The sequence below is a fragment of the uncultured Allobosea sp. genome, assembly GCF_945956895.1.
Taxonomy (GTDB): Bacteria; Pseudomonadota; Alphaproteobacteria; order Rhizobiales; family Beijerinckiaceae; genus Allobosea.
The window spans coordinates 111,942-167,594 of record NZ_CAMFJF010000005.1; the positions used below are offsets into that span (position 1 = coordinate 111,942).

Below are 55,653 nucleotides of genomic sequence, written 5' to 3' on the forward strand. Positions count from 1 at the left end.
TTTCGTCAAGTTCGAGGCCGACGCGGGCGCGGGCGCGGGCGTTGCGAATCTTGACGGTTTCCGCACCGCCTTCGGCGCGGCGACCAAGAATTGCGGCACCTGCCACGAGGCTTATCGCATCAAGAAGTGATCGGCTTCGCGGTCGGTTCGGAAAGCGGGCGCCAGCGATGGCCGCCCGTTTTTTGCGAGAACCTTGGCATTTCCTCCGCCGTCATGCTCGGGCTTGACCCGAGCATCTCAAGACGCGGAGGCTCGGGGCCCTCCTCTGGCCCGTCATTCTTGGTCTGCGCTTCGCTTCGCCCGAGAATGACGGTGCGGCTTGCTGGAGGCTAAAACGCAGTCTGGAACTGCTGCGTTTTCAGGGTTGCCGATGCGAGGCTGGCCCGTCAAATCTGTGGATCTGCTGACGGGAGACCTCGATGCTGTTGCTGCGCCGCCTTTTCGTGACCCTCGTTCTTCTGGCGGTGGTGGGGTTCGCTGGCTTCTATGGGCTCACCGATCCGCGCCTGGTCTCGCCCTCGCCCGAGATCGGGGCTCTGCCGGCGGCGGACGTCGAGAACGGCAAGCTGCTGTTCTCGGCGGGCGGCTGCACCTCCTGCCACGCGACGCCGGGGCAGGACGACAAGCTCAGGCTCGGCGGCGGCCTTGCGCTGGAATCGCCCTTCGGCACCTTTCATGCGCCGAACATCTCGCCGCATACGCGCGACGGCATCGGCAATTGGGGCGTACAGGATTTCGTCGACGCGATGGCGGCGGGCGTCTCACCCTCCGGGCAGCATCTCTACCCGTCCTTCCCCTATACCTCCTATCGGCTGATGCCGCCGAAGGCGCTCGCCGATCTCTTCGCCTATATCCGCACGTTGCCGCCGGTCGAGGGCAAGGCCGCGCCGCATGATCTGCGCTTCCCCTTCAATATCCGCCGGGTCGTTGGCGGCTGGAAGCTGCTGTTCTTCGAAGGCGCATCCTTCCGGCCGGATCCGACGAAGAGCGAGGCCTGGAACCGCGGCGCCTATCTCGTCAACGGCCCTGGCCATTGCGCCGAGTGCCATTCCGCCCGCAATGCGCTTGGCGCCATCATTCCCTCGACCCGCTTCGCCGGCGGGCCGGATCCCGAAGGCAAGGGCTGGGTGCCGAACATCACCCAGTCCGAGAAGGGGCTGGCCAAATGGTCGAAGGAGGAGATCGCCGAGCTCCTGAAGACCGGCTTCACCCCCAGCTTCGACAGCGTCGGCGGCTCGATGGCTTCGGTCGTGCGCAATATCGCGCAATTGCCCGAGGCGGACCGCATGGCGATGGCGGAGTACCTGAAGTCGCTGCCGGCGATCGAAGGGCCGGCGCGGCCGCAGACCAAGGCGCCCTGAAACGTCGAGCGACGTTACATGTGTTTCAAGGCCCTGATGGTCGACGTCGATGGCGTTGTGATCGTGCATCCAGACCCGCAAGGCTGGTCGGCGCATCTCGAGCGCGATCTCGGCCTGTCGCCGGCGCTGTTGCAGTCGGCGTTCTTCGCGCCGCATTGGCCGGACATCATTCTGGGGCGAGCTGGCTTGCGCGAGCGCCTCGCGCCGGTGCTGGCAGAGATCGCGCCGGGACTGAGCGCTGACAGGTTGATCCGCTACTGGTTCGCGAACGATGCCCATCTCGACCAGGGCCTGCTGGCGCAGCTCGCGCCGATCCGGGCCGGCGGCGTGAAGCTGCATCTCGCAACCGTGCAGGAGCATGAGCGCGCCCGTTACATCTGGGACGAGCTCGCGCTGAAACGGCATTTCGACGGTATGCACTACGCAGCCGAGCTCGGCTGCGCCAAGCCGGACGGAGCCTTCTACCGCGCCGTCGCGGCGCGGAGCGGCTTATCTCCCGAAGAGATCTTCTTCATCGACGACAAGCAGGCCAATGTCGACGCGGCGCGCGGGGAAGGGTGGAGTGCTGCCCTCTGGGACGGCACACGGCCGCTTGTGGCGCTGATCATCGAAGCGGCCGGGCGCCCACCTATTCCATCACCGCCGCCTTGAGGATGCAGACCATCAGGGCGGTGCCGGGCTCGCTGCCGACGCAGCGCACGACATGGCGGCGGTCGCAGCGATAGCGCAGCGTCTCACCCGCCTTGGCGCGCTGGACGATGTCGCCGACCTCGACCTCGAACTCGCCCGAAGTCACCGAGAGCGATTCGATCGAGCCGCGCTGGTGGCCCTCGGAATCGAGCTCGCCGCCGGGCTCGGCGCTGACCTCGTACCATTGCAGCCATTCCACCGTCTTGATCCAGCCGACGATGGCGAGGCGCAGCTTGCCGTCCTCGGAGACGAGGATCGGGGTGTCGGCGCGGGTGGTCTTGTCGATGAAGGGCTCTTCCTCGCCGCTGGAGAGCACGCGCTCGATCGAGATGTCGAGGGCCTGCGACAGCCGCCAGATCGTCGCCAGCGTCGGATTGGTCTCGTTGCGCTCGATCTGGCTGATGATCGACTTGGCGACGCCGGACTGCTCGGCGAGGTCGGAGAGCGAGAAATTATAGGCCTTGCGCAGGCGCTGGATGGTCTTGCCGAGCTGGCCCGAGATGACCTGAGCTCCGGATTCAAGCTCCCGCCCGCCGCGCTCCTTGGTCTCGATTCCCATCCGTCCGGCCCCTTTTCGACTGTGATGCCGTTTGTAACGGCGGACGATCGTTTGAACAAGCGAACTGTGCCTGACGCAGAGCTTTCGGTTCTCGGGCCGTCAGGTCATGCGGCTGGGGCCGACCTCGCGCTGCTCGCGGCGGGCGAGGCCGAGCTGGCGCTCGCGCAGGATCACATAGATGCCCGAGACGATGACGATGGTCGCGCCGATCAGGATCGACACGGCCGGCCATTCGCCGAACCAGAACCAGCCGATCGCGACGGCCCAGAGCATGGTCGAATATTCGAAGGGCGCGATCAGCGAGGCGTCGCCATAGCGATAGGCCTGGACGATCAGGATCTGGCCGAGACCACCGAGGATGCCGATCATCACCATCATCACCGCATCCTTGAGATCGGGGATGTGCCAGCCGAGCAGGATGGTCGTGAGGCCGAGCAGGCTGGTCAGCAGCATGAAGTAGAAGACGATGGCGCCTGTCCGCTCCGTCGCGGTCAGGAGCCGCACCTCGACAGAGGCGAAGGCCGAGCAGAAGGCGCCGGCCAGGCCCAGCGCAGCGCCAACCGCGGCATTGCCGCCGACAGGATGGGTGCCGGCGCCCAGATGCGGCGACAGCATGATGAGCACGCCGACGAAGCCGATCGTCACCGCGCTCCAGCGATAGATGCGGACCCGTTCCTTGAGCACGAGTGCGGCCAGCACCACCACGGCGAGCGGCGCGGCATAGCCGATCGCGACGGCTTCCGAGAGCGGCAGGAACTGCAACGCCGCGAAGCCGCAGAACATGCCGGTCGAGCCCATGATGCCGCGCTTGAGATGGCCGCGCAGGTTGCTGGTCTTCAGAGCGGCTGGCAGCTCGGCGCGCCATACCAGCCAGATGAGCAGCGGGATCATCGCGAAGAAGGAGCGGATGAAGACGATTTCGCCGGTCGGATAGCGCGTGGAGATCGACTTGATCCCCGCCGACATCAGCGTGAAGGCCAGCGCCGAGATCAGCTTGAGGGTGATGCCGAGGAGAGGGGACAAAGCGCGCGGCCGAAGAACTGGGACGGTTTCGGGCGAAACCGTTCCTCTTTAGATCATGTCGAATCCGGGAAGCGAAGCGTGAACTCTGCAACTCGGCTAGGCGGTGGGCGAGGGAAACCAAGCCGTCATTGCGAGGAGCGAAGCGACGAAGCAATCCAGGGGGCGTAGGGCTCTGCCGCCCCTGGATTGCTTCGCTGCGCTCGCAATGACGGTGACGGGCGTCAGAACGTGCCGCGGAAGGCGCCGCCGTCGATCAGGAAGTTCTGGCCGGTGAGGTAGCCGGCATGGGCGCTGGCGACGAAGGCGCAGAGCTTGCCGAATTCGTCGGGCGTGCCGAGGCGGCCGGCAGGAACCGCTGCGAGCCTGCGCTTCACGGCCTCGTCCATGCTGATGCCCTGCATCTCCGCAGCCTTGGTGGTCGCGACCTTGATCCGGTCGGTGTCGAAGACGCCGGGCAGGATGTTGTTGATGGTGACATTGGCATGGGCGACCTCGCGGGCGACGCCCGAAAGGAAGGCGGTGAGGCCGGCGCGGGCGGCCGAGGAGACGTCGAGACCGGTCAGCGGGGTCACCACGCTCGCCGAGGTGATGTTGATGATCCGGCCGAAGCCGCGCTCGACCATGCCGTCGATGACGCGCTGCACCAGCTCCAGTGGGGTCGCCATGTTCTGGACGACGCCTTCGAGCAGGCCTTCGCGCGTCACCTGGCGGAAGGGCTTGGGCGGCGGGCCGCCATTGTTGTTGACGAGGATGTCGGGGTTCGGCGCGGCTGCCAGAAGCGCGTCCTGGCCGGCCTTGGTCGAGACGTCGGCTACGACGGCAACCACGGTTGCGCCGGTCGCGGCGCGGATCGCAGCGGCGGTCGCTTCCAGCGTCTTGGCGTCGCGGCCGTTGATGACGACGGTGCAGCCGGCCTGCGCCAGCGCCTCGGCGCAGCCGCGGCCCAGCCCCTTGCTGGAAGCGCAGACGATGGCCGTGCGGCCGGCAATTCCCAGATCCATGGCGTTCTCCGATCAGCGTGGAGGCATTCGAGGCCTCTACCCAGATCATGGATTGGCCGCGCCGTCATCAAAGCGCAACGCAAATCAGACACACGGCCCTCGCATCGCAGCAGCAGGGGCTTTCCGGCATGAGCGACGAGGACGATACCAAGCGGGTCCGCAGCATCTTCATTTCGGATCTGCATCTGGGCACCCGTGGGGCCCAGGCCGATCTCGTGCTGGAGTTCCTGCGCGCCTATGATGCGCCGCAGATCTATCTCGTCGGCGACATCATCGATGGCTGGCGGCTGAAGAGCGGCTGGTATTTCCCGCAGACTCATAACGACGTGATCCAGAAGCTGCTGCGCAAGGTGCGCAAGGGCTCGAAGCTGATCTACGTCACCGGGAACCACGACGATTTCCTGCGCGACTTCACGGGCCTGCAGTTCGGCGGCATTACGCTGGTCGACGAGATCGTCCACGAGACCGCCGACGGCAAGCGCATGCTCGTCATCCATGGCGACCTGTTCGACCTCGTTGTGCGCAACGCCAAATGGCTCGCGCTGCTCGGCGATTGGGCCTACACGGTCGCGCTCGTGCTCAACATGGCGATCAACCGGGTTCGCCGCGTGCTCAGGCTGCCACACTGGTCGCTTTCGGCCTGGGCCAAGGCCAAGGTCAAGAATGCGGTGAACTATATCGGCGAGTTCGAGACCTGCCTCGCCGCCGAGGCGCGCCGCCACAAGGCCGACGGCGTGATCTGCGGCCATATCCACCATGCCGCCCATCGCGAGATCGAGGGGCTGACCTATATCAATACCGGCGATTGGGTCGAAAGCTGCACCGCCTTCGTCGAGCACGAGGATGGGCGTTTCGAGCTGATCCGCTGGCCGCAGGGGCGGATGAAGACGACGCCTTCCGTGCCGGTGACAGTGCCGGCGCGGCCGGCCCCGGTCCGGGACCTGATCGAGGCCGCGTGATGCGCGTGCTGGTCGCGACCGATGCCTGGTGCCCTCAGGTCAATGGCGTCGTGCGCTCGCTGGAGCAGATGATCGCGGCGGCTCCAGGATTTGGGATCACGGCGCAGGCGCTGACACCGGAAGGTTTCCACCAGGTCGGCCTGCCGAGCTATCCCGATATCCGCCTTGCCTTGGCGACGCGGCGGGCGCTGGCCGAGCGCATCGCCGATTTCGCGCCGGACCATATCCATATCGCTACCGAGGGGCCGATCGGCTGGCTGACGCGGGCGGTTTGTCTCGCCCAGAAGCGGCCGTTCACCACGAGCTATCATACGCGCTTCCCGCAATATATCGCGGCGCGCTGGCCGATCCCCGAAAGCTGGAGCTACCGGCTGCTGCGCCGTTTCCATGGGCCTGCCGCGGCCGTGATGGTCTCGACGGCGACGGTGGAGGAGGAGCTGCGCCAGCACGGCTTCGGGAATCTGGTGCGCTGGGGGAGGGGCGTCGATCTCGGCCTGTTCCATCCACGCTCGCAAAGCCTGCTCGACCTGCCGCGCCCGGTCTTCCTCTATGTCGGGCGCGTCGCGGTCGAGAAGAATGTCGAGGCCTTCCTGTCGCTCAAGCTGCCGGGCAGCAAAGTCGTGGTGGGGGACGGGCCGGCGCGCGCCGATCTCAAACGCAGCTTTCCCGAAGCCCGATTCCTCGGCCTGAAAGAAGGCGAGGAACTGGCCGGCATCTATGCCTCCTCGGATGTCTTCGTCTTTCCGAGCCTGACCGACACCTTCGGTATCGTTTTGCTCGAAGCTGCGGCGAGCGGGTTGCCGGTCGCCGCCTTCCCGGTGCAGGGGCCGCGTGACGTCTTTGCCGGCAGCGGGGCGGCGGTGCTGGACGAGGATCTGCGCAGCGCGGCGATGCAGGCGCTCAGGGTGCCGCGCGAGACCTGCCTGGAACTTGCTGCGCATCATAGCTGGACGGCGAGCGCGGCGCAGTTCTACGGCCATATCCGGCGCGTGGCGCACGAGGCCGGCTATTTCCCGCGCGAGCCGGAGGCTCCGGCCGCCGATACGCTTACAGCCTTCGCGAACGGGCGTGGCGGGGAAGGGCGCGGGCTGCCGCGGCGCCTGACGGCTTGAGCTGGGCGCGGAAGCCGTCGCGCCGCTCGTGGACCGAAGCGATGACGAGGCCCATTGGTACGCCGAGCCCGACCAGGGCCGCTTCCGACAATTGCAGGCTGGCCTCGATGGTTTCCGGCACCGCATCGTTGACGCCGATCTCGTAGAGATGGCGGGCATGGGTCGCGTCGCGGGCGCGGGCGACGATCACGATGTCGGGGCGCAGCGAGCGCGCGGCGAGAACGATGGCATCGACGGCGCGGGAATTGTCGATCGTCACGATCAGCGCCGTCGCTTCCTCCAGGCCGCAGAGCCGCAGGAATTCGGGCTTGGTCGCATCGCCGTAATAGGCGGGGCGTCCGGCGCGGCGCTGTGCGGTGATCAGCGAAGCGTCGGAATCGATGACGATATGTGACTTCCCGTGCTCGTCCAGCATCGAGCCTACGAGGCGACCGACGCGCCCGCCGCCGACGACGATGGCGCGCGGCGTGTGATCGCCGGGCGGCAGGACGGTGGCCTCGTCGGGTAGTATGACGGGCGTGGCGAGCTTCTGGGCCAGGTAGCGGGCGATCCTGGCCAGCAGCGGCAACGCGACCATGGTGAGCGAGACCGCAGTCAGGACGATGCTGTTGGCGCTGTGATCTATGAGCTTGGCGCCGGTCGCGGCATTGAGCAGCACGAAGGCGAATTCGCCGCCCGGCGCGACCAGGATCGCGGTTTCAAGCGCGGTCGCCGTCGCCAGCCGAAAGCGGCGAGCGAGAACGAAGATGATGGCGCCCTTGACCAGCACCAGACCGACCGCACCGCCGATGATCGCGAAGGGATGGGCCGCGATATCGGCCGGGTTCACGCCCATGCCGACGGTGAGGAAGAAGACGCCGATCAGCAGCGACTTGAACGGGTCGATCGTGACCTCGATGGCGCGGCGGAACTCGGTCTCGGCGAGCAGCAGTCCGGCGATGAAGGCGCCCAGGCCCATGGAGAGGCCGGCCGCGGCTGCGATCAACCCGGTGCCGAGCGCAGTCAAGAGCGTCGCCGCCATGAAGCTCTCGGTCGAATCGGTCGAGGCGACGAGCCGGAACAGGGGGCGCAGCGCCAGCCGGCCGATGACGACGATGATCGCTATGGCGACGAATGCCTGGATGAAGGCCTGCGTCAGGCCGGCGAGCAGCGAGCCCGAGCCGTTCTGCGCATCGAGCACGCCGATCAGGAACAGCAGCGGGATGACAGCCAGGTCCTGGCAGAGCAGGATCGCGAAGCTGGAGCGGCCGGCCGAGGTGGTCATCCGCTTCTTCGCCGCCAGCAATTCGACGACCATCGCCGTGGAGGACAGGGCGAGGCCGAAGCCGATGATCAGCGCCGCCGCCGCCGGCTGGCCGAGCGCATAGGCGAAAAGCCCGATCGATGCGGCGCAAAGCCCGACCTGTCCGAGGCCGAGCCCGAAGACGAGGCGCTTCATCGTCATCAGGCGCTCGAAGGACAGTTCCAGCCCGATGACGAAGAGCAGGAAGGCGACGCCAAGATCAGCGGGGCGGGCCAGCGCCTCGGCGTTCGAGACGGTGATCGTGCTCAGCAGCGGAATCTTGGAGACCAGGCCACCGAGGCCGAACGGGCCGAGCAAAGCGCCGCAGGCGATGAAGGCGATGATCGAATTGACCTTGAGGCTCTTGGCCAGCGGCACGACCACGCCCGCCGTCGCGAGCACGACGACAGCGTCCTTGTAGACGGAAGGGTCGACTGTTCCGGCCAAAGGGCTGACCTTGCGATTCGAGGGCTTGCGGGATGCGTTGGCAATTCTTGCGGTTTGCGGCGGCGCAGCACAACCTTGGAATCGCTGTGGTCGACCAAAATTCGCCTTGCGGCGCGAGCCTTTAGGCACGGGCGCTCAGGTGCCGCGGGCGAAAAATCCGGTTTCCGCGTGCGATGCGAATGGGATAGCTTCCCGCCATTGTTTCAGAAGGACCGCCCATGCGTTTTGCCGGCACCGAAAACTACGTCGCGACCGAAGACCTTACCGTCGCCGTCAATGCCGCGATCCGGCTGGAGCGGCCGCTGCTGGTGAAGGGCGAGCCCGGCACGGGCAAGACGGTGCTGGCCGAGGAGGTCGCTGCGGCGCTCGGTGCCCAGCTCATCACCTGGCACATCAAGTCGACGACCAAGGCGCAGCAGGGGCTCTACGAATACGACGCGGTGAGCCGCCTGCGCGACAGCCAGCTCGGCGATCCTCGCGTCTCCGAGATCGGCAATTACATCAAGCGGGGCAAGCTTTGGGAGGCCTTCGTGGCGCCGGTCAGGCCGGTGCTGCTGATCGACGAGATCGACAAGGCCGATATCGAGTTTCCCAACGACCTGCTGCTCGAGCTCGACCGCATGGAGTTCCATGTCTACGAAACGGCTGAGACGATCAAGGCGGCGCGGCGGCCGGTGATGATCATCACCTCCAACAACGAGAAGGAACTGCCGGACGCCTTCCTGCGCCGCTGCTTCTTCCACTATATCCGCTTCCCCGACGCGGAGACGATGCAGGCGATCGTCGAGGTGCATTTCCCCGGCATCAAGAAGCGGCTGATGGAGGAGGCGCTGCGGCTGTTCTTCGAGGTGCGCGAGGTGCCGGGCATCAAGAAGAAGCCCTCGACCTCGGAATTGCTCGACTGGCTGAAGCTGCTCGTCGCCGAGGATATCGGGCCGGAGGTGCTGCGCGAGCGCGATCCGCGCAAGCTGATCCCGCCGTTGCACGGCGCTTTGCTCAAGAACGAGCAGGACGTCTCGCTCTTCGAGAAGCTCGCCTTCATGGCCCGGCGCGAGAGTCGTTGAACGCCCCCTCGTAAATCGGCTCCAGCATCGCTAGGTTCTCTCCATGCGACGCCTCATGCTTCTGCGCCACGCCAAGTCCCACTGGCCCACGGGTGTGGCCGATCGCGACCGACCGCTTGCGGCACGTGGGCGCGAGGCCGCTCCGGTGATGGGGCGCTATCTCGCCGATGAATTGCTCTTGCCCGACCTTGTCCTGGTGTCGCCGGCCAAGCGCACGGTCGAGACCTGGGAGATGGTCGCGCCGATGCTGCCGGAGAAGCCGGCGACGCAATACGAGCCCCGCATCTACGAGGCGAAGGTCGAGCGCCTGCTCGATGTCGTGCAGGAGGTCGAGGGCGATGTTCGCACGCTCCTGCTGATCGGACACAATCCCGGTTTCGAGGAGCTGGCGCATCTCCTGACCGGCCATGGCGATCGCTATGCCTCGGCGCGGATGAGCCAGAAATACCCGACCTGCGGGCTCGCCGTGATCGATTTTGCGGTCGAGCACTGGTACGCGATCGCACCGCGAGAAGGCCGGCTCGACCGGTTCGTGACCCCGGGATCGCTGGGCGAAGGCCCGGACGAATGATCGCCGCGGCATCGTGAGCGACACCTCCTATCTCGACAGCGCCCGCAATGCGGCTCTGGCCTTCGGCGACAGCCTGCTCGGGCTTGCGCGGCCGCGCCTGCGGATCGGCGTCACCGGGCTGTCGCGCTCCGGCAAGACGGTCTTCACCACCGCCCTGATCCAGAACCTGATCGAAGGCGCGAAGCTGCCGGTGCTGAAGGCGGCTTCGGAAGGCCGCGTCGCCCGTGTGCGACTGGTGCCGCAACCCGATCCCGACGTGCCGCGCTTTCCCTATGAGGCGCATCGCGCCGCGATGAACGGCGAGAGGCGGCGCTGGCCGGAATCGACGCGGCGCATTTCCGAACTCAGGGTCGAGATCGACTACGAGCGGGCGGCCGGCTGGTTCAAGGGGCCGGCAACGCTGACGCTCGACATCGTCGATTATCCCGGCGAGTGGCTGCTCGACCTCGCGTTGATCGGACAGGACTACAAGGCCTGGTCGGCGCAGGCGGTGGTGGATGCGCGCAAGGCGCATCGGCGCGAGGCCGCGGCGGAGTGGCTTGCGGACCTGTCGCGGCGTGATCCGGACGGGGCGCCGGACGAGCTTGAGGCGGAAGCCGCCAGCGATTTGTTCAAGGGTTATCTCGCGCGCTTGCGCGCCGATCCGGAGGCCGTCGCGGTGACGCCGCCCGGGCGCTTCCTGATGCCAGGTGACCTCGAAGGCTCACCTGCGCTGACCTTCGCACCGCTCGATCTCGGGCATGATCGCGATGTGCGGCCAGGCACGCTTGCAGCACTCATGGCGGAGCGTTTCGAAGCCTATAAGCGCGTCGTGGTGACGCCGTTCTTTCGCGACCATTTCGCCAGGCTCGACCGGCAGATCGTGCTGGTCGACGTGCTGGCTGCACTCGATGCCGGAGCGCCGGCCCTGGCCGATCTCGAAACCGCCTTGGGGCAAGCGCTCGCAGCCTTCTCGGTCGGGCGCAATTCCTGGCTTACGAGCCTGTTCGCGCCGCGGATCGAGCGCGTGCTCTTCGCCGCGACCAAGGCCGACCATATCCACCATTCGAGCCATGATCGGCTGGCGGCGGTGATGTCTCATCTGGTCGGGCGGGCGTTGTCGCGAGCGCAGGGGGCGGGAGCGCGCGTCGAGGCGATGGCGCTCGCTGCCGTGCGGGCGACGCATGAGGTCAGGATCAAGGAAGGCCGCGAGGAACTGCCGGCCATCGCCGGCGTGCCGGAGGCGGGCGAGACGATCGACGGGCAGGTTTTCGACGGCATTGCGGAGGCCGCCATCTTCCCTGGGGAACTGCCCGAGCGGCCCGAGGCGATCTTCGATCCGAAGGCGCATTGGCAGGTCAGGGCGCCGCGCTTCCGGCCGCCATTGGTCGTGCCGGATGCGGGCGGGCGCCTGAAGCCGCCGCCGCAGATCCGCCTCGACCGTGCGCTGGAATTCCTGATCGGCGACAAGCTGGCATGAACGGGGTTTCGCGATGAGCAAGGCACCGCGCGCGATCCGCCTTGACAACGCCCAGCCGGGCGAGCCGGTCGGCGAGGCCCCGCTGCGGCAGGGCGACCTCGCGATCCTGCCCGAGAGCGAGCCGATCGATGCCGTCGTGCCCGTTGCGCCGACCAAGCCCAAACGGCGCTTCTCCTGGGGCTCGCTGTTCGTGGCGGGGCTGTCCGGTTTCCTGGCGCTGGCGGCCGGCGTCTGGGTCGAGAACACCATCCGCGCGCTGATGAGCCAGAACCCGGCGCTCGGCTATGCCGCGCTGGTCTGTGCGGCCGTTGCGACGCTGGCACTCGTCGTGATGCTGGGCCGGGTGCTGCGCGACATCCTGCGCGAGCGCAAGGTGGAGGCGCTGCGCGAGCGCGCGGTCGCGGCGCTGGCGGGCGGTACACCCGATGAAGGCCGGGCGATCGCCGACGAGCTTGTTGCGCTCTACAAGGGGCGGGCGCAGACGGCCCAAGGCCGTGCCGCCCTGCAGGAAGCCTTGCCCCAGCTCTTCACCGCACGCGATGTGCTGACAGTGGCGGAGCGCAGCCTTCTCGCGCCACTCGATGCGCTGGCAACGGCCCAGATCGCGCAGGCCGCGCGGCGCGTCTCGCTGGTCACCGCAGTCAGCCCGCGGGCGCTGGTCGATGTCGTCTTCGTGCTGGTCGCCTGCGCGCGGCTGCTGCGCTCCATCGCCGGCATCTATGCCGGCCGGCCGGGGACGCTCGGCCTGCTCAGGCTGGCCCGACAAGTGATGAACCATCTTGTGCTCACTGGTGGCATGGCAGCGGGCGATGCTGTGATCCAGCAAGTGGTGGGGCAGGGGCTTGCGGCCCGTCTTTCGGCCAAGCTCGGCGAGGGCGTGATCAACGGCATGCTGACGGCCCGGATCGGCCTCGCCGCGCTCGCGGTCTGCCGGCCGCTGCCTTTCGTCGAGGCGGCAGCGCCGACATTGACCGATGTCGCGGGCGATCTCGGCGGCTGGCGAGGCAACCGGGACGATGACGCCTGAACCCGGCAGAATCTGCCGGGAGGAGGCGATTCTGCCCGGTGCGGAGTGCCGGTAAACCTTTCGTAAACGATCCAACTCCTTGAAATAGCACGGAGCCGCGCATGGCATGCGCCGTGCAGAACCTTGCCTCGAGTTGTGGGCCGCCCTTGGGGGGCTGCCGGTCGAGGTGAGGGTTCCATGGGTGTTTTCAGTGCGCTGACCACGGCGGTTTCGGGAATGACGGCGCAGTCCTATGCGCTCGAGAACATCTCCGGAAACATCGCCAACTCGCGGACGGCGGGCTACAAGCGGGTCGACACCGCCTTTGCCGATCTCGTGCCGGACGCGGCGTTGCGGCGGCAGGTCGCCGGTTCGGTCCAGGCTTTCAGCCAGGCGACGAACTCGATCCAGGGCGATCTCAACCCGACCCGCATCGACACCAATATCGCGATCAACGGCGATGGCTTCTTCGTGGTCGACCAGCGCGCGAGCGGTGTCGGCGCCAATACCCAGTTCGCCAATTCGAACCTCTACACCCGCCGCGGCGATTTCGACTTCGACGCGAACGGCTATCTGGTTAACGGCGCGGGCTACTACCTCAAGGGCCTGAAGATCGACCAGGTGACCGGCCAGCTCATCGGCACGCAGCCTGACGTCCTGCGCATCACCAAGGAGCAGTTCCCGGCCAAGGCGACGACCTCGATCGAGTATCGCGCCAATATCCCGGCCGTGCCGGCGACGACGCAGAAGACGCAAGGCGGCACGGAGTTCCTGAACCCCGCTTCGGTCACGGCGGCCGGCACGGCGCCGAACCCCTATGCCGCCAACGCTGCGGTGATGGGCAACAATATCAGCAGCTTCCTGGCGACCTCGATCCCCGGCGGCTCGGTGACCGTCTATGATACGCTCGGCAAGGCGACCAGCGTCGAGATGCGCTGGGCCAAGATCGACAACGGCAACCCCGCGGCGGTGCCGCCGACGACCGGCACCTGGGGGCTGTTCGTGGCCCAGGATACCAGCGCAACCGGCGCCGGCCAGGTCGCCTATGTCCAGACCGGCCAGAACGTCACCTTCGGCACTACCGGCCAGATGGTCACGCCGGCTACCGGCGATATCACGCTGCCGACCATGACGATCAACGGCACCACCATCACCGGCATCAACCTGACGACCGGCGGCAACGGCGTCACCCAGAACGGCGACGTCAGCGGCCAGATCGATGCGCGCAGCATCCGCCAGGACGGCTACACCGCCGGCACGCTCGACCGTGTCACGGTCTCGGCCGAGGGCCAGGTGATCGGCACCTTCAGCAACGGCCAGGTCGTGGCGCTCGCCCAGGTCTCGGTCGCCCGCTTCAACGCCGACAACTCGCTGAAGCGCCTCGATGGCGGCGCCTTCGAGGAGACGATCGAATCCGGCCCGCCGATCATCGGTCTCGGCACCTCGCAGATGGTCGGCGGCAGCGTCGAGCAGTCGAACACCGACATTGCCGACGAATTCTCCAAGATGATCGTCACCCAGCAGGCCTATTCGGCCAATACCAAGGTCATCACCACCGCCCAGGAGATGCTGAGCGCGGTGTTCAACATCATTCGCTGAACGACGCGCCTGCCTAAGCGGCGGCCCAGGAGGGCCGCCTCTCGCAACAGGAGTTGACGATGGGCCTAAGCACTTCCCTCAATACGGCAATCGGCGGTCTCAACGCCGCGCAGGTCGGCATCGGCGTCGTCTCCCAGAACGTCGCCAATGCGGGGACGACGGGCTATGTCCGGCGCACGGTCTCGACCGCCGACAGCCTGACCGGCCTCACGATCGGCGTGCAGAGCACGCAGGTCCAGCGGCTGCTCGACAAGATCGTCCAGCACCAGCTCTGGCAGGAAGCTTCCGGCGCCGCCTATACCTCGACCCGCGCGAGCTCGCTGTCCAATCTCGACAAGCTCTACGGCCAGCCCGGCAGCGCCACGGCGCTGGACACGATCTTCAACAAGTTCACCGGGGCGCTGCAATCGCTCCAGAACGACCCCTCGTCCTACAGCCTGCGCTCGCAGGTGCTGGACAACGCGACGCAGCTTGCGCGCCAGCTCAACACGCTCTCCAATGGCGTGCAGGCCCTGCGCAGCCAGGCCGAAAGCGGCATCTCCGCCGCTGTGACCAAGGTCAACGACCTGCTGGGCGCGCTGACCAAGGTCAATACCCGCATCGTCGGCAGCCCGAACGACAGCGCGACGGCCAGCCTGAAGGACCAGCGCGACCTGATCCTGTCCGAGCTGTCGCAATATGTCGACATCAAGACGACGGAGGATGCGCGCGGCTCGGTCAGCGTCGTGACGGGTTCCGGGACGCAGCTCTTCGACGGGACCGCCGCGGTCACCTTCAAGTTCGACGAACATGCCGGTCTGGGGCCGGATGATCAGTGGGATATCGACCCTACCAAGCGCGGGGTCGGCACGATCAAGATCGTCGATGCGTCCGGCAACGCCTCGGACGCGATCGCTAACCGGATCTTCCGTTCCGGCGAGATCGCGGCCAATATCGAACTGCGTGACAAGACGCTGGTCCAGGCCCAGGCGCAGCTCGACGAGATCGCCGCGCAGATGTCGAAGGCGCTCTCGGATCGCGAGATTGCCGGCACGCCGGCGACTGTGGGCGCGGCCACGGGCTTCGATGTCGATCTCACGGGATTGCAGTCCGGCAATTCGGTCACGCTCGACTACAAGGTCACGCCCGGTGGGCAGACCCAGCGCTTCACCTTCGTGCGCGTCGATTCAGCGGCGTCGCTGCCCTTGCCGGCTTCGGCCAGCGGCGATGCCAATAACCGCGTCGTCGGCATCGACTTCTTGGGCGGCCCGGCTTCCGTAGCGGCCCAGATTCAGGCGGCTGTCGGTACCGGCTTTACGGTTTCGAACGCGGGCTCGACGCTGCGCATCGTCGATGACGGCGCGGCCGGGACGCGCGACGTCGTCGGGTTGACGGCGCGACCGACGAATACGGCCCTGGCTTCGGCGGGCGGAACGGCCGAGCTGCCGTTCTTCGTCGATGGTCCTTCCGGAAGCGCCTTTACCGGTTCTTTCGACGGCGGTTCCCAGACCACGGGCTTCGCCGCCAGAATCACGGTCAACCCGGCCCTGATCGCCGACCGCTCGCTGCTGGTCGCCTACAATACCTCGCCGCCGACGGCGCAGGGCGACGCCACCCGGCCGCAGCTCATGCTGGACCGGCTGACGAAAAGCCAGCGCGCCTTCACCAATGCGTCCGGGCTGGACGGCAACACCGCGAGCTCCAGCACGACGGTGGCGAATTTCGTCCAGCGCGTGGTTTCCTCGCAGGGGCAGGCCGTGGAGGCCGCCAAGCGCCTGGACGAGGGGCAGCAAGTGGCGCTGGCCTCGGTCCAGAGCCGCTTCCAGGCCACATCCCAGGTCAATGTCGACCAGGAAATGTCGATGCTGATCGAACTTCAGACCGCCTATGCCGCCAATGCCCGCATCATCTCCACGATGAAGGAGATGATGGACGTGCTGCTGAGAGTGTGAGGCCGCGATGACCATCACCGCTTACGGAACCGGGGCCTATCGCGCGGCGAAGCCCAACGAGTTCGTCTCGACCCGGGCCCAGTTCGACGATCTCCAGCGCCAGCTCGACACCAAGCAGCGCAGCACCAGCTATGGCGATCTCGGCATCGACCGGCGCGTCAGCCTCGACCTCAACAGCAAGGTCTCGCAGCTCGATTCCTGGCTGAGCGGCATCGGCCTGACCGGCGTGAATCTCAAGCTGCAGACCTCCTCGGTCGAGAACTTCACCAAGCTCACCAACGAGACCCGCAACGACACACGCTCCAACAGCTATGTGCCGAGCGCCAGCGGACGCTCGTCGCCGCAGGTGCTGGCGGAGGAAAAGTTCAAGCAGACCCTCGATCTCCTGAACATCTCCGTCAACGGGCGCTATCTCTTCTCCGGCAAGACCTCAGACACGCAGCCGACCCTCGGGTTCAACGAGATCGTGAACGGCGATGGCGCCGGCAAGGACGGTCTCAAGCAGATGATCGACGAGCGCCGGCAGGCCGATCTCGGCTCCGGGCAGGGCCGGTTGACCGTGGGCGGCGCCGGCACGACGGCGACGATCTCCGAGGAAGCGACCGTCCATCCCTACGGCTTCAAGATCGCGGGGATCACCGGCAGCTCGGCCGCGCTGGCGACGACCTTCAATCCCGGCCCGCCGGCCGATGTCTCGGCGAATGTCGCATCGCAGCCCGTTCCCGGCGATACCGTGCGCATCCAGCTCAAGCTGCCGGACGGGACGCAGGAAGAGGTCGTGCTGACCGCGCGGGCCCCGGGCACCACAGGCTCGGACGCCGACAGCTTCGAGATCGGCGTCGATGTCAATGCGACCGCCGCCAATCTCAGGACCTCGATCGGAGCGGCGCTGGGCAAGGAGGCGCAGACGACGCTCTCGGCCGCGTCCTCCCAGGTTGCCGCCCAGGATTTCTTCGCCGGCAGCTTGAACAATCCGCCGAAGCGGGTTCCGGGCCCTCCGTTCGACACCGCGACCCTGCCGCCGACCAATGCTGGCGCCGCCGCGACGACGGTGATCTGGTATCGCGGCGATGACGGGGCGGACCCGGCGCGCAGCACCTCGACGGTCCAGATCGACCAGGGCCAGACGGTGGGCACCGGCGCGCGGGCCAATGAGGAAGCATTCCGTGTCGGTCTCGCCCAGTTCGCGATCATGGCCGTCGAGAATTTCCCGGCGGGCGATACCAATTCGCAGGCGCGCTACGAAGCCATGACCTCGCGGGTCAGCGAGAAGCTCGGCTTCGGCGGCTCGACCCAGAAACCGGCGGAGATCATCACCGAGCTCGGATCTGCCCAGACGGCGCTTGCCAGCGCGAAGGAACGCCACCAGAGCACCAAGGACTATCTGACCACGACGTTGGCCGGCGTCGAGAACGTCACGACGGAAGAAGTCGCGACGCAGATCCTCTCGCTGCAGACGCAATTGCAGGCGAGCTATCAGGTGACGTCGATGCTCTCGAAGCTGTCGCTGACCAACTATCTCTGAACGGAGCCAGGAGCGTTCCCAAAACAGAAACGCCGCCCCGAAAGGGCGGCGTTTCTGCTTGTCCGGTCATCGGCGCTTCGGCTGGCGGATCAGCGCCCGCGCAGGCCGGCGGCGATATCGCGATTGATGTTGACCAGGATGCCCAGCGATTGCGGCTGCGGATCGCTCGAGATCTTGAAGGTCTGGTTGAAGATGAAATTGGCGAGGCTGAGAATGTTGGTCTTGATGCCGACCGGGAGCGGATTGTCCTCGGCGATGACGGCGGAGACCAGGAGGGTCCAGAGGCGCCGGTTATAGGTCAGCGCCTCGTCGAGATCGCGTTCGCGCTGGTTCCAGTCATCGGCGACGGCCTGGAGCCGCATGGCGGCCTTGATCAGGAGGGAGGCTTCGAGTTCGCGAGGCGAAACGACGGATTGAGCAGTCTTGGCCGCGGCAGCGTAGGCGTTAAACCCGTTTTGCATTCTCGATCAATTCCGCTTCATAGGCGATCAGCTTTCTGGCTGCCTTGAGAGCTTTGTAGAGGTCGTCGCTTAAAATGCGGTTATTGATCTCATGAACATGCGGCAGAGCGCTGGGCGCCGCATTGATGAAATCGCGCACGAGCTGGAAATAGGTTTCGTGCTCATGCGTCGGGTCCTGCTCCAGATACATGAGCTGGATCGCGAGATAGATCTTCTTGGCCGGCGTATCGGCGGTCGCGGCGGTCAGGATGTCTTTCTCGCGCAGGATCGGGGCCTCGCCCTCGATGAAGAAGCGCGTGCGCTGCTCGTCGTTGCGGATCACCACCTGGCCGATGATGATGCGCTCGCGCGGCTTGAGCTCGACCTTGAGGGCCATGGCGGTCCTGCCTTCTGGCTGGAGGGGAGGGCGGGCGGCTGCTGCGGCGTCAGCCGAAGAGACGCAGGACGCCCTGGTCGGCCTGGTTCGCCAGCGACAGCGCGGTCTGCGAGAGCTGCTGGCGGGTGTTGAGGGCCAGCAGGCTTGCGCCTTCCTCGTTCGGATCGGCAAGCACGAGATTACCCGCGCCGGTGGTCAGGACGTTGGCCAGTTCCTTGGTGAAGTCCTGGCGGGTCTGGGCGACCGAGAGGTTGGAGCCGAAGGTCGAGGCCAGCGACTTCAGCGAGGTCAGCGCGCCGGTGAGGGAGGCCGTTGCCTTGTCCAGGTCGGCGTCGTTCTGGAAGTTGATGAAGCCTGCGAGCTGCGTGTTGACCGCGCGCGGAATGCCCAGGTTGTCGGAGGTGATGTTCGAGCCCTGGATGTCGAGCTTGGTCTGGTTCTTGCCGGTCTTCTCGTTGAAGACGATGCTCAGCCGGTCACCGGCCAGCAGGTTGATGCCGTTATAGCTCGAATCCTTGGCGAGATCGTCGATCTTGTTGCGCAGGTCGTTGAACTGGTCGATCAGGTTCGAGCGCACCGCCGAGGTGATGCCGGAGGAGGCGATGCCGGTCGTACGGTCGGTGGCAGCGAGACCGAACTTGGTGTTCTGCAGGCCGGTCGCCGAGTCGGTGACCGCAGCGGCGGCGTTGGCGCCGGCGCCGATACCGACACCGAGTTGCTCGGAGCCGATGCCCTTGACGTTGAGGATGCCCTTCTCGTCGACGAAGGCGGAGGCGACACCCGAAGCGTTGATCGCGTTGACGACGTCGCGGACGGTCGTGTTGGCGGTCAGGGTGATGCCGATATTGGTCGTCGAGGTCGGCGCGGCCGGGTTGGTGACGATCTGGATGTTGAGTTCCGGCGTCGCCGTGACGTCGATACCGAGATCGCCCGCGGCGCTGGCGGTCGCAGTCGTCACCGTGGTGTCGCCGGCGCTGCCGATGCGCTTGTCGAGGGCGATGTCCTTCAGGCTCTTGTTGGTCGCCTGCTGCTCGGCCGCGCCGGCCAGCGTCGTGCCGGTGCCGACGACGGTCGGGCGGTTCTGGGCAGCGTCGGCCTGGGCCTGCTTCACGGTCGACTGCAACGACTGGACGAGCTTGGTGATGCCGTCGATGCCCTTGGATGCGGTCTGAATGGTCTGGATGCCGTTCGAGATGCCGTCGAGCAGGCCGGTGAGCTGGCTCGAGCGATCGCTCAGCGAGGCGGCGGTGAAGTAGTTGACGGGGTTGTCGATCGCCGAGTTGACCTTCCGGCCCGTGGCGAGGCGATTCTGGATCACGCCCTGCTGGGCGGTGGTCTGCTGGAGGGTCAGCAGGTTGTTGCGGACGCCGTTCGACAGGATCGTATTGGCCATTTCAGGTCCCTCTGACAGCGCGACTCGGCGCTCAACCAGCTCGTTCTGGGCCGACAATCCTTTGTTAAGACTAATAATCGGTTAATGGCGGGGGCGGACCCAAACGAAAAGCGGCGGAGCCTTTCGGCTCCGCCGCTCTTTTGCTTCGCCCCGCATTCTGCGGGCTGATCCGCTCCTGCGGACCGAAGATCAGAACAGGCGCAGGACGCCCTGGTCGGCCTGGTTCGCCAGCGACAGCGCCGTCTGGGCGAGCTGCTGACGGGTCTGCAGCGCGAGCAGGGAGGCGGCCTCGCCGTTGACGTCGGCGTTGGTCAGGTTGTCGGCGCCGGTCGTCAGAACGCTCGCCATGTCCTTGGTGAAGTCCTGGCGGGTCTGGGCGACCGAGAGGTTGGCGCCGAAGGTCGAAGCGAGCGACTTCAGCGAAGTCAGCGCGCCGTTGAGCGACTTGGTGGCCGTATCCAGATCGGCGTCGTTCTGGAAGTTGGTGGTGCCAGCGAGCTGCGTGTTGCCAGCCTTGGCGATACCCAGGTTGTCCGAGGTCAGGGCGGTACCCTGAACATCGAGCTTGGTCTGGTTCTTGCCGGTCTTCTCGTTGAAGACGATCGAGAGACGGTCACCACCGAGCAGGTTGATGCCGTTGAAGCCCGAATCCTTGGCGAGATCGTCGATCTTGGTACGCAGGTCGTTGTACTGGTCGATCAGGTTCGAGCGCACCGCCGAGGTGATGCCGGAGGAGGCGGTACCCGTCGTGCGGTCGGCGGCAGCGAGACCGAACTTGGTGTTCTGCAGACCGGTCGCCGAGTCGGTGACCGCAGCGGCGGCGGTGGCGCCGGCACCGATGCCGACACCGAGCGCTTCCGAGCCGGTGCCCTTGACGTTGAGCACGCCCTTCTCGTCGACGAAGGCGGTGGCGACACCCGAGCCGTTGATCGCGTTGACGACGTCGCGGACGGTCGTGTTGGCGGTCAGGGTGATGCCGATATTGGTCGTCGAGGTCGGCGCGGCCGGGTTGGTGACGATCTGGATGTTGAGTTCCGGCGTCGCCGTGATGTCGACACCGAGATCGCCAGCGGCGCCCGCGGTCGCAGCCGTCACCGTGGTGTCGCCGGCGCTGCCGACACGCTTGTCGAGGGCGATGTCCTTCAGGCTCTTGCTGGTCGCAACCTGCTCGGCAGCGGTGGCCAGCGTCGTGCCGGTGCCGACGACGGCCGGGCGGTTCTGGGCGGCGTCGGCCTGGGCCTGCTTGATCGTCGACTGAAGCGAGTTCACCAGCTTGGTGACGCCGTCGATGCCCTTGGAGGCGGCCTGGATGGTCTGGATGCCGTTCGAGATGCCGTCGAGCAGGCCGGTGAGCTGGCCCGAGCGATCATTCAGCGAAGCGGCAGTGAAGTAATTGACGGGGTTGTCGATCGCGGAGTTGACCCGCTTGCCCGTCGCGAGACGGTTCTGGATCGCCTGAGCCTGAGCCTGGGTCGACTGCAGCGACGACAGGTTGTTGCGGACACCGGCGGAGAGAGAAACGGCCATCGTGATTACCTTCTGGTACGGAGCCTTCTGGCGCCCTGGCCGTTCTGGCCAGGACGGGCCGACCCTGCTGCGCCAGCCCGTAACAACAGGTAAATTTCAGCCGGCGAATTGAAGCGGATCGCGGGCTTGTCGGCGCATGGTTAAGCAGCCTCTAATACCAGCGGCCATCGAGCCCGACCTATCGTCATTGCGAGCGCAGCGAAGCAATCCAGGAGGACGTAGAGCGCTGCCGCCCCTGGATTGCTTCGCTGCGCTCGCAATGACGGAAAAACCAGCATCGGTCGGTCGCAAAGGCCGTTGGTATAGCGTGCGGCGCGGGCGGATCGGCGGAGATGCCGGCGCCCCGAAACGCAAACCGCCCGCGCAGGGGCGGGCGGCTTGCCGATCGGATGGAGTGCAGGAGCCTCGTCAGGCGGTCCGCTCGACCTGGTGGTGGGTTTCGCTGGCCTCCCGCGCCCGTTCGCTGAGTTCGCGCGAATAGGCGCGCAGCTTCAAGAGCGTTTCGTCGGGCAATTGCGAGATCGTCTCGCCGGTCTCCGGATCCTTCTTCTGAAGCACGATCGCGCGCGTCTGCGGATCGATGATCAGCTTGCGCTCGACCGTCTCGTTCGCGGTGCGGGCGGCCTGGCGGCTGTTCTGGTCGTTCGCCTGGGCGCGGCGCTCGCCATCGGCACGGCTTTGCGCATCGCGCGCCTCGGCGCGCACCTCAACATTGACGGCTGAGCCGGCGGAGGCGGATTGCACCGTCTTTTCGGGAGGAAGCTCCACGGCGATGCTGTCGGCCTGGGCCGTGACATCTGCGCGGGAGACAGGCGGCGGGCCGATGACGGCCGCGAGCTTGGGGGCGTTGCCAAAATCCATGACCACTCCTTCTGGAGTCGCTCACGACGCCGTCGCGCCGCTTTCGTCCGGGGCCGGGAGCAGGACGAAGCTACCCGACACTGTGGAGAATGACAGAAAAGATTGAACCAGGCGTCAAGAAATTAGGTAAATCTTTAGAGATTTTGGCGCAGCCGACGTGTAAACTCTTTTTATACCAAGGGCCTGAGCGTTTCCATCGCCAGGTCAAGATCCAGTCGAGCGCGGGGGAATACTCTCAGAGCCGGCGCGAAACGACCAGCGGCCCGGAATTCGGACGGGCGAAGACGCCGGCGCCGACGGTCGCAGCCGGGCCGTAGCCATTGGCGCGCATCGGCCTGTTGGCATCGGCCGCAAGGTCCCGAACGATCGATTCGGAGACCGCGCGTGCCGTCGCCAGCACGATCTGGTTGGTCTCGATCAGGCCCTGGAAGGCGAGATGCGCCTCCTTCAACCGCTTGACCTGGTCCGGCACGAAGCGAGCCAGCGCCACGGCGTTGAGCTTCACCTGCTCGACGCCACGCATATAGATGCCGGCGAGCTCGGTCTTGCGCGGCTCGCGCGCCATCGCTTCCGGCAGCCGGCCGGCGCGGACGAGCTCGGTCTCCTCGCCAACGAGATGCGAGAGCGCGCCGAGCGCCTCCAGCACGGCCTCGATCAGGGCGCGGGCACTCAGGGCATCGGCGATACGCGGGCGCTCGTCGAGGATAGGCTTAGCGGCCAGCATTCTGAACTCCGCCGGCGGCCTGCTCCTGGAGGCTGAGCAGGTCGCGCATGATCTGGTTGGAGAGGCCGATCCCGCCGGCCTTCTGGATCTGCTTGGCGTATTGCTGGCTGAGCTGGGAGCGCCAGATGCCGCCGCCGGTGCCGTTCTCGCCGAGCGGGCCCTCGGTGCCCTCGCTGGCGGTGAGCCGGTCGGTCATCTGCTCGAGGAACATGGTCTCGAAATCGTCGGCCTGCTTCTTGGCCTTGGCCTTGGCCGGGTCGAGCGCATCGGCGATGCCGCTGGCGACCTTGCCGGCGACGCCGAGCGCGAGTTTCGCGGCGGGAAGCGCGAGGGCAGCAGTCATCACATCACCTCGATTTCGGCCTGCAGGGCGCCTGCCGACTTGATGGCCTGGAGAATGGAGATCAGGTCGCGCGGGCCGATGCCCAGCGCATTGAGCCCGTCGACCAGCTCGGCGAGCGTCACGCTTTCCTTGACGAGGGCGAGCTTGTTGCCGCCGCCGGTATCGACCTTGACGCTGGTCTGCGGCGTCACCACCGTCCGGCCGCGCGCGAATTCGTTGGGCTGGCTGACCTGCGGCTGCTCGCTGATCGTGACGGTGAGGTTGCCCTGCGCCACGGCGACCGTGGAGACGCGGACATCCTTGCCCATGACGATGATGCCGGAGCGCTCGTCGATGACGATGCGGGCGAGCTGGTCGGGCTCGATGCGCAATTGCTCGATATCGGTGAGCAGCTTGATCATGTTGCCCTTGAAGCGGGCGGGAATCTGCAGGACCACGGTCGAGGGATCGGTCGGCTCGGCCGAGTCGCCGCCGACGAACTCGTTGATCGCGGCCGCCATGCGGCGCGCGGTGGTCAGGTCGGGATTGCGCAGCGACAGGCGCAGCGTCGAGAGCTTGTTCAGGGCGAAGTCGATCTCGCGCTCGACGACGCCGCCATTGGCGATGCGGCCGACGGTCGGCACGCCGCGGGTGATCTTGCTGGCCTCGCCCTCGGCCGAGAAGCCGGAGATCGCGACCGGGCCCTGCGAGACCGCATAGACCTCACCATCGGCGCCGAGCAGCGGCGTGACCAGGAGCGTGCCGCCCTGCAGCGACTTGGCGTCGCCCATCGCCGAGACGGTGACGTCGACGCGGGTGCCCTGTGTCGAGAAGGGCGGCAGATTGGCCGTTACCATCACGGCGGCGACGTTGGCGGTGCGCATGTTGGCGCCGCGGGTGTTGACGCCGAGGCGCTCCAGCATCGCCTGCAGCGACTGCTTGGTGAAGGGCGTGTTGTTGAGCGTGTCGCCGGTGCCATTGAGGCCGACGACGATGCCATATCCGAGCAACTGGTTGGTGCGCACGCCTTCGACCGCGGCGAGGTCCTTGATGCGGGAGAGCGCGAACACCGGCTGCGACGACAGGCCGACAACCACGGCCAGCAGGGCGGCCAGCGGCTTCAGCAGCGTCTTCAGGGCGGGTTTGCGAAACATGCGTCGGCACCAGGAGGCAGTTGAACTCGCCTGCAGCCTTGCGAGCGGCGTGCCAATCCGCTCAAAATTGAAAAGCCTTGTTTGTCAGTCCTTTGCAGTTCGGCGGCATGTTGGGGAGGCTCTTGCGGGGCCTGCGCTTCCTGCCGGGGCGGCAGTTTCTGCCGGGCAATTTACCGGCTGTTAACCGTCTTCCGACAAGACTTCATTAACTCTTACACGAGGCCGCCGATGATCAGGATCGACCAGCGCGCGCCCGTCTCGAATGCCGGCCCGGCCAGTTCCGCGAGGCGCTCGAGCGGCGCGGCCTTCACGCTTCCGACGCAGGACAGCGCGACCGCGACCCGCAGCAGCGGCGTCAGCGCGGCCGGGCCGCTCGATACGCTGCTCGCCGTCCAGGCGCAGGAGGATTCGCAGGATCGCAAGCGCCGGCAGGCGAGGCGCGGGCATGACCTGCTCGACGGACTCGACCGGCTGAAGGCGGCGTTGCTCGCGGGCCGGGTGCTGCCCTCCGAGCTTGACCGGCTGCGCACGACGTTGGCGCTGCGGCGCGAAACGACCGACGATCCGCGCCTCGACGAGGTTCTCGCTCATATCGAGCTGCGCGCGGCGGTGGAACTGGCGAAGCTGAAGCGCTGAGGCGTTCAAGCGAGTTCGCCAGAGTCTGTTGATTTTCCCCGGAAACACGACGTCATCCCGGGCGTGCCCCGGGATCCATCGTAAGGCTCCGCATTCCACGATGGATCCCGGATCTGCTCGGCTGCGCCGCTTGTCCGGGATGACGGCGCGGTTCCGTCGAAAATCAGCCTGACTTACCGGATGAACTGATCGACATATTCTGCGCCCAGCCCGTTCTGCGCGTAATGCGCCCGGCATTTGTCGATGCGGGTGAAGACGTCGTCATAGCCGAGGCATTTGCCGTCCGGATCGACATAGATCATTGCGCCGTTCACCTGGAACATGGTGATCATCTCCTCGACATCGGGATCGACCACCAGCGTATGCGTCTCGCCCGGCGCCTCGTAGACATAGGCGCCCTCGGTCGCGACCCAGTCATGCTCAAGGTAACGCCATTTGCCTTTCAGCACGTAACCGTGGACCGGCAGCGGGTGGCGATGGCGCGAGAGCACGCCGGCGCGGCGGACCTTGAGCAGGTTCATCCAGTAGCCGCGTGAGGTGCAGAGAAGCAGGGGGCGGAACCAGACATTGTCGTCGACCGGCACCCAGACGCGCTCGTCGGTCGGGATCACGTTGGGGACGATCAGTTCCGGCGGCGATTCCTTCGGCTGGGGATGGCGGTAAGGCGTCCAGCGCTCCTCCTGCGTAGCCGCGACAGGCATCGGGCTCGTCGTGTTCATGGCGTCTCTCCCGTGCTGATGTTCTGATTCAATGCGTGCGCAATCTGATTCAGGATTCTGGATTAAGATATTGATCGAGATGCGTTTTTAAACGGTGAGATAGCCGCCGTCGACCGGCAGGATCGCGCCGGTGACGAACTGGGCCGCGTCCGAGAGCAGGAAGGCGATGGCGCCGCCGACATCGCCGGGCTTGCCCCAGCGCCCCATCGGCGTGCGGGCGAGGATCGGCGCCGAGCGCTCGGCATCCTCGACCAGCGGCCGGGTCAGTTCCGTCTCGATCCAGCCCGGCGCTACGGCATTCACGCGGATGCCGTCCTGCGCCCAGGCTGCGCCGAGCGACTTGGTGAGCTGGCCGATGCCGCCCTTGGAAGCCGCATAGCCCGGTGCGAAGGGCGAGCCGTGGAAGGTCAGCATCGAGGCGATGTTGACGATGGCGCCGCCGGTCTTGTCCGCGCTCTTGGCGGCGAGCTTGTCCTTGGCGGCGAGGCACATCCGCATCGTGCCGTTGAGATTGACCTCGATCGTCAGGCGGAAAGCATCGATCTCGAATTCCTTGCCGCCGCGCTGGATCATGCCGGCGCAGTTCACCAGCGCGTCGAGGCGCGGGCAGGTCGCGACGATGGCGGCGACCTGATCGTCGCGGGTCACGTCGAGCCGGGCATGGCGGATGGCGGGATGGGCAGGCGACGCCGCGACCTCCTCCTCGGTCAGGCCGGTGGCGAGGACATCGTAGCCGGCCGTGGCCAAGGCGAGGGCGGCGCCGGCGCCGATGCCGCGCGTGCCGCCGGTGACGAGAGCGAATTTGGTCGAAGTGGCGTTTGTCATGGGCCGAGGCTAGAGCGGCCCGTACGCGCGGGGAAGGCAGGATGATGCAGGCCGCCATGCAATGGCGGCCGTTCCGGTCAGTCCCACTTGTACTTCAAGGACAGCATCGCCCGGCCGCGCGTCTCGAAATCGCTGGCGACGAGGGGAACTTTGCGCGCCAACGTGACATCGAAGGAGGTCTGCCAGGGCAGGGCGGCGAGCTTGGCGAGATCGAGCGAGAGTTTCATCTCGGGGGTGAGCGCCGTATGGAGGCCATCGCCCGTCGCGAAGACATAGGTCCCTGCCATGGCGAGCTGGGAGGTCAGGGTCAGGTGCGGGAGCAACTCCTGCCGATAGCCGATCAACGCCTCGCCGATCTGCTCGGGGCTGCCGTAGAGCGCGCTGCCACCGCCGGTGGCGAGGCCCCAGATGAAGCCCTTGCCGCCACCGACCGGCTGGGCCAGCCGCCAGCGCAGCTCGGCATTCCGCGTCGCGCCGAGAGCGGCAGGATCGGACAATGTCGTCGAGAGCGAGAACACGTCCCGACCGAGCTTGAAGCCGACCGCGCGATCCTGCTCCGTGCTCATCGTGTTCTGGCGCGCGGCAAAGCCCTTGCGGATGATGTCGACCGGAATCGGAGTGCGGGCGCGCAGATGGGCGCCGGAACTCGCCGCGGCACGGCCGAGCGCAGCCAGCCCCGGATCGAAGACGACGGTGCCGGGATCCGCCGCCGCGAGGGGGAAAGCGGCTGTCGCCTCGGCATCGGGGTCGATCAGGGCACCGCGCGGGATCGGCAACGGCATGGCCGGCGCCCCTTCGATCGTGATCGGCGTAGAGGCGAAGGCGGGACCGAACGTCGCTGCCAGAAGAAGCGCGGCCGGCAGGATGCCGGCGCGCATATCGAGAATGAAACGGAACACGTCGTTCGTCCTGTCGCTATGACGAGCGGCAGGTCAGGCTAGGTCGGGAAGGTGCCGATTTTGCGGCAGTGCAGCATAATTCGAAGCGCATCGGATTGCCCGAAAGCTGCGCTTCCCCCGCCGCCCTGAACCCGCTAGGAAGCCACCAGCCGGAAACGGCAGCGGAAAGCCGCGGTTTCGGATCGTTCTATCTGGAAGAGAGCAGGGGTCATCGCATGAGCAAGATCAAGGTCGCCAATCCGATCGTCGACATGGACGGCGACGAGATGACCCGGATCATCTGGCAGAAGATCAAGGACACGCTGATCTTCCCGTATCTGGATCTCGAGCTCGACTATTACGACCTCTCGGTCGAGAACCGCGACGCGACCAACGATCAGGTCACGATCGATGCCGCCAACGCCACCAAGAAGCACGGCGTCGCGGTCAAGTGCGCGACCATCACGCCGGACGAGGCCCGCGTGAAGGAGTTCAACCTCAAGGAAATGTGGAAGTCGCCGAACGGCACGATCCGCAACATCCTCGGCGGCGTGATCTTCCGCGAGCCGATCATCTGCAAGAACGTGCCGCGCCTGGTGCCGGGCTGGACCCAGCCGATCGTCATCGGCCGCCATGCCTATGGCGACCAGTACCGCGCGACCGACTTCAAGTTCCCGGGTAAGGGCACGCTCTCGATCAAGTTCGTCGGCGAGGACGGCAATGTCATCGAGAAGGAGGTCTTCAAGGCCCCTGAGGCCGGCGTCGCCATGGCGATGTACAATCTCGACGACTCGATCCGCGACTTCGCGCGGGCGTCGCTGAACTACGGCCTGATGCGCAAGTACCCGGTCTATCTCTCGACCAAGAACACCATCCTCAAGACCTATGACGGCCGCTTCAAGGACATCTTCCAGGAGATCTACGAGAAGGAGTTCAAGGCGGAGTTCGACAAGCTCGGCATCACCTACGAGCACCGCCTGATCGACGACATGGTCGCCTCGGCGATGAAGTGGTCGGGCGGCTATGTCTGGGCCTGCAAGAACTACGACGGCGACGTGCAGTCCGACACCGTGGCGCAGGGCTTCGGCTCGCTCGGCCTGATGACCTCGGTGCTGATGACGCCGGACGGCAAGACCGTCGAGGCCGAGGCCGCGCACGGCACGGTGACCCGCCACTATCGCGAGCACCAGAAGGGCAAGGAGACCTCGACGAACTCGATCGCCTCGATCTTCGCCTGGACCCGCGGCCTTTCGCATCGCGCCAAGCTCGACAACAATGCAGAGCTCGCCAAGTTCGCTGCGCTGCTGGAGAAGGTCACGGTCGACACGGTCGAGGCCGGCGACATGACCAAGGATCTCGCGCTGCTGGTCGGCGCCGACCAGAAATGGCTCTCGACCACCGGCTTCCTCGAGAAGGTCAGCGACAACATGCGCAAGGCGATGGCCGCCTGAGTTCGGCCTCTCCTATTGCAATCAATCGAAAGCCTGGCCGAGAGGCCGGGCTTTTTGTTGTGGGGCCTCGGCTGATGCAATTCAGAAGTTGTTCGATAGTGGCAATGCACCGATAAAGTGCTTTTTGAACGATGAAGGACTTCGTTCACCAGAACTAGGCGGCACAAACCGGAGGTTGCTGGCAGCCGATCATCTTACCGGAAACGATCGTGCAGGCGACCGGATCGGAGGAAACCGTGGACACGAGCGAGTTGGTGGTGTTCGTTACGGCCGGAATGCTGATCGCGGCCGGGGTCGGCTGGCGGATCGGAGCGATCATGACGCCTAGGCCGGAGGCCTTACGCCGCTCGGCGTCATCTCGTGCCTATGAAGCCCGGGATGTCACGCTGGCCGATGACGATCATCGGAGTGGCAGTTCCGTCTAACTGACGAAGGTGGCGGGTCGGGTGTCGCTCGATGTGGCCCCAGCGGCTCACTCAACCCTGACCGGCCGCCGCGCCAGAATCCGATGCTCCGCCAGAGGAGCGTGCAGCACATAGCGCAATTCGTAGACACCCGGCTGGTCCGGAGCCTCCAGCATCGCCTCGACATTCTCCGCAGGGAAAAAGCGCGGGCCTTCCGCATCCGCCGGCGCATCGGGCTTCACCAACATGACGCGATCCTGCTCGCCATTGGGGCCGATGCCGCGCACCGGCAGGCCCTGGCCGCGGCTGATGCGCTCGGGCGCGGCGAGCGTCGCGCTCGGCTCGGTGGTGGCGAGCGGCTGGCGTAGCAGGATGACGGGCGCGTCGTCCTTCTCCACCGTCAGGCGCAGTTCGTAGGTGCCGACCGCGCCGGGGGTCGGCAGGGCCGGCACCGTGTTCTTCAGCTCGATGACGACAATGGCCTTATCCGCCGGATCGTCCGGGCGGGCGATGGCGAGGCGCGCACCTTGCGGCGCATTGCTCAGGAAGACGCCGAGCGGCGCGCCGGCCATGATGGTCCGCGCGGCAGAGAGCGAAGGCTGCGGTGGGCGAGGGGCTTGCCGCTGCTGCTTCTGAGCCGCAGCCGCAGCCGGCCAGAGGCCGGCCGCGATCAAGAGGGTGCGGCGGGAGAGGGCGCGCGCGGAGGCGCTGCTCATCCCCGCTGCCATCAGCCCATCGCGGCGGCGACGGCGTCGAGCGCGGCTTGTGCCTTGCTGCCGTCGGGCCCGCCGGCCTGGGCCATGTCGCGGCGGCCGCCGCCGCCCTTGCCGCCGAGCTGCTCGGAGGCGACACGCACCAGCGCGACCGCATCGAAGCGCTCGGTCAGGTCAGGCGTGACGCCGACGACGACGCCGGCCTTGCCGTCATCGGCGACGCCGACGATGGCGACGACACCGGAGCCGACGCGGGACTTGGCCTCGTCGGCGAGGCTCTTCAGGTCCTTCATCTCGATGCCGGTGACCGCGCGCGCCAGCAGCTTGGCGCCGGCGATCTCCTGGATCGGCTCCTCGGCTGCGCCGCCGCCGCCCATGGCGAGCTTCTTGCGGGCCTCGGTCAGCTCGCGATCGAGCTTGCGGCGCTCTTCGATCAGTGCGGCGAGACGGTTGCCGGCCTCGGCCGCGGGCACCTTGAGCAGGCTGGCGAGCCCGTCGAGAAGGCGCGATTCCTCGTTGAGGCGCAGGCGGGCTCCGTTACCTGTCATGGCTTCGAGGCGGCGCACGCCGGCAGCCACTGCGCCTTCGCCGACGATGCTGACGAGGCCGATATCGCCGGTGCGCGAGGCATGGGTGCCGCCGCAAAGCTCGACCGAATAGGCGCGGCCGGCCGGGTTGTTGCCCATCGCGACGACGCGGACCTCGTCGCCATATTTCTCGCCGAAGAGCGCACGAGCGCCCGAGGCGATCGCCTCGTCGACGCTCATCAGGCGGGTCGTGACCGGCTCGTTCTGCAGGATGATCGCATTGGCGATCTCCTCGACCTCGCGCAGTTCCTCGGCGCTGATCGGCTTGGGATGCGAGAAATCGAAGCGCAGGCGATCGGCCGAGACCAGCGAGCCCTTCTGCGCGACATGGTCGCCGAGGACGAGGCGTAGCGCCTCATGCAGCAGGTGGGTCGCCGAGTGGTTGGCGCGGATCGCCGCGCGGCGCTCATGGTCGACGACGAGCTCGACGGCCGCGCCGAGCTTCAGCTCGCCTTCCTTGACCGTGACGCTATGGGCGAAGACGTCGCCGAGCTTCTTCTGAACGTCCGTGACCTCGACCAGCGTGCCCGGCGCCTTGACCACGCCGGCATCGCCGACCTGGCCACCGGACTCGCCATAGAACGGCGTCTGGTTGACCAGCATGAAGCCGCTTTCGCCGGTCTTCAGCGAGGGAACCTCGGCATTGTCGCGGATCAGCGCGGTGACGACGCCCTCGGCGGTCTCGGTGTCGTAGCCGAGGAACTCGGTCGCGCCGACCTTGTCGCGCAGCGGGAACCAGAGCGTCTCGGTCGCAGCCTCGCCGGAGCCGGACCAGGCGGCGCGCGCCTTGGCCTTCTGCTGCTGCATGGCGGCATCGAAGCCCTCGGTGTCGACCGTGATCTCGCGCGCACGCAGCGCATCCTGGGTCAGATCGAGCGGGAAGCCGTAGGTGTCGTAGAGCGTGAAGGCGACATCGCCCTTGAGGCTCTGGCCGGCGGTCAGGTCCTTCGAGGCGTCGTCGAGCAGGGTGAGGCCGCGCGCCAGCGTGGTGCGGAAACGGGTTTCCTCCAGCTTCAGCGTCTCGGTGATCAGGGCCTCGGCGCGCAGCAGTTCGGGATAGGCGCGACCCATCTCGCGGGTGAGTGCCGGCACGAGCTTGTAGAGCAGCGGCTCCTTGGCGCCGAGAAGCTGCGCATGGCGCATGCCGCGGCGCATGATCCGGCGCAGCACATAGCCGCGACCTTCGTTCGACGGCAGCACGCCGTCGGCGATCAGGAAGGACGCGCAGCGCAGATGATCGGCGATGACGCGATGGCTCGCCTTCATCGGCCCGTCCGGATCGACCGAGGTTAGGTCGGCGATCGCCGTGATCAGCGCACGGAACAGGTCGATATTGTAGTTGTCATGCGTGCCCTGGAGCACGGCCGCGATGCGCTCCAGCCCCATACCGGTATCGATCGAGGGGCGCGGCAGGTCGGTGCGGATGCCGCCGGCCGCTTCCTCGTATTGCATGAACACGAGGTTCCAGATCTCGATGAAGCGGTCGCCATCCTGCTCGGCCGAGCCCGGCGGGCCACCCCAGATATGGTCGCCATGATCGTAGAAGATCTCGGAGCAGGGGCCGCAGGGGCCGGTATCGCCCATGCGCCAGAAGTTATCCGAGGTCGGGATGCGGATGATCTTGTCGTCGGTCAGGCCGGCGATCTTCTTCCAGAGGGCATGCGCCTCGTCATCCTCGGAATAGACGGTGACCGTCAGCTTGTCCTTGGGCAGGCCGAACTCGCGGGTGACCAGGGTCCAGGCGTGATTGATCGCCTGCTCCTTGAAGTAGTCGCCGAAGGAGAAGTTCCCCAGCATCTCGAAGAAGGTGTGGTGGCGGGCGGTGTAGCCGACATTGTCGAGGTCGTTGTGCTTGCCGCCGGCGCGCACGCATTTCTGAGCGGTCGTGGCGCGCGAATAGGGACGCTTCTCCTGCCCGGTGAAGACGTTCTTGAACTGCACCATGCCCGAATTGGCGAACATCAGCGTCGGGTCGTTGCGCGGCACGAGCGGGCTCGACGGCACGATCTCGTGGCCCTGGGACTTGAAGTAGTCGAGGAAGGTCGACCGGATATCGTTGACGCCGCTCATCGCTGTCTTGCGCTCTGATCTTGGGCAGGAGGCCGGGCGCGCCCGGCAGGAAGGTCCGGTTCTAGTCAGGCGGCTCGCCGCTGTCCAGAAAGCTTGATGCGCTGCAGCAGCCGCAAGGTCTTATCGGCAAAGGAAAAGGGCGGCCCGAGGGCCGCCCGCTTGATAGAGGAGGGCAAGAATGGCTCCGCCCGTCATTGGCACCCTCTGCGTCATCCCGGGCTTGACCCGGGATCTATCGTAGAACGCGGCGCCCTCCGATGGATTCCGGATCAGCGCCGCTTCGCGGCTTGTCCGGAATGACGGTCGTATTGTTGCCTCAAGCCTCGCCTTCGTCGAGATCGTCCGCTGTCGGGTCCGCCTGATCGAGGATGCGGTCGGCGACGAGGCCGGAATTCTGGCGGATCGTGGCCTCGATCTTGGCGGCGACGTCCGGATTGGCCTTGAGGAAGCTCTTGGCGTTCTCGCGGCCCTGGCCAAGGCGCTGGCTGTCGAAGGAGAACCACGCGCCGGCCTTCTCGACCATGCCGGCCTTGACGCCGAGGTCGATCAACTCGCCGACCTTCGAGATGCCCTCGCCGAACATGATGTCGAACTCGACCTGCTTGAAGGGCGGCGCGACCTTGTTCTTGACGACCTTGACGCGAACCTGGTTGCCGGTCGCCTCGTCGCGCTCCTTCAGCGTCGAGACGCGGCGGATATCGAGGCGCACCGAGGCGTAGAACTTGAGCGCGTTGCCGCCGGTCGTGGTCTCAGGCGAGCCGTACATCACGCCGATCTTCATGCGGATCTGGTTGATGAAGATGACCATGCAGTTCGAGCGCGAGATCGAGGCGGTGAGCTTGCGCAGGGCCTGGCTCATCAGGCGGGCCTGGAGGCCGGGCTGGACGTCGCCCATCTCGCCCTCGATCTCGGCGCGGGGCGTCAGCGCCGCGACGGAGTCGACCACGAGCACGTCGATCGCGCCGGAGCGGACGAGGGTGTCGGTGATCTCCAGCGCCTGCTCGCCGGTATCGGGCTGCGAGATCAGGAGGTCGTCGAGATTGACGCCGAGCTTGCGGGCATAGACCGGATCGAGCGCATGCTCAGCATCGACGAAGGCGCAGACGCCGCCCTTCTTCTGGGCTTCGGCGATGGTGTGCAACGCCAGCGTGGTCTTGCCCGAGGATTCCGGTCCGTAGATCTCGATGACGCGGCCCTTGGGTAGGCCGCCGACGCCGAGCGCGATGTCGAGGCCGAGCGAGCCGGTCGAGATCGTCTCGATCTCGATCGCTTGCGGGTTCTTGCCGAGCCGCATGATCGAGCCCTTGCCGAAGGCGCGCTCAATCTGGGAGAGCGCCGCATCGAGCGCCTTGGCCTTGTCCATCGAGGAGCCTTCCACGAGTTTGAGATTCGCCTGATTCACGGTTCGGGCTCCTTATGGCAGGGCAAGGGGGACATCTCAATGCGTCTTGACATGAGAATGGTCACGCTTTGTTCTCACTCGCAAGTTCTTTTTTTGTTCCGCGTGTCAGTTTGCGTCAGCATATGGTTTCACAGCGCAGTGGAGCGCTCGTCACTGATACTGCGCCGCCCGCGCCAGAGCCGCCGCCGCCCGGCCGGCTGCTTCGATATAGCCGGGATCGCGATGCACCAGCATGATGGAAAAAGCGCCGTCCATCAGCAGGATGACCTGGCGGGCCAGTTCGGCTGAGGATGGGATGCCGCCCGCAGTGCAAGCGTCGGCGAGCCAGGCCTCGAAGCTGGCCTTGTGACGCGCGCCGATCCTGACGGCCGGGTGCCCGGGCAGCGCGGCGAGTTCGGCGGCGGTCCGCAGAAAGCCGCAGCCCTTCCAGCGCGGATGGCGCGCCGAACGGGCGAGCTGAAGGAAGATCGCTTCGATCTTGTTCGGAAGCCCACCGTCGGCCTCGTCGAACCAGCGTGCCATGAGGGCAAGATTGGGCTGGTCGCGTGCGTCGAGATAGGCGGAGACGAGATCGTCCTTGCTCTCGAAATGATAGTAGAGCGTGCGCTTGGTCACCCCGGCCTTCGCTGCGACCGCATCGACGCTGACTGCGCGGATTCCCTCGTCATAAAAGAGCCGGCTGGCGGCGTCGACGATGCGCTTGCGGGTCGGGCTATCGGGCTTCTTCATGAGCCTATGTATACCGTATAGGTAGTATACACGATAGAGATAGGCGGACAGCCTCCGGCGGTCGATGACCCAGGAGGTTTTCATGCCCGACCATGATCCCGTTCTCTTCGCCAGTGCCGGCGGAATCGCCACGCTGACGCTCAACCGGCCCGACAAGCTCAATGCGTTGAGCTACGGGTTGATCGACCGACTACTCACCCATCTCGATGCCATCGAGGACGACCCGGCCATTCGCGTCGTCATCCTGACGGGCGCCGGCGAACGCGCCTTTTCTGCCGGGGGAGATATTCCCGAGTTCTCGGCCAGCGTCGCTGCCAGCCCCGAAACGGCCGTGCGCGATTTCGTCCGGCGCGGCCAGCGGTTGACCGCCCGGCTGGAGGCGTTCTGCAAGCCGGTGATCGCCGCGGTGAACGGCCTCGCCTATGGCGGCGGCTGCGAGATCACCGAAGCCGTTCCGCTCGCCATCGCCAGTGAGCAGGCGATCTTCGCCAAGCCGGAGATCAATCTCGGCATGCCGCCGACTTTCGGCGGGACGCAGCGCCTGCCGCGGCTGGCCGGCCGCAAGCGCGCACTGGAGCTGCTGCTGACCGGCGATCCCTTCCCGGCCGCGCGGGCGCTGGAGCTGGGGCTCGTCAACCGTGTCGTCGCGCACAGTGACCTGCTACCGGCGGCGCATGAGCTGGCAGGGCGCATCATGCGGCATTCGCCATTGGCGGCGGCCGGCATCCTGACGGCCGTGACCCGCGGTATCAATGTCAGTATCGGCGAAGGGCTGTTGATCGAGAGCGAGCAGTTCGCGCGCATTGCTCCGACTGCGGCTCTGCGCGAGGGGCTAGATGCCTGGATGGCGCGCCGCGCGCCGCATTATGCGGGCTCATGGTGGCGGAGCGCCGGACAGGGAGCGGCGTGATGACGGACCATGCGATCTTCTCGCGCGAGCGCTTCGCCGCCTTTCGCGCGGCGGACAGGGCAGGGCCGGTGCAGATGCTCAACCTGATCCGCCTGCACGAGCAGGCACAATACCCCGACGGACGGGGCGGTTCGGGAGCCGAGGCCTTCGCTGCCTATGGCCGGATCAGCGAGCCGGTTCTGGCGCGGTTAGGCGGGCGCATCCTGTGGCGTGGTCGCTTCGAGCAGATGTTGATCGGGCCCGAGACGGAGCGTTGGGATGCCTGCTTCATCGCCGAATACCCAAGCGTCGATGCCTTTGCGGCGTTGTTTCGCGATCCTGTCTACCGCGAGGCAATGGAGCACCGGCTGGCGGCCGTGAAGGATTGCCGACTCGTTCGCTGCGGTGCGAGCGCGCCGGGCTCGCGCTTCTCCGACGCTTGAAAGCTGAGGCTGGCGGCCACGAGGCCACCGGCCTCAGCCCATGGCCGCCTTTACCGTCTCGACGAGCTGCTTCATCGTGAACGGTTTGGGCAGGAAGTGGAATTCCTCGCCTTCCGGCAGGTTCTTCCGGAAGGCCTCCTCGGCATAGCCGGAGACGAAGACGACCTTGGTGTTCGGGTTGCGCTTGCGCAATTCGCCGAGCAGCGTCGGGCCGTCCATTTCCGGCATCACCACGTCGGAGACGACGAGGTCGATCTTGCCATCGTTCTGCAGGAAGAGGTCGAGCGCCTCGACGCCGGAGGCCGCCTCATGGACGGTGTAACCGCGCGAGACCAGCATGCGGGCATTCAGCGCACGCACCGCGTCCTCGTCCTCGACCAGCAGGATGATTCCGGCGCCGGTATGGTCGGCAGCGAGCTTCTTCGGCGCTTCCTTGGCGGCGGCCTCGGCGGCGATCTCCTCCTGGCTCGGCACATGGCGCGGCAGGAAGATCTGGAAGGCCGTGCCCTTGCCGATGGTCGAGTCGACGAAGACATAACCGCCGGTCTGCTTGACGATGCCGTAGACCATGGAGAGGCCGAGACCGGTGCCCTTGCCGACCTCCTTGGTGGTGAAGAAGGGCTCGAAGATCTTGTCGAGATGCTCCTGCGGGATGCCGGTGCCGGTGTCCTCGACCTCCAGCAGCACATAGTCGTCCGCCGGCAGGGCTGCGTGGCCGAAGGAGGCGCAGTCCTCGCGGGTGACGTTGCGGGTGCGGACAGCGAGCTTGCCGCCGTCGGGCATCGCGTCGCGGGCATTGACGGCGAGATTGACGATGACCTGCTCGAGCTGGCCGAGATCGGCCTTGACCGGCCAGAGGTCGCGGCCCTGGCGGACGTCGAGCGTGACCTTGTCGGCGACGACGCGCTTCAGCATCAGCGAGAGATCGGAGAGCACCTCGCCGAGCTCCAGCACCTGCGGGCGCAGTGTCTGGCGGCGCGAGAAGGCGAGCAGCTGCCGCACCAGCGCCGCGGCGCGGTAGGCGTTCTGCTTGATCTGCATGATGTCCGGGAAGGACGGATCGGTCGGCCGGTGGCTGGCGAGCAGGAACTCGGAGGCGTTGATGATGACCTGCAGCACGTTGTTGAAATCGTGCGCGATGCCGCCGGCGAGCTGGCCGACGGCCTGCATCTTGCCGGCCTGGTCCATGTTGTCGCGCAGCTTGCGTTCGGCGGTGGTCTCCAGCGCGTAGACGATGGCGCGCTCGCCGTCGCCGCCCTCGGTGCCGGCAACGGGGGTGAGGTAGAGCTTGGCCGAGCGGCCGTCCTCGCCGGCGAGCGCGAGGTCGAGCGGAGCGCCGCCCGAGCGGCCGGCTACCACTTCGGCCAGCGCCTCGTCGAGCCCGGCACTGGCCGCGACGAGATCGTGGATGGTGCGGGGGCGCAGGCCTGCCGGGATCAGGCGGGCGAAGGCGGCGTTGGAATGCAGGATCGCACCGGTCTCGTCGACGGTCGCGATCGCCATCGGCGTCGAATGGAAGAAGCGGGCGAAGCGGACCTCGGCATCGCTGCCGCCATCGGCGCCGGCCTCGCCGGCCGTGCGGTTGAGGACGAGGGTGCGCGAGGGGCCGGCGCGGCCGTCCTGCCCGAAGGCGACCTGATGGTGCAGGCGCACGGGCAGGGGGGCGCCGTTGCGACGCTTCAGGTCGACATCGAGCACCTCGACGCGGACATCGCCGGGCTGGCCGCGGATCGCCTGGATCAAGGCGGCGGCAGAGGGCGTGCAGACATCGTCGAGATGCAGGCCACCCGAGCCGAAGCGGGCAAGGTCGAAATCGAGCCAGCCGGAGAGGGTGGCGTTGAGATAGGAGATCTCGCCATCGGCATCGATCGAGATGAAGCCGGCCGGCGCGTGGTCGAGATAGTCGATCGCGTGCTGGAGTTCCTGGAAGGCGTTCTCTTGCCGCTCGCGCTCGGGCGTGATGTCGGAGACCGACCAGAGCGTCGCGGTCTTGGCCTCGCGGCGGACGGGCGAAACGCGGACGCGGTACCAGCCGACCTCGCCGCGCCCGTTCAGCGCGGGTTCCAGTCGGACTTCCTCGACCAGGCGGCGGTGCTCGCGGGCGGCGGTAGCGAGCCGGTAGATCGCCTCGGAGACGTCGGCGCGACCGGTTAGCAGGCGGCCGACGGGCTTGAGGTCGGTGGCGCCCGTCGCCCCTGCCAATGTCAGATAGGCCTCGTTGGCATAGACGATCTCGTTCTCGCTTTCGGTCACGACGATGCCGTCATCGGCGCGGTCGACGATCGCCTTGGTCAGGTCGTTGCGAGCGGCGCGGCCGGAAAACTGCACCAGCCCGATGGCGAAGGCGAAGAGGCCGAAGACGCCGACGACCGAGAGCAGGGCGAGCAGGCCGAGGATCAGCGGCTGCGCCCATTCATTGGCAAGGAAGCCGAGCGCGATCGCCGCGCCGACGAGCAGAGCCGCGACGAACAGGATGATCCCGATATGGCCGGGCTTGTCCGAGCGATCGATCGTATTGGTCGCCGTGCTTCCGCTCATTGCGGTCAAACCCGTTTCCTTGCTCGCCTCTGGAAGCATGCCGCGTCCTGACTGGAACACGCCGTCATTCCGGACAAGCCGCGATAGCGGCGCCGATCCGGAATCCATCGTAAGGCTCTGCGTTCTACGATGGATCCCGGGTCAAGCCCGGGATGACGGCGCGGTTCCGTCAACGCAACATGCCCGCGACCAGAGACAATTCCGTTTATTCGCATCCGTCCCGGAGTTAGGCGCGCCGGCCCTTCAGGCGCAAGACGTATCCGATGACTTCGGCGACAGCCTGATAGTGTTCGACAGGAATTTCTTCGTCGATGTCGACAGTGGCATAGAGCGCACGCGCCAGCGGCGGATTTTCGACGATCGGCACGCGATGCTCGCCGGCGACCTCGCGGATCTTCAGGGCGAGCGCATCGACGCCCTTGGCGAGGCACAAGGGAGCCGCCATGCCGGGCTCGTATTGCAGGGCCACCGCGAAGTGGGTCGGGTTGGTAATGATCACGGTCGCCTTGGGCACTGCCGCCATCATGCGCTTGCGGACGCGCTGGGAGCGGATCTGACGCAGTTTGGCCTTGACCTCGGGATTGCCTTCCGAGTTCTTGAACTCGTCCTTCATCTCCTGCTTGGTCATCTTCTGACGCTGATACCAGGAGAAGCGCTGCCAGCCGAAATCGCCGATGGCGATGATGGCGAAGAGGGCAAGCACCGCGCCCATCAGCTGGATGGCGAGGGAGAGCGTCGCCGGCATCAGCGCCTCGACCCCCATCTGGGCGAAGCCTTCGAGCCGGTCGTGCTGCGCCCAGAGCGTGTACCAGACGACGATGCCGATCAGCGCTGTCTTGGCGAGGCCCTTGGTGAAATTGACCCAGGCCTCCTTGCCGAAGAGCCGCTTGGCGCCGGCCATGGGCGAGATCCGGTTGAACTTCGGCATCAGCGGCTCGAAGGTCCAGAGCGGCTTGTGCTGGAGCAGGGCGCCGGCCAGGCCCGCGCAGAGGATGAAGGCGAAGGGCAGGCCGAGCGCCATGAAGCCGGTGAGCACGCCCCGTTGCGTGACCTGCATGAAGGAGGCGCCGTCCGACGGAACCTGGTGCGCGTTCATCAGGAAGGAGCGCAGCGACAGCATGGCCTCGCGCGCCGACCAGCCGGCAGCAACCATCAGGGCGAGCGTAAAGCCGCAGAGCACGAAGAAGGTCCCGATCTCCTGCGATTTGGGGACGTCGCCTTTCTCCGTGGCTTCGTCCAGTTTTCGCTGGGTCGGGTCTTCTGTTCTGTCTTCGTTTTCGGCTTCCTCGGACATTGCGCTCCCCTCAGCCGGTGAACTGACGGAGGAAGGCGCCGAGGTCGTCGATGAAGACGCTCATCATCACACCGATCACGACGAGCAGGACGAGCATGCCGCCCATGATCGAGGCCGGGACGGCGAGGAAGAAGACCTGCAATTGCGGCATCATCCGCGCGAGCACGCCGAGGCCGAGATTGAACAGCAGGCCGAAGACGAGGAAGGGCGCTGAGATCTGGATCGCCAGGGCGAAGCCGCGCGCCGTCGAGCGGATCGCCAGCGCCATCGTGTCGGTGAGATCGACGGCACCGCCGGGCGGCAGCAGGCGATAGCTTTCATGGATCGCGGCGATGGCGATGTGGTGCAGGTCCGTGGTCAGGATCAGCGTGATGCCGAGCATCGTCAGGAAGTTGCCGATCGAGGGGTTCTGCATGCCGCCGGTCGGATCGACCGTCATGGCGAAGCCGAGCCCCATGGTCTGGGCGACGAGCGTGCCGGCTGTCTGCAGGCAGGCCATGACCAGCCGGGCGCAGAGCCCGATGACGAGGCCGATCAGCAATTCGCCGACGAGGAGCGTGACGACGCCGGAGATGTCACCGGGCACGCGCAGCGAGGGGCGGGCGACGGGCACGAGCATCAGCGCGATGAAGAAGGCGAGCGACAGCCGCGCCCGCGAGAAGATGAAGCGCTCGCCGATGCCGGGCATCAGCATGACGAGCGTACCGACCCGTGCGAAGACGAGCACGAAAAGGGCGCTGATCTCGGGCAGGATCGCGATCTGCATCGTGCCGCGGGCACCTTCACGCCAAGGTGGGAGCCGCGGTGCCGTGCCGGCGAAAGCCGGCAGCAGGCGCGACAGGCTCATCCGCCCGTGGCGATTCGGGCGGCGACTCGCCCCATATAACCCGCCAGCGCGTCTCCCATGAACGGAAGAAACAGCAGCAGCGCGGCGAAGACGGCGACGATCTTCGGCACGAAGACCAGCGTCTGCTCCTGGATCTGGGTCAGCGCCTGGATCAGCGAGACGACGAGGCCGACCGCGAGTGCGATCACCATCAGCGGGCCGCCGACCTTGAGGAAGACGACGATGCCGTCGCGGGCGATGTCGAGAATGGCTCCGGAAGTCATTGTATTCGTCCTGCTCGTACAACCGTTTGTCGAGCCCTCATCCTGAGGAGCGGGCGAAGCCCGCGTCTCGAAGGATGCTCCAGCGTGCTCTGGAACATCCTTCGAGACGCCGCTTACGCGGCTCCTCAGGATGAGGGCTGCGGATGGGGATCAGACCGGCATCCGCATGATTTCCTCATAGGCCGCGATGACACGGTCGCGCACGGCGACCAGGGTCTCGATCGCGGCCTCGCTCTCGGCCACCGCCGTCACGACATTGACGATGTCGGCCCGGCCGCCCGCGACGCTCGCCGTCTGGGCATCGGCCTGGCGCCCGGCATTGGCGGTGGCGTCGAGCGCCTTGCCGAGCAGAGCGGAAAAGTCCGGCCCGCCCGCTTCCGCTGCGCCCGTGGCGAGCGGCTTGCGCATCAGATTGCCGGCCCCCATCCCCTGGATGGAGGCGTAGGCGCCAGCGGCGAAACCCGGAGTGGCCATGTCGGTCTAGTCCCCTTCTGGAGCGCTTGCTTTCAGAGTCCCGCGCGTCAGGCGCGCAGGATGTCGATGGTGCGCTGGATCATCCGGCGCGTCGAAGAGATCAGGTTGAGATTGGCTTCGTAGCTGCGCTGGGCCTCGCGCATGTCGACCATCTCGACCAGGGAATTGACGTTCGGCATCTGCACGTCGCCCTTGGCGTCGGCGGCCGGATTGCCGGGCTCGTGCTTGACCTTGAAGGCGCTCGGATCGCGCTGGACCTTGCCGAGCGCGACGAGCTGGGCGTCGAGCGTGCGGTCGAAATGGCGCTGGAAGGTCGGGACCTTGCGACGATAGGGCTCGGCGCCGGCGCGCTCCGGGCCGGAATCGGCGTTGGCGATGTTCTCGGAGATGATGCGCATGCGCCCGGACTGGCTGCGCAGGCCGGAGGCGGCGACGGCGATGCTCTTGATCAGGTCCATGATCAGCGCCCCTTCTTTTAGCGACCTTTGCCGATCGCGATCTTCATCAGGCCGAGGCCTTTGCTGTAGAGCGAGGCGGCGAGCTGATAGTCGGACTGGTTCTGCGCGACCTTGAGCATCTCGTCCTCGAGATTCACCGCATTGCCGTTGGGCGTAGTCTCGAAGCGCGGGGCGCCGGTGCCGTCGAAGCCGCCATTGGCGTTCGTCAGGCTCATATGACCGGCATTGGTCTGGGCGATCGCGACGCGAGCGCGGGCCGGATCGACGCTCGGCGGCTTCAGGTCGACCGGTCGGAAGCGGGGACTGTCGGCATTGGCGACGTTCTCGGCGAGGATCTTCTGGCGCGACTGCTGGTACTGCATGCGCAATTTCAGCGCCTGCATCAGGCCGCCGCCGACGCCCAAGCCGTCGTTTGCCATGGCTCCTGCTCCCCGTCTTCGCCGCCGGCGATGCCGGACTACTGGGCAAATCCTGCCGGGTGCATGGTTAACATCCGGTTAAAGGGGCGAGTTTCATGGGTGTGGTTAACCACGCGTTCACCATGTTTCCCGATAGCCAAAGCGTTATGCTATACGCAAGGTGTTGAACCATGGACGGGATTTAGCGGCCGTCCGGGGCCGTTGCGTAAGAGGCAAACCTTGCAGAGCTTGTTCGGATTGGAACTCTCGACCGCGCAGAAGGTGATCGTCGCCTCCGTGGTCATTCTCGTGCTTCTCGCGCTGCTCGGGCTGTTCGTGCGGCAGATCCAGGGCGGGCGGCTGCGATTGCGCGGCCAGGCCAGCGGGCGGCAGCGCCAGCCCCGCCTCGGCGTCGTCGATACCTATGACCTCGACCGCCAGCGCCAGCTCGTCCTGATCCGGCGCGACAATATCGAGCACCTGCTGATGATCGGCGGGGCATCCGATGTCGTGGTCGAGACCAATATCCTGCGCAGCGGCGGACGCGCCGCGACATCCTCCTATGCCGATGCCGGCGTGGCGGATCGTCCGCTGCCGCCGTTCGAAACGCTGGTGCCCCCGAGCGAGCCCGCCATGCGGGCCGGCGAGGAAGCGCGGCGTGCCGGTCTTGCCCCCGAGGGGCCGGAACTGCTGCCGCCCTTGCCGACCCGCCCTGTTTCGGTTCCGGTCGAGCCGGCGACGACGGCCGCCGCGGCCACGGTCGCAACCGCCGGCGTTGCCGCCGCGCTCGGCGTCGCTGCGGCGGCCGAGGCGGTTGCCTCTCCTGCCAAGCCCGCGATGCCGGCCATGCCGGTGCCGCCCCTCACCACAGGCCCGGCACCCAGCTTCGCGCGCGAGCATGCGCCGCAGCCTGCCGTCAGTGCCGGCGAACTGGACGACATGACCCGGCAGCTGGAAGAGGCGTTGAAGCGGCCGTTCTCCGCTGTGCGCCCGGCCAATCTTGGGAACGAGGCGCCGGCCGCGAGCCCCGCGCCCGCCGTGGAGCCGCCGGCTCCGGCCGAAAAATTCTCTCCCCCGCCTGTCGTCGAGGAGGAGGACGAGGTGCCGCCGGTCGAAGCGGTCGCGCCGTTCGTCGAGCCGCCGGCTCCTGAACCCGAGATCGTGCCTGAGCCTGCGCCTGTACCGGTCGCGCCGCCGGCTCCCGTCGCTGCTGCGCCGCGCCAGAAGCTGATTCCGAGCGATGTCGAGGCCGAACTCGCCGCTGCGCTCGGTCTGGCGCTGGACCGCCCGCTTTCGAAGGCGCCCGAGCCCATGCCGCTCGAAGCCAAGCCTTTGGACGCCAAGTTTTCCGAAGCCAAATCTTCCGAAGTTAAGTCTTCCGAAGCGAAACCGGCCGAGCTTCATCACCCGCAGCCGTCTCCGGCGCCCGAACCGATCATCGAGGACGAGACCGTTATCGAGGAGACGGTGCTGGATGCCGTCGTCGAGGAGCCTGTCCCGGTCGAGGCCGCCAAGCCCAAGCCTGAACCCGAGAAGGTGCCCGAGCCCGCGCCGAAGGAGATCGACCCGTTCTCGGTCGATGCCATCGAAGCCGAGTTCGCCCGTCTGCTGGGGCGCGATCCCAAGGCGAAGTCCTGAGGCTTCAAGCCCCAGCCTGAAGGGCCGTCGCCTACAGACTGTCGGCCATCAACAGGATTGTCGGCCATCCGGCCTCATGACGCCGCGCACTGGTTGCGCGGCGTTTTCGCGTGACTAGCCTCGGGGCGCCCGATCGGTTGAGTCGGGCGGTGGCGGCGCGCGTGAAGTTCATCGGCAGACGAGCAAGAGGCTTTCGAGGCGGGCGCATCCTGGCGGCTGCCGCGCTGCTGCTCGTGCTGCAGGCGGCGCCGGCGCTGTCGCAGACGCTCTCGCTCGATCTGGGGCAGGGGGGTGGCGTCGCGGAACGGGCGTTGCAGCTCATCGCTGTCATCACGGTCCTGTCGCTGGCGCCGTCGATCCTGATCATGGTGACGTCGTTCACGCGGATCGTGGTGGTGCTATCGCTGCTGCGTTCTGCCCTGGGCACGCAGACCGCGCCGCCGAATGCCGTGATCCTCGGGCTCTCGCTGTTCCTGACCGGCTTCGTCATGGCGCCGACCTTGCGCGAGGCCTATACGACAGCCGTCCAGCCGCTGGTCGCCGGGCAGATCCAGCCGCAGGAGGCCTATAACCGCGGCGTCGTGCCCTTCAAGACCTTCATGCTCAAGCATGTCCGCGAGAAGGACCTGGCGCTCTTCCTCGACATGTCGCAGGGGCCGCGGCCGCAGCAGCCGCAGGATGTCGGCGTCGAGGTCTTGGTGCCGGCCTTCATGATCTCGGAACTGCGCCGCGCCTTCGAGATCGGCTTCCTGCTGTTCGTGCCCTTTCTGATCATCGACCTCGTGGTAGCCTCGATCCTGATGTCGGTGGGCATGATGATGCTGCCGCCGGTGACGGTGGCGCTACCGTTCAAGCTGATCTTCTTCGTGCTGGTCGACGGCTGGGGGCTGGTCGCGGGATCGCTGGTGAAGAGCTACGGCAGTGGGTAAGCGGAAGCTCGTCATGCTCGGGCTTGACCCGAGCATCTCGTGACGCTGAGGCTCCGGAGCCTCAGCTCGTGAGAGATTCTCGGATTTGCGCTTCGCTACGTCCGAGAATGACGGCTGCGTAAAGGCAGCTGCTCAACCCACGACCACCCGGCCGCGCTGGATGCGCAGGCTGAGCGAGCCGTTCTTCAGCGCCAGCGCCTTCTCGCCGAAGACGCCGCGGCGCCAGCCCTGGAGGGCCGGCACGTCGGCGAGATCGTCTGAGGCGATTGAGTCGAGATCGTCGCTGGAGGCGATGATCTTGGGCGCGACGCGCTCGGCGTCCGCCACCGCCTTGAGCAGGACCTTGAGCAGGTCGAGCACCGCGGCATTGGTCGGCCGGCCGCGCTCGCGCTCCAGCCGGGGCAGGGTCTTGGGATCGATCGCTGCGGCGCGCTCGATCGCGGCGAGGACCTCGGCGCCGTTGCGCGAACGCTCGAACCCGTTGGGTACGGAGCGCAGCTCGGCCAGCGCTTCGACCGAGCGCGGGCCGCGCTGGACGATGTCCATCAGCGCATCGTCCTTGAGCACGCGCTGGCGCGGCACGTCGCGACCTTGAGCCTCGCGCTCGCGCCAGGCGGCGATCTCCATCAGGTTCGGCAGTTCGCGCGGCTTGCGGATGCGGCCCTTGAGGCGCTGCCAGGCATTCTCGGGCTTGACCTCGTAGGTCGCGGGCGAGGTCAGCACCGCCATCTCTTCGGCGACCCAGCTTTCGCGGCCGCTGGCGTCGAGATCGGCCTTCAGGGCGAGATAGATGTCGCGCAGATGGGTGACGTCCGACTCGGCATAGGCAAGCTGCGCCTCGGTGAGCGGACGGCGCGACCAGTCGGTGAAGCGCGAGGACTTGTCGATGCGCGCCTTGGCTAGGTCGTTGGCGAGCTGCTCGTAACCGACCGAGTCGCCATAGCCGCAGACCATCGCCGCGACCTGCGTGTCGAAGAGCGGGTTCGGCAGCACGCGCCCGAGCAGCCAGACGATTTCGAGATCCTGCCGGGCGGCGTGGAAAACCTTCACCACGTTCTCGTTGACCATCAGCCCGAAGAAAGGAGCGAGATCGAGATCGGGCGAAAGCGGGTCGACCAGCACCGCCTCATCCGGCGAGGCGAGCTGGATCAGGCAGAGCTTGGGATAATAGGTCGTCTCGCGCAGGAACTCGGTGTCGACCGTGACGAAGGGATGGGTCGCGAGACGGTCGCAAGCGGCGGAGAGCGCGGCGGTATCGGAAATCAGATGCATGATGACGACGTCTTAGCAGAGAGAGCCGCAGGATGTCGCGGGCGTTCTTGACATTTCGGGCGCGCGCGTGTGGTTAGCCGCAAGCTGTGGCTGGCCTCTGAGCTGGCCGTTGACGCATTTCCGAAAGACTGATCCCGTGACCCTGCATCGCTATCGTTCCCACACCTGCGGCGCGCTCCGCGACAGCGACATCGGCAAGACCGTGCGCCTCTCCGGCTGGTGCCACCGCATCCGCGACCATGGCGGCGTGCTCTTCATCGACCTGCGCGACCATTACGGCATGACGCAGGTCGTCGTCGATCCCGATTCGCCGGCCTTCGCCGATGCCGAGACGCTGCGCTCGGAATGGGTCGTGCGCATCGACGGCAAGGTCAAGGCTCGCCTTGAAGGCACCGAGAACGCCAACCTGCCGACCGGTGCGGTCGAGGTCTTCGCGACGGCGATCGAGGTGCTCGGTCCTTCGGCCGAGCTGCCGCTGCCGGTCTTCGGCGATCTCGAATATCCCGAGGACACCCGCCTCAAGTACCGCTTCCTCGACCTGCGTCGCGAGAAGCTGCACAACAACATCATGCTGCGCACCAAGGTCATCGATTCGATGCGCCGCCGCATGAAGGATTCCGGCTTCTCCGAGTTCCAGACGCCGATCCTGACCGCGTCTTCGCCGGAAGGCGCGCGCGACTTCCTGGTGCCGAGCCGCCTGCATGCCGGCAAGTTCTACGCGCTGCCGCAGGCGCCGCAGCAGTACAAGCAACTGCTGATGATGGCGGGCTTCGACCGCTACTTCCAGATCGCGCCCTGCTTCCGCGACGAGGACCCGCGCGCCGACCGCCTGCCGGGCGAGTTCTACCAGCTCGATGTCGAGATGAGCTTCGTCGAGCAGGAAGACGTGTTCGCGACGATGGAGCCGGTCATCACCGGCGTGTTCGAGGAATTCGCCGAGGGCCGGAGCGTTCAGAAGAACTGGCCGCGCATTCCCTATGCCGAGGCCATCGCCAAATACGGCTCCGACAAGCCGGACCTGCGCAACCCGATCGAGATGCAGGACGTCTCCGAGCAATTCCGCGGCTCGGGCTTCAAGGTCTTCGCGCGTATCCTCGAAGGCGAGAAGAACCGCGTCTGGGCGATTCCCGCTCCGGGCGGCGGCAGCAGAGCCTTCTGCGACCGGATGAACTCCTGGGCGCAGGGCGAGGGGCAGCCCGGCCTCGGCTACCTGATGGTCAAGGAAGACGGCGAGGGCCAGGGGCCGATCGCCAACAACATCGGGCCTGAGCGCGTCGCCGGCATCATCAAGCAGATGGGACTGAAGGGTGGCGACGCCTGCTTCTTCGTCGCGGGCGACCCGGACAAGTTCTACAAGTTCGCCGGCAGCGCCCGGAACAAGGTCGGCCAGGAGCTCAACCTGATCGACGAGAACGCCTTCGCCTTCGCCTGGATCGTCGATTTCCCGATGTTCGAGTACAACGAGGACGAGAAGAAGGTCGATTTCTCGCATAACCCCTTCTCGATGCCGCAGGGCGGGCTGAAGGCGCTGACCGAGGAAGATCCGCTCTCGCTCAAGGCGTTCCAGTACGACATCGCCTGCAACGGCTTCGAGCTCGCCTCCGGCGGCATCCGCAACCACAAGCCGGAAGCGATGGTGAAGGCCTTCGAGATCGCCGGCTATGGCGAGGAGACGGTGATCGAGCGCTTCGGCGGCATGTATCGCGCGTTCCAGTACGGTGCTCCGCCACATGGCGGCATGGCGGCGGGCGTGGACCGCATCATCATGCTGCTGGCGCGTGCCACCAACCTGCGCGAAGTCGCGCTGTTCCCGATGAACCAGCAGGCCGTCGACCTGCTGATGGGGGCACCGGCCGAGGCGACGCCGAAGCAGCTGCGCGAGGCGCATCTGCGCGTCAATATGCCCGAGAAGAACGGCTGACGACCATGGCTTCGCTGCGGATCGGGCGGGCGCTCCCGCTCGCCTGTCTTCTTGCGCTGTCGCTCGGCGCCTGCGTCGCTGCCAGCGAGAGCAGCTCCGGCCGCGCCTCGGCGCTGGCGACGACGGTGTCGCGCGCCATCGCCTGCAAGGCCGGTTCGCCGCAGCGCTCGACGCTCGACCGCTTCCTTGCAGCCGAGAAGGCGCGTGGCGTCGACGATCAGCAGATCGCGGCGGCGCGCTCGGCCTATGTCGGCGTTTCCGAGGCCGAGATGGTCAATCAGGGCGTGCGGCCTCAAGCCTGCACGGCCGAGGAGCGGGCGGAGCTGAAGGAACGGATGGGCCGCATCCGCGCCGGGGATTTCGACAAGCTCTGAGCTGCGCCGTGCCGATGCCTTCAATCTCCAGACTTGCCGCCGCTGCGGCATCGTTCGCCGCGCTGGGCGCCTGCACCGTCGCCGGGCCGGTGCCGGGAACGGTGGAATATGCTGCGGCGACGGTGTCGCGAGCCTATGATTGCGGGCTGCAGGTGGACCGCGGCCGCATCATCGCGCGGCTCGATCGCCAGGATCGACAGCGCTTCGTCGCAGCCAATGCCGGCTATGCGGTGAAGTCCTACAAGGCGCCGCATCGCTGCGAAGCCAGCGAGCGCGAGCGGATCAAGGGCGAGATCGGCGCGCTCGCGAGAGCGCGCTAGGTCATTCTCCGAGCCCTCATCCTGAGGAGCCGCGAAGCGGCGTCTCGAAGGATGGTTCAGGAGGCTCAGGAGATAGCTGGAGCATCCTTCGAGACGCGAGCCTCCGGCTCGCTCCTCAGGATGAGGGCTGGAGGGCCGAAGGCTCTCGAAGGACTGAAATCGCTTGCTTCCGGCCTCCCGACATGGCCACAAGGCGGCAATGCCCGCCGCCGCCATCACCGCCATCACCGCCATCGTCGTCAGCTTTGACAGCGCCGAGGTTCTGCCCGCCTGCCTCGATGCGCTGGCCGGGGAGGGCGTGCGGACAATCGTCGTCGACAATGCCAGCGGCGATGACAGCCGTGCGATCGCGCAGGCGAAGGGCGCGCGGCTGATCGCGAATGCTCGCAACGAGGGCTATGGCCGGGCCAACAATATCGGCGTGGCGGCGGCCGAGACGCCCTATGTGCTGATCGTCAATCCGGACCTCGAACTCGGGCGCGGCGCGGCGGCAGCGCTTCTGGAAGCGGCCGAGCGCTATCCCGATGCCGGAATGCTGGCGCCACGCATCGTCGAGCCTTCGGGGCGCATCTTCCTGCAACCGCGCTCGCTGCTCTCGCCTCCGCATCTCAACCGTGCCGGCACGATGGCGATCCCCGAGGGCGATGCCTGCCTGCCTTTCCTCTCGGGGGCCTGCCTGCTGATCCGGCGCGAGGTCTTCGTCGCGCTCGGCGGTTTCGATCCGGCGATCTTCCTGTTCTACGAGGATGACGACCTGTGCCGGCGCATGCGCGATGCCGGCCATGCCCTCATCCATGTCCACGAAGCCGAAGCGCGGCACGGTCGGGGCCGTTCGACCGCGCCGTCGCCGCAGCGGCGCTTCAAGGCTCGCTGGCATCTCGCCTGGTCCGAGCACTACATCGCCCGCAAATACGGGCTATCCGGGCCGGGGCCGATCCGGATGCTGGAGAATGTCGGCAAGGCGGCGGGCTACGGCCTGCTGCTCAGGCGCGAGAAGATGTTCGCGCATGCGGGCTCGGCCGCGGGGGCTCGCGCCTGGCGGCGCGGCGAGACGGCGCTTGCCCATGAAGGGCTGGGGGAGATGCCATGAGCCGGGTCCGGCCCAGGGTCGCGGAGGCGCTCGCCAATCCGCACAACAATTTCGGCCTGCTCCGGCTCGTCATGGCGCTCGCCGTCGTCGTGTCCCATGCCTTCAGCGTCACCGACGGGCAGGTGGAGCAGGAGCCCTGGTTCCAGACGACCGGCTTCACGCTCGGCGAGCATGCGGTCAACGGCTTCTTCGCGATCTCCGGCTTCCTGGTGACGATGAGCTTCGTGCGACGCGGCTGGCGCGACTATGTCGTCGCGCGCCTGCTGAGGATCGCGCCAGGGCTGATCGCGGCGACGCTCCTCGTCGCGCTCGTGTTGGGCGCCCTGATGACGACGCTCGACCGCTCCGCCTATTTCAGCGATCCGCGGCTGTGGCGCTTCATTTCGGGCACGCTGACCACCTTCAAGAGCGCGGCGGCGCTGCCGGGGGTGTTCGAGAGCAATCCGCTGCCCTTCCCGCTGGGAACGGTTTGGACGCTGAAATACGAGACGCTGTGCTATCTCGGCGTGCTCATTGCCGGCCTTGTCGGGCTTCTGGCCCGGCCGCGCATCGCATTGGCGGCCATGGTGGCGCTGACGGTCGCCGTCGCCCTGCACGAGGTGCTGACGCCGCACGGCCCGAAGGGGACAGAGACGGCGCTGCGCCTGCCGCTGATCTTCCTCGCCGGTGGCGTGGTCTATCTCTATCGCGAGAAGGCGTCGCTCTCGCTGCCGCTGCTGGTCGTGGCGCTTTTGGCGCTGGTGCCGCTGTCCTTCACGCCGCTCTACAAGGCCGCGCTCTATCTCGTCACTGCCTGGGGCGTTCTCGTGCTGGCGCTGGCGCCGGCCCTGACGCGGCGCTCGGTCGAGCCGCCGGCCGATCTCTCCTACGGCGTCTATCTCTATGGCTGGCCGGTGCAGCAGGCGCTGCATGCGCTGTTTCCATCGCTTGGCGCAGTGGCGCTGCTCTGGCCGTCGCTTGCAATAACGCTCGTGGTCGCCGCGCTGTCCTGGTACCTGATCGAGAAGCCGGCGCTCGGGCTCAAGCGCCGTCTGATGGGTGGTTCCTGAGCGCAGCCAGCAATTCGTCGATCCGCTCCGAAAGCAGGAGCGGGATCAGCCGTTCGATCTCGGCGCGAGGCCGGTTCCACCAGGCGGTTTCGAGCAGGGACGCTATTCGCGCCTCGTCGAAGCGCAGCCTGACGACGCGGGCCGGGTTGCCGGCGACGATCGCATAGGGCGGCACGTCGCGGGTGACCACGGCGCGCGCCGCAACCACGGCGCCATGGCCGATGGCAACGCCCGACATCACCATGCATTGCGAGCCGAGCCAGACGTCGTGGCCGATGAGGACATCGCCGCGGGTCGTGTCATGGCCGGTCATCCCGGCGGCCTCGGGCCAGAGCCGGGGCAGGGCAGGGAAGGGATAGGTCGTCGCCCAGTCGAGGCGGTGATTGCCGCCGAGCAAGATCTCGACGCCATCAGCGATCGAGCCGTAGCGCCCGATCGTGAGCCGCGCGCCGCTCTCCGGAAAGCGCACCTTCGGGCGGCCATAGGTATAGGGGCAGACCACGAACTGCCCCGGCCGCCGCGCAACGAGCTTGGCGAGATGCAGCCGGGTCTGATTGTCGCGGTTCAGCTGCTTGCGCAGCCAGCCGCGCGGGACGGCCGGCAGGCCCGCCCACCAGGCTTCAAGGCCTGATGGGCGCCAGTCGCGGTCCTCGGGCAGGATCGGGCCCTGGTCCTTACTGAGCATCGGCCTTGAGGTCGATCTTCTCGAAGATCTCCGTCGGTTCGGTCATGGTGATGACATCGGCGAGGCCGAGGCCCGTCGCCGACCTGGCGCTGGCCTGGACCGTCAGGGTGCCGGGCTTGGCGACGAAGCGGGAGGCGGCACCGGCCACGGCCTTGGCGCCGTCGGACGGGCCGAGAATGGCGGCGAGGCCAAGGCTTGCGACCATCGTGAACTGCTGGCGGACCTCGTCGGCCTTGCGCTTGGACTTGCGCGCCTCGTTCTCGATCAGCTTCTCGACCAGCCCATGGTTCTGCAGCTTGACCTGCAGGTTGCGGGCGGTGGCGCCGAGCGCCGCGACCTGGGCGAGGGCGATATCGCTGGCGAACAGGTCCTTGGTGACGTTGCCGAGCGTGCCGGAGGCCTCGATCTGGGCGAGGCCGGCGCTGCCGAAGGACAGCGTGCGGATCGCGATCTCGTTCTTCGCGGCTTCCCAGGCGAGGTCGAGCTTGGCCGACAGGTCGAGCGAGCGGATGCCCATCGCGATCATGTCCTTGGCCGCCGGGTTGCCGGTCGCCTCGGAAACCGGGGCGACCAGCTTGTCGATGGTCACCGCGAGGCTGGTCGGAATGCCGTTGAGTTGCTCGCCCGCCTTGATCTCGAAGGTGCCGAGTGAAATCTTGACCGGCTCCTTGCCGGTGATGATGGCGGGCGCGTCGATCGAGATGCCTGCGAGGCGGATGGTGCCGATCGTCGGGATGAAGCGGCGGAAATCGACCTCGTCGATCGGCTTGTCCGGCTCGTTCAGAGCGGCGCGCAATTCGCGGATGACCGGGCCGAAGGCGAAGCCGGAATAGGCGATCGAATCGATGCCGCCCTTGGCCTCGCCCGAACGGAATTGGAAGCCCTCCATGGCGACGCCGGATTTCGCAGGGGTGTTTTCACCGAAGGCCATGCGGGCGATCCGCATGTCGACCGCTTCCGGCTTGGCGCCGGCTTTCGGCGGCGCGTTCACGGTCATGACGAAGTCACGGGCCTCGCCGCTGCCGTATTCGAACATGTCGAAGAGCGCGAGCACGGAGAGGCCGAGCTGCCGTTCGGCCTCGGTCTTCGCCGGCGACTTGTCGGTCTCAGCCTTCTTGTCGCCCTGCTTTTTCTCGACTTCCTCGCCCGCCTTGGCCAGGCGCGAGAACACGTCGAGCAGCGGCTCCGGGCCGACCTTGGCGGCGAAGCCGCGCGCGGTCGTACGGCCGAGCGACATCTTGCCGGCCTTGCCCATGTCGAGATTGTAGCCGTCCTGCTCGAAATTGCCGATGATCGGCAGCATCGCCTCGGTGGCGCCGGCCGCGGCCTTCTCGGTCAGCACGCGCGCGGTCTGGCGCAGGTCGAAGGCATCGAAGGCGGTGCGCTTCAACTCGCCCTTCATCGGGCCGGTGGCGGCGCCGTCGGCGGTGATGCTGCCGCTCGCCGATTCGCCGTGGCCGATCCTGCCTTCGCGGATGTCGGTGAGGCGGATGTCGCGATAGATCGTGGTCTGCTTCTGGTCGCCGATCGTTTGCACCAGCGAGAGTTCGGGCGCGCTGATCTCGGCGGCGTTGAGGCGCGCTGCCCGGGCGGCGGCCGATTCGCCGGCGGAGGCACCGGTGAACAGCGCCAGGAAGGCATCCTTCTCCAGCGTCGAGCCTTTGACCGCGATCTTCGGCGCGTTGATCACGAGCTTGCCGAGGTCGATCTTGACGTTATCGAGCTGGAAATCGGCGGCCCAGGCCGGGGAGGCGAAGGACATCAGAACAAACGCCAGGGCCGTGCCGGCGAGGTGCGTCGTCCGACGAGGGCGCGCGACGATCATGGATATCTCCTAATTCCCGAAGTCCGGCGAAACTGCCGCAACCGGATGACGAAAGAAAGCCGTCAGGCGAGGCTGCGTGGCATCCCGCATTCATATGATGACGAAAGGCTTGACCGGAAGGCGGTGAACGCGGCCATCTGCCGAAGATTTGCCATCGGCCGATCCTAGAGCAGAACCGGCGATGGCCGCCACGGAGTCTAAAAGCGATGCATGCCGTCAGAACCGCTCTCGCCGCTGTCGCGCTGGCGCTGATCGCATTGGCGCCGGCCGGGCTGCGGGCCCAGGGGCAGCCGGCGGCTGCCGGAGGTGCCGGCCTCGAATCGCTCGTCATCGTCAGCGGCGGCACGCGCCATGCGTTCCAGGTCGAGGTCATGCGCACGCCGGACCAGCGGGCGAAGGGCCTGATGTTCCGCAATTACATGCCGGCCGATCGCGGCATGCTGTTCGATTTCGCTGCGAGCGAACCCGTGGCGATGTGGATGCAGAATACTTATATCTCCCTCGACATGCTGTTCATCCGGGCCGACGGCACGATCGCGCGCATCGCCGAGCGTACCGAGCCGCTCTCGACGCGGACGATTCCCTCGGGCGAGCCGGTGCTTTCGGTGCTGGAGATCAATGGCGGCGTCAGCAAGCAACTCGGCATCAAGCCCGGCGACAAGGTCGAGCACGCCTTGTTCAAGCGCTGACGGCGCCGGCTGCGGCGTTGCTGCACAAGCCTGATGCCGTATGATCGGCTTTCGCTTGCGGGCGCGGCCTGTGGCATGATAGCGAACCGCAACGTTTGGAATGCCTTGTCGGGGTATAGCGCAGCCCGGTAGCGCATCTGCTTTGGGAGCGGAGCGTCAGTCCTGTCAAGCCATTGAAATACAATTATAATTTTCTGCGACTGGCGCTTGGTGGGACTTTTGGTGGGACTTCTTGCATCGAGAATTGCATGAATTCGAGCCGCAAGTGGTGGAATGCTACCCTGATGGAATTCTAGGCTCGGGCGTATAATTCCTAACCTAGGCGCCATCGCGGGGTTCGGAGTAGCCAATTTCATTCTGCAGGCTTGCGCGGCCGGAATACAAACGAGCGCGCTTCTCCCAACAACACGCGAGATTTAGTGTCTGAGATCGGAATCCCAGTACTGCGACGGGGCCGGTCACGCCTCGCGGCAGGAATGTAGCTCGCGACCGCGCGGCTGCTAACAGTAAGGCCGGCTGCTGCTAGTAAGGTTAGTAACAGAGAGAGCCTTCAGGCATCTGGATTCCTCCTTCCCATCGCGTATAGCGTCGCGTGGGGAGAGGGCGATCATGCGTCTGTCGGTTGTGTTAGTGGCTTGTGCCTTGGCTGGCACCGCGTCTGCGCAAGAGCAACAATCCCGCAAGCTATTCGCGCCAACGGTCAGAGCCGCGACTGATTGCGCTGCTCGGGCGATTACTTCGCAAGGCGTGAAATCGTCCGCGACCGACGATCAGATAAAAGAAGCTGCTCGGCGCGCATTCGGGGGTGAATGCCGGGCCGAGGGAGCTCGCTTGGTTAGTGAGCATGATCGTTTGTACGGCGTGGGAACTGGTCGCGCTTTCGTCGATGGCCCTTATTTCGCTGACTTCCCGCGCGCGGCTCGCGTGCGGATGAACGCTGGTGGCGGGCTGAATGTCACGGTCAGCAAGCCATTGCGCTGCCCAGATATGCTCGAAATTTACGAGGTCCAGGACGCAGGACGCGATTTAGCCGCGATCGAGCGGAATGAGCTCCAGCGCAATCCGAAGTCGGATGCCGATGTGATCGCAAGCTTCACAGCTCGTATGGACGCTAGACTTAGGCAGGCCCGCCATGTGATGGCCGGACCAGTGTTGGAGGAATTCCGTCGTCTGCCTGTGGCGGGCATGGAAGCTTGTTTTCCCGCTCTACGCCCCGTGGTCGAAGAAGCTCGTCTCGTAGCCGTGCAGATTGAAGCGCAGCGCCAAGAGTTGGAGCGGCAGCGCGCTGAGGCCGAACGCCAACGAATGGAAGCCGAGCAACGGAGGGCTGAAGAACAGCGTCTCACAGACCAGCGCAGAGCCGAGGAGTTGCGCCTCGCAGAGCTTCGCCGCGCAGAAGTCCAGCGGGCAGAAGATGAGCGCAGGCGTGCCGCCGA

At 66.5% G+C, this 55,653-nt stretch carries 55 protein-coding genes (2 of these 55 running past the window's edge); 25 read left to right on the forward strand and 30 right to left on the reverse strand.

Features of this window, described 5'->3' with window-relative positions; genetic code table 11:
• The 3 genes from Q0Q02_RS05160 to Q0Q02_RS05170 form a co-directional block, all read left to right on the forward strand.
• Positions 1-130: the 3' end of a cytochrome c gene (locus Q0Q02_RS05160; protein ID WP_293807499.1), read on the forward strand. It extends 302 nt beyond the left edge of the window; only the last 130 of its 432 coding nucleotides appear in the window; the start codon falls outside the window, past its left edge; its stop codon occupies positions 128-130.
• Between the two features lie 289 nt (positions 131-419).
• Entirely contained in the window at positions 420-1,361 is a 942-nt protein-coding gene (locus tag Q0Q02_RS05165; RefSeq protein ID WP_293807500.1) for a cytochrome c, read from the forward strand.
• Positions 1,362-1,379: 18 nt separating this feature from the next.
• Positions 1,380-2,012: an HAD-IA family hydrolase gene (locus Q0Q02_RS05170; protein ID WP_293807501.1), complete on the forward strand. Its 633-nt coding sequence runs from the start codon at positions 1,380-1,382 to the stop codon at positions 2,010-2,012.
• Here Q0Q02_RS05170 and Q0Q02_RS05175 read toward each other — a convergent pair.
• The 3 genes from Q0Q02_RS05175 to Q0Q02_RS05185 all read right to left on the reverse strand — a co-directional run bounded on the left by Q0Q02_RS05175 (position 1,990) and on the right by Q0Q02_RS05185 (position 4,634).
• Positions 1,990-2,610, reverse strand: a complete 621-nt coding sequence (locus Q0Q02_RS05175) for an XRE family transcriptional regulator (RefSeq protein WP_293807502.1) — start codon at positions 2,608-2,610, stop codon at positions 1,990-1,992. The genes Q0Q02_RS05170 and Q0Q02_RS05175 overlap by 23 nt on opposite strands.
• Before the next feature lie 99 nt (positions 2,611-2,709).
• Complete coding sequence (locus Q0Q02_RS05180; RefSeq protein WP_293807503.1) at positions 2,710-3,633, reverse strand: DMT family transporter; 924 nt, start codon at positions 3,631-3,633, stop codon at positions 2,710-2,712.
• Between the two features lie 221 nt (positions 3,634-3,854).
• Positions 3,855-4,634: an SDR family oxidoreductase gene (locus Q0Q02_RS05185; RefSeq protein WP_293807504.1), complete on the reverse strand. Its 780-nt coding sequence runs from the start codon at positions 4,632-4,634 to the stop codon at positions 3,855-3,857.
• A gap of 128 nt (positions 4,635-4,762) precedes the next feature.
• Between Q0Q02_RS05185 and Q0Q02_RS05190 the strand changes: the two genes are divergently transcribed.
• Entirely contained in the window at positions 4,763-5,593 is an 831-nt protein-coding gene (locus Q0Q02_RS05190) for a UDP-2,3-diacylglucosamine diphosphatase (RefSeq protein ID WP_293807505.1), read from the forward strand.
• The gene (locus Q0Q02_RS05195; protein ID WP_293807506.1) at positions 5,593-6,705 is read left to right on the forward strand and encodes a glycosyltransferase family 1 protein; all 1,113 of its coding nucleotides are present in this window, start codon (positions 5,593-5,595) and stop codon (positions 6,703-6,705) included. The genes Q0Q02_RS05190 and Q0Q02_RS05195 overlap by 1 nt, the downstream gene beginning before the upstream one ends.
• Here the strand turns inward: Q0Q02_RS05195 and Q0Q02_RS05200 are convergent.
• Complete coding sequence (locus Q0Q02_RS05200) at positions 6,641-8,434, reverse strand: cation:proton antiporter (RefSeq protein ID WP_293807507.1); 1,794 nt, start codon at positions 8,432-8,434, stop codon at positions 6,641-6,643. The genes Q0Q02_RS05195 and Q0Q02_RS05200 overlap by 65 nt on opposite strands.
• Before the next feature lie 218 nt (positions 8,435-8,652).
• On the opposite strand from Q0Q02_RS05200, the gene Q0Q02_RS05205 reads away from it, so the two are divergent.
• The 7 genes from Q0Q02_RS05205 to Q0Q02_RS05235 all read left to right on the forward strand — a co-directional run bounded on the left by Q0Q02_RS05205 (position 8,653) and on the right by Q0Q02_RS05235 (position 17,589).
• Positions 8,653-9,498, forward strand: coding sequence for a MoxR family ATPase (locus Q0Q02_RS05205; RefSeq protein WP_293807508.1), 846 nt, complete (start codon positions 8,653-8,655; stop codon positions 9,496-9,498).
• 43 nt (positions 9,499-9,541) lie between these two features.
• Positions 9,542-10,069 carry a histidine phosphatase family protein gene (locus Q0Q02_RS05210; protein ID WP_293807509.1) on the forward strand — a complete coding sequence of 176 codons (528 nt, stop codon included), beginning with the start codon at positions 9,542-9,544 and terminating at the stop codon, positions 10,067-10,069.
• Between the two features lie 55 nt (positions 10,070-10,124).
• Entirely contained in the window at positions 10,125-11,528 is a 1,404-nt protein-coding gene (locus Q0Q02_RS05215) for a YcjX family protein (RefSeq protein WP_293807556.1), read from the forward strand.
• A gap of 13 nt (positions 11,529-11,541) precedes the next feature.
• Positions 11,542-12,555: a TIGR01620 family protein gene (locus Q0Q02_RS05220; RefSeq protein WP_293807510.1), complete on the forward strand. Its 1,014-nt coding sequence runs from the start codon at positions 11,542-11,544 to the stop codon at positions 12,553-12,555.
• A gap of 177 nt (positions 12,556-12,732) precedes the next feature.
• Positions 12,733-14,133: a flagellar hook-basal body complex protein gene (locus Q0Q02_RS05225; protein WP_293807511.1), complete on the forward strand. Its 1,401-nt coding sequence runs from the start codon at positions 12,733-12,735 to the stop codon at positions 14,131-14,133.
• Positions 14,134-14,192: 59 nt separating this feature from the next.
• Entirely contained in the window at positions 14,193-16,064 is a 1,872-nt protein-coding gene (gene flgK / locus Q0Q02_RS05230) for a flagellar hook-associated protein FlgK (protein WP_293807512.1), read from the forward strand.
• A 7-nt stretch (positions 16,065-16,071) separates the two neighbouring features.
• Entirely contained in the window at positions 16,072-17,589 is a 1,518-nt protein-coding gene (locus Q0Q02_RS05235; protein ID WP_293807513.1) for a flagellin, read from the forward strand.
• Between the two features lie 89 nt (positions 17,590-17,678).
• Here the strand turns inward: Q0Q02_RS05235 and flaF are convergent, their stop codons facing one another.
• The 8 genes from flaF to Q0Q02_RS05275 form a co-directional block, all read right to left on the reverse strand.
• Entirely contained in the window at positions 17,679-18,050 is a 372-nt protein-coding gene (gene flaF / locus Q0Q02_RS05240) for a flagellar biosynthesis regulator FlaF (RefSeq protein WP_293807514.1), read from the reverse strand.
• Positions 18,034-18,426 (reverse strand): flagellar biosynthesis repressor FlbT, encoded by a 393-nt coding sequence (gene flbT / locus Q0Q02_RS05245; protein WP_293807515.1) that lies wholly within the window; start codon positions 18,424-18,426, stop codon positions 18,034-18,036. The genes flaF and flbT overlap by 17 nt, the downstream gene beginning before the upstream one ends.
• 49 nt (positions 18,427-18,475) lie before the next feature.
• Positions 18,476-19,819 (reverse strand): flagellin, encoded by a 1,344-nt coding sequence (locus Q0Q02_RS05250; RefSeq protein WP_293807516.1) that lies wholly within the window; start codon positions 19,817-19,819, stop codon positions 18,476-18,478.
• 189 nt (positions 19,820-20,008) lie between these two features.
• Positions 20,009-21,346, reverse strand: coding sequence for a flagellin (locus Q0Q02_RS05255; RefSeq protein ID WP_293807517.1), 1,338 nt, complete (start codon positions 21,344-21,346; stop codon positions 20,009-20,011).
• 408 nt (positions 21,347-21,754) lie between these two features.
• The gene (locus tag Q0Q02_RS05260; RefSeq protein WP_293807518.1) at positions 21,755-22,207 is read right to left on the reverse strand and encodes a flagellar protein FlaG; all 453 of its coding nucleotides are present in this window, start codon (positions 22,205-22,207) and stop codon (positions 21,755-21,757) included.
• A gap of 235 nt (positions 22,208-22,442) precedes the next feature.
• A complete protein-coding gene (locus Q0Q02_RS05265) occupies positions 22,443-22,931 on the reverse strand; it encodes a hypothetical protein (protein ID WP_293807519.1) in 489 nt (162 codons plus the stop codon).
• Positions 22,918-23,274 carry a rod-binding protein gene (locus Q0Q02_RS05270; protein ID WP_293807520.1) on the reverse strand — a complete coding sequence of 119 codons (357 nt, stop codon included), beginning with the start codon at positions 23,272-23,274 and terminating at the stop codon, positions 22,918-22,920. Before Q0Q02_RS05270 ends, Q0Q02_RS05265 begins: the two co-directional genes overlap by 14 nt.
• Positions 23,274-24,407: a flagellar basal body P-ring protein FlgI gene (locus tag Q0Q02_RS05275; RefSeq protein WP_293807521.1), complete on the reverse strand. Its 1,134-nt coding sequence runs from the start codon at positions 24,405-24,407 to the stop codon at positions 23,274-23,276. The genes Q0Q02_RS05270 and Q0Q02_RS05275 overlap by 1 nt, the downstream gene beginning before the upstream one ends.
• A gap of 228 nt (positions 24,408-24,635) precedes the next feature.
• Here Q0Q02_RS05275 and Q0Q02_RS05280 point away from each other — a divergent pair, with 228 nt between their 5' ends.
• Positions 24,636-25,043, forward strand: a complete 408-nt coding sequence (locus Q0Q02_RS05280) for a flagellar assembly protein FliX (protein WP_293807522.1) — start codon at positions 24,636-24,638, stop codon at positions 25,041-25,043.
• Positions 25,044-25,216: 173 nt separating this feature from the next.
• Here Q0Q02_RS05280 and Q0Q02_RS05285 read toward each other — a convergent pair whose 3' ends face one another.
• The 3 genes from Q0Q02_RS05285 to Q0Q02_RS05295 all read right to left on the reverse strand — a co-directional run bounded on the left by Q0Q02_RS05285 (position 25,217) and on the right by Q0Q02_RS05295 (position 27,486).
• Complete coding sequence (locus tag Q0Q02_RS05285; RefSeq protein WP_293807523.1) at positions 25,217-25,762, reverse strand: 2,4'-dihydroxyacetophenone dioxygenase family protein; 546 nt, start codon at positions 25,760-25,762, stop codon at positions 25,217-25,219.
• Positions 25,763-25,849: 87 nt separating this feature from the next.
• Complete coding sequence (locus tag Q0Q02_RS05290; protein WP_293807524.1) at positions 25,850-26,587, reverse strand: SDR family oxidoreductase; 738 nt, start codon at positions 26,585-26,587, stop codon at positions 25,850-25,852.
• 77 nt (positions 26,588-26,664) lie between these two features.
• Complete coding sequence (locus Q0Q02_RS05295; protein ID WP_293807525.1) at positions 26,665-27,486, reverse strand: hypothetical protein; 822 nt, start codon at positions 27,484-27,486, stop codon at positions 26,665-26,667.
• A gap of 215 nt (positions 27,487-27,701) precedes the next feature.
• Between Q0Q02_RS05295 and Q0Q02_RS05300 the strand changes: the two genes are divergently transcribed.
• Positions 27,702-28,916: an NADP-dependent isocitrate dehydrogenase gene (locus tag Q0Q02_RS05300; RefSeq protein WP_293807526.1), complete on the forward strand. Its 1,215-nt coding sequence runs from the start codon at positions 27,702-27,704 to the stop codon at positions 28,914-28,916.
• 154 nt (positions 28,917-29,070) lie between these two features.
• On the opposite strand, the gene Q0Q02_RS05305 is transcribed toward Q0Q02_RS05300, so the two are convergent.
• From Q0Q02_RS05305 to Q0Q02_RS05325, 5 genes are all read right to left on the reverse strand, one after another.
• Positions 29,071-29,235: a hypothetical protein gene (locus Q0Q02_RS05305; protein WP_293807527.1), complete on the reverse strand. Its 165-nt coding sequence runs from the start codon at positions 29,233-29,235 to the stop codon at positions 29,071-29,073.
• 153 nt (positions 29,236-29,388) lie between these two features.
• Entirely contained in the window at positions 29,389-30,036 is a 648-nt protein-coding gene (locus tag Q0Q02_RS05310; protein WP_293807528.1) for a hypothetical protein, read from the reverse strand.
• Between the two features lie 11 nt (positions 30,037-30,047).
• Positions 30,048-32,690 carry an alanine--tRNA ligase gene (gene alaS, locus Q0Q02_RS05315; protein ID WP_293807529.1) on the reverse strand — a complete coding sequence of 881 codons (2,643 nt, stop codon included), beginning with the start codon at positions 32,688-32,690 and terminating at the stop codon, positions 30,048-30,050.
• A 316-nt stretch (positions 32,691-33,006) separates the two neighbouring features.
• Positions 33,007-34,092, reverse strand: coding sequence for a recombinase RecA (recA, locus tag Q0Q02_RS05320; RefSeq protein ID WP_293807530.1), 1,086 nt, complete (start codon positions 34,090-34,092; stop codon positions 33,007-33,009).
• A 150-nt stretch (positions 34,093-34,242) separates the two neighbouring features.
• Positions 34,243-34,821 carry a TetR/AcrR family transcriptional regulator gene (locus Q0Q02_RS05325; RefSeq protein WP_293807531.1) on the reverse strand — a complete coding sequence of 193 codons (579 nt, stop codon included), beginning with the start codon at positions 34,819-34,821 and terminating at the stop codon, positions 34,243-34,245.
• A gap of 82 nt (positions 34,822-34,903) precedes the next feature.
• Here Q0Q02_RS05325 and Q0Q02_RS05330 point away from each other — a divergent pair, with 82 nt between their 5' ends.
• Complete coding sequence (locus Q0Q02_RS05330) at positions 34,904-35,731, forward strand: crotonase/enoyl-CoA hydratase family protein (RefSeq protein WP_293807532.1); 828 nt, start codon at positions 34,904-34,906, stop codon at positions 35,729-35,731.
• Positions 35,731-36,153 (forward strand): DUF1330 domain-containing protein, encoded by a 423-nt coding sequence (locus Q0Q02_RS05335; protein WP_293807533.1) that lies wholly within the window; start codon positions 35,731-35,733, stop codon positions 36,151-36,153. Before Q0Q02_RS05330 ends, Q0Q02_RS05335 begins: the two co-directional genes overlap by 1 nt.
• 33 nt (positions 36,154-36,186) lie before the next feature.
• Here the strand turns inward: Q0Q02_RS05335 and cckA are convergent, their stop codons facing one another.
• The 7 genes from cckA to Q0Q02_RS05370 all read right to left on the reverse strand — a co-directional run bounded on the left by cckA (position 36,187) and on the right by Q0Q02_RS05370 (position 42,446).
• Positions 36,187-38,691 carry a cell cycle histidine kinase CckA gene (gene cckA / locus Q0Q02_RS05340; protein WP_293807534.1) on the reverse strand — a complete coding sequence of 835 codons (2,505 nt, stop codon included), beginning with the start codon at positions 38,689-38,691 and terminating at the stop codon, positions 36,187-36,189.
• 226 nt (positions 38,692-38,917) lie between these two features.
• A complete protein-coding gene (gene flhB / locus Q0Q02_RS05345) occupies positions 38,918-39,985 on the reverse strand; it encodes a flagellar biosynthesis protein FlhB (RefSeq protein WP_293807535.1) in 1,068 nt (355 codons plus the stop codon).
• Positions 39,986-39,995: 10 nt separating this feature from the next.
• Positions 39,996-40,751, reverse strand: a complete 756-nt coding sequence (fliR, locus tag Q0Q02_RS05350; RefSeq protein WP_293807557.1) for a flagellar biosynthetic protein FliR — start codon at positions 40,749-40,751, stop codon at positions 39,996-39,998.
• 77 nt (positions 40,752-40,828) lie between these two features.
• Positions 40,829-41,095, reverse strand: a complete 267-nt coding sequence (gene fliQ / locus Q0Q02_RS05355) for a flagellar biosynthesis protein FliQ (protein ID WP_199089135.1) — start codon at positions 41,093-41,095, stop codon at positions 40,829-40,831.
• A 150-nt stretch (positions 41,096-41,245) separates the two neighbouring features.
• Positions 41,246-41,569 carry a flagellar hook-basal body complex protein FliE gene (locus tag Q0Q02_RS05360; RefSeq protein WP_293807536.1) on the reverse strand — a complete coding sequence of 108 codons (324 nt, stop codon included), beginning with the start codon at positions 41,567-41,569 and terminating at the stop codon, positions 41,246-41,248.
• 47 nt (positions 41,570-41,616) lie between these two features.
• A complete protein-coding gene (flgC, locus tag Q0Q02_RS05365) occupies positions 41,617-42,027 on the reverse strand; it encodes a flagellar basal body rod protein FlgC (protein ID WP_199089139.1) in 411 nt (136 codons plus the stop codon).
• 17 nt (positions 42,028-42,044) lie between these two features.
• Entirely contained in the window at positions 42,045-42,446 is a 402-nt protein-coding gene (locus tag Q0Q02_RS05370; protein WP_293807537.1) for a flagellar basal body protein, read from the reverse strand.
• Positions 42,447-42,665: 219 nt separating this feature from the next.
• Here Q0Q02_RS05370 and Q0Q02_RS05375 point away from each other — a divergent pair, with 219 nt between their 5' ends.
• The gene (locus tag Q0Q02_RS05375) at positions 42,666-44,063 is read left to right on the forward strand and encodes a flagellar biosynthetic protein FliO (protein ID WP_293807538.1); all 1,398 of its coding nucleotides are present in this window, start codon (positions 42,666-42,668) and stop codon (positions 44,061-44,063) included.
• Between the two features lie 206 nt (positions 44,064-44,269).
• Positions 44,270-44,992 (forward strand): flagellar type III secretion system pore protein FliP, encoded by a 723-nt coding sequence (fliP, locus tag Q0Q02_RS05380; protein ID WP_293807558.1) that lies wholly within the window; start codon positions 44,270-44,272, stop codon positions 44,990-44,992.
• A 132-nt stretch (positions 44,993-45,124) separates the two neighbouring features.
• Here fliP and rnd read toward each other — a convergent pair whose 3' ends face one another.
• Positions 45,125-46,264 carry a ribonuclease D gene (rnd, locus tag Q0Q02_RS05385; RefSeq protein WP_293807539.1) on the reverse strand — a complete coding sequence of 380 codons (1,140 nt, stop codon included), beginning with the start codon at positions 46,262-46,264 and terminating at the stop codon, positions 45,125-45,127.
• A 142-nt stretch (positions 46,265-46,406) separates the two neighbouring features.
• Here rnd and aspS point away from each other — a divergent pair, with 142 nt between their 5' ends.
• The 5 genes from aspS (at position 46,407) to Q0Q02_RS05410 (ending at position 51,018) form a co-directional block, all read left to right on the forward strand.
• Positions 46,407-48,185, forward strand: coding sequence for an aspartate--tRNA ligase (aspS, locus tag Q0Q02_RS05390; protein WP_293807559.1), 1,779 nt, complete (start codon positions 46,407-46,409; stop codon positions 48,183-48,185).
• A gap of 5 nt (positions 48,186-48,190) precedes the next feature.
• Positions 48,191-48,559: a hypothetical protein gene (locus tag Q0Q02_RS05395; protein ID WP_293807540.1), complete on the forward strand. Its 369-nt coding sequence runs from the start codon at positions 48,191-48,193 to the stop codon at positions 48,557-48,559.
• Positions 48,560-48,567: 8 nt separating this feature from the next.
• Positions 48,568-48,879 carry a hypothetical protein gene (locus Q0Q02_RS05400; protein WP_293807541.1) on the forward strand — a complete coding sequence of 104 codons (312 nt, stop codon included), beginning with the start codon at positions 48,568-48,570 and terminating at the stop codon, positions 48,877-48,879.
• A gap of 199 nt (positions 48,880-49,078) precedes the next feature.
• On the forward strand, positions 49,079-49,969 hold the full coding sequence (locus Q0Q02_RS05405) for a glycosyltransferase family 2 protein (RefSeq protein ID WP_293807542.1): 891 nt from the start codon (positions 49,079-49,081) through the stop codon (positions 49,967-49,969).
• Positions 49,966-51,018, forward strand: a complete 1,053-nt coding sequence (locus Q0Q02_RS05410) for an acyltransferase (protein WP_293807543.1) — start codon at positions 49,966-49,968, stop codon at positions 51,016-51,018. Before Q0Q02_RS05405 ends, Q0Q02_RS05410 begins: the two co-directional genes overlap by 4 nt.
• On the opposite strand, the gene Q0Q02_RS05415 is transcribed toward Q0Q02_RS05410, so the two are convergent.
• Positions 50,990-51,703: a CatB-related O-acetyltransferase gene (locus tag Q0Q02_RS05415; protein ID WP_293807544.1), complete on the reverse strand. Its 714-nt coding sequence runs from the start codon at positions 51,701-51,703 to the stop codon at positions 50,990-50,992. The genes Q0Q02_RS05410 and Q0Q02_RS05415 overlap by 29 nt on opposite strands.
• Positions 51,693-53,528 (reverse strand): hypothetical protein, encoded by a 1,836-nt coding sequence (locus Q0Q02_RS05420; protein WP_293807545.1) that lies wholly within the window; start codon positions 53,526-53,528, stop codon positions 51,693-51,695. The genes Q0Q02_RS05415 and Q0Q02_RS05420 overlap by 11 nt, the downstream gene beginning before the upstream one ends.
• Before the next feature lie 206 nt (positions 53,529-53,734).
• Here Q0Q02_RS05420 and Q0Q02_RS05425 point away from each other — a divergent pair, with 206 nt between their 5' ends.
• Both Q0Q02_RS05425 and Q0Q02_RS05430 read left to right on the forward strand, forming a co-directional pair.
• Complete coding sequence (locus Q0Q02_RS05425; RefSeq protein ID WP_293807546.1) at positions 53,735-54,217, forward strand: DUF192 domain-containing protein; 483 nt, start codon at positions 53,735-53,737, stop codon at positions 54,215-54,217.
• A gap of 609 nt (positions 54,218-54,826) precedes the next feature.
• Positions 54,827-55,653, forward strand: partial view of a hypothetical protein gene (locus Q0Q02_RS05430; RefSeq protein WP_293807547.1) — the 5' portion only. It continues 382 nt past the right edge of the window; the window shows 827 of its 1,209 coding nt (coding positions 1-827); it begins with the start codon at positions 54,827-54,829; its stop codon lies beyond the right edge, outside the window.

Bases quoted from the DNA above. Each gene is read 5' to 3' on its own strand.
- Q0Q02_RS05170 (WP_293807501.1), top strand. From the start codon at position 1,380: ATGTGTTTCAAGGCCCTGATGGTCGACGTCGATGGCGTTGTGATCGTG.
- Q0Q02_RS05395 (WP_293807540.1), top strand. From the start codon at position 48,191: ATGGCTTCGCTGCGGATCGGGCGGGCGCTCCCGCTCGCCTGTCTTCTT.
- Q0Q02_RS05235 (WP_293807513.1), top strand. From the start codon at position 16,072: ATGACCATCACCGCTTACGGAACCGGGGCCTATCGCGCGGCGAAGCCC.
- Q0Q02_RS05420 (WP_293807545.1), bottom strand. From the start codon at position 53,528: ATGATCGTCGCGCGCCCTCGTCGGACGACGCACCTCGCCGGCACGGCC.
- cckA (WP_293807534.1), bottom strand. From the start codon at position 38,691: ATGAGCGGAAGCACGGCGACCAATACGATCGATCGCTCGGACAAGCCC.
- Q0Q02_RS05300 (WP_293807526.1), top strand. From the start codon at position 27,702: ATGAGCAAGATCAAGGTCGCCAATCCGATCGTCGACATGGACGGCGAC.
- flgK (WP_293807512.1), top strand. From the start codon at position 14,193: ATGGGCCTAAGCACTTCCCTCAATACGGCAATCGGCGGTCTCAACGCC.
- Q0Q02_RS05205 (WP_293807508.1), top strand. From the start codon at position 8,653: ATGCGTTTTGCCGGCACCGAAAACTACGTCGCGACCGAAGACCTTACC.
- Q0Q02_RS05260 (WP_293807518.1), bottom strand. From the start codon at position 22,207: ATGGATTTTGGCAACGCCCCCAAGCTCGCGGCCGTCATCGGCCCGCCG.
- Q0Q02_RS05175 (WP_293807502.1), bottom strand. From the start codon at position 2,610: ATGGGAATCGAGACCAAGGAGCGCGGCGGGCGGGAGCTTGAATCCGGA.
- Q0Q02_RS05280 (WP_293807522.1), top strand. From the start codon at position 24,636: ATGATCAGGATCGACCAGCGCGCGCCCGTCTCGAATGCCGGCCCGGCC.
- Q0Q02_RS05185 (WP_293807504.1), bottom strand. From the start codon at position 4,634: ATGGATCTGGGAATTGCCGGCCGCACGGCCATCGTCTGCGCTTCCAGC.
- Q0Q02_RS05405 (WP_293807542.1), top strand. From the start codon at position 49,079: ATGCCCGCCGCCGCCATCACCGCCATCACCGCCATCGTCGTCAGCTTT.
- Q0Q02_RS05220 (WP_293807510.1), top strand. From the start codon at position 11,542: ATGAGCAAGGCACCGCGCGCGATCCGCCTTGACAACGCCCAGCCGGGC.
- Q0Q02_RS05250 (WP_293807516.1), bottom strand. From the start codon at position 19,819: ATGGCCAATACGATCCTGTCGAACGGCGTCCGCAACAACCTGCTGACC.
- Q0Q02_RS05165 (WP_293807500.1), top strand. From the start codon at position 420: ATGCTGTTGCTGCGCCGCCTTTTCGTGACCCTCGTTCTTCTGGCGGTG.
- Q0Q02_RS05335 (WP_293807533.1), top strand. From the start codon at position 35,731: ATGACGGACCATGCGATCTTCTCGCGCGAGCGCTTCGCCGCCTTTCGC.
- Q0Q02_RS05225 (WP_293807511.1), top strand. From the start codon at position 12,733: ATGGGTGTTTTCAGTGCGCTGACCACGGCGGTTTCGGGAATGACGGCG.
- Q0Q02_RS05210 (WP_293807509.1), top strand. From the start codon at position 9,542: ATGCGACGCCTCATGCTTCTGCGCCACGCCAAGTCCCACTGGCCCACG.
- Q0Q02_RS05190 (WP_293807505.1), top strand. From the start codon at position 4,763: ATGAGCGACGAGGACGATACCAAGCGGGTCCGCAGCATCTTCATTTCG.
- Q0Q02_RS05195 (WP_293807506.1), top strand. From the start codon at position 5,593: ATGCGCGTGCTGGTCGCGACCGATGCCTGGTGCCCTCAGGTCAATGGC.
- Q0Q02_RS05255 (WP_293807517.1), bottom strand. From the start codon at position 21,346: ATGGCCGTTTCTCTCTCCGCCGGTGTCCGCAACAACCTGTCGTCGCTG.
- Q0Q02_RS05265 (WP_293807519.1), bottom strand. From the start codon at position 22,931: ATGCTGGCCGCTAAGCCTATCCTCGACGAGCGCCCGCGTATCGCCGAT.
- flbT (WP_293807515.1), bottom strand. From the start codon at position 18,426: ATGGCCCTCAAGGTCGAGCTCAAGCCGCGCGAGCGCATCATCATCGGC.
- Q0Q02_RS05410 (WP_293807543.1), top strand. From the start codon at position 49,966: ATGAGCCGGGTCCGGCCCAGGGTCGCGGAGGCGCTCGCCAATCCGCAC.
- Q0Q02_RS05370 (WP_293807537.1), bottom strand. From the start codon at position 42,446: ATGGCAAACGACGGCTTGGGCGTCGGCGGCGGCCTGATGCAGGCGCTG.
- flgC (WP_199089139.1), bottom strand. From the start codon at position 42,027: ATGGACCTGATCAAGAGCATCGCCGTCGCCGCCTCCGGCCTGCGCAGC.
- Q0Q02_RS05275 (WP_293807521.1), bottom strand. From the start codon at position 24,407: ATGTTTCGCAAACCCGCCCTGAAGACGCTGCTGAAGCCGCTGGCCGCC.
- Q0Q02_RS05290 (WP_293807524.1), bottom strand. From the start codon at position 26,587: ATGACAAACGCCACTTCGACCAAATTCGCTCTCGTCACCGGCGGCACG.
- rnd (WP_293807539.1), bottom strand. From the start codon at position 46,264: ATGCATCTGATTTCCGATACCGCCGCGCTCTCCGCCGCTTGCGACCGT.
- Q0Q02_RS05415 (WP_293807544.1), bottom strand. From the start codon at position 51,703: ATGCTCAGTAAGGACCAGGGCCCGATCCTGCCCGAGGACCGCGACTGG.
- Q0Q02_RS05360 (WP_293807536.1), bottom strand. From the start codon at position 41,569: ATGGCCACTCCGGGTTTCGCCGCTGGCGCCTACGCCTCCATCCAGGGG.
- flhB (WP_293807535.1), bottom strand. From the start codon at position 39,985: ATGTCCGAGGAAGCCGAAAACGAAGACAGAACAGAAGACCCGACCCAG.
- Q0Q02_RS05270 (WP_293807520.1), bottom strand. From the start codon at position 23,274: ATGACTGCTGCCCTCGCGCTTCCCGCCGCGAAACTCGCGCTCGGCGTC.
- flaF (WP_293807514.1), bottom strand. From the start codon at position 18,050: ATGCAAAACGGGTTTAACGCCTACGCTGCCGCGGCCAAGACTGCTCAA.
- fliR (WP_293807557.1), bottom strand. From the start codon at position 40,751: ATGCAGATCGCGATCCTGCCCGAGATCAGCGCCCTTTTCGTGCTCGTC.
- Q0Q02_RS05330 (WP_293807532.1), top strand. From the start codon at position 34,904: ATGCCCGACCATGATCCCGTTCTCTTCGCCAGTGCCGGCGGAATCGCC.
- fliQ (WP_199089135.1), bottom strand. From the start codon at position 41,095: ATGACTTCCGGAGCCATTCTCGACATCGCCCGCGACGGCATCGTCGTC.
- Q0Q02_RS05285 (WP_293807523.1), bottom strand. From the start codon at position 25,762: ATGAACACGACGAGCCCGATGCCTGTCGCGGCTACGCAGGAGGAGCGC.
- alaS (WP_293807529.1), bottom strand. From the start codon at position 32,690: ATGAGCGGCGTCAACGATATCCGGTCGACCTTCCTCGACTACTTCAAG.
- Q0Q02_RS05425 (WP_293807546.1), top strand. From the start codon at position 53,735: ATGCATGCCGTCAGAACCGCTCTCGCCGCTGTCGCGCTGGCGCTGATC.
- Q0Q02_RS05305 (WP_293807527.1), bottom strand. From the start codon at position 29,235: ATGATCGCTCCGATCCGCCAGCCGACCCCGGCCGCGATCAGCATTCCG.
- Q0Q02_RS05310 (WP_293807528.1), bottom strand. From the start codon at position 30,036: ATGAGCAGCGCCTCCGCGCGCGCCCTCTCCCGCCGCACCCTCTTGATC.
- Q0Q02_RS05325 (WP_293807531.1), bottom strand. From the start codon at position 34,821: ATGAAGAAGCCCGATAGCCCGACCCGCAAGCGCATCGTCGACGCCGCC.